The sequence below is a fragment of the Streptomyces sp. Da 82-17 genome, assembly GCF_046098215.1.
Lineage (GTDB): Bacteria > Actinomycetota > Actinomycetes > Streptomycetales > Streptomycetaceae > Streptomyces.
Genome location: NZ_JBJURH010000010.1, coordinates 114,007 through 171,677 on the forward strand (window position 1 = coordinate 114,007; position 57,671 = coordinate 171,677).

Consider the following 57,671-nt stretch of genomic DNA (forward strand, 5'->3'; position numbering starts at 1 on the left):
GGACCGGCTGGGCGAGGACCGGTTGAGCGGGGACCGGCTGGGCTGGACCGGCTGAGCGGGGACCGACTGAGCGAGGACCGACTGAGCGAGGACCGGCTGGGCGGGGGCCGCCTGGCGGGCGGCCTCGGGGCGGGCCCGAAGGCGGGCGGGTTCGACCACGCCGACGCGAAGCGCCACACCCCCAGGGCCGCCCCCCCCGGAGCCACACCCCCAGGGCCGCACCCCGACGGCCCTCCGAGCCGAGCCGAGCCGAACAGAGCACGGACCGTGCCCGCCCGGCGATGTCGACGAGCGAGCCGACCGGCGGGGCCCCGCGGTCGGGACGGCGACCACGAGAGCCCGGTATCCGGAGGCCAACCGCGAGGGCCCGCGTCGGGACGCCGACGGCGCGAGCCCGGTGCGCCCCGTCCCCGCGGGGTTGCACAGCGCCGAGGGCGTTCCTAGGGTCCGGGGCAAGGCTCTCCCCCGCTCTCCCCGCTGCCCTCAGGAGTCGCCGTGAAGTTGGCCTTCTCCACCCTCGGTGTGCCCGGGCTGCCGTTGGCCGATGTGGTGCGGCTCGCCGTCGGGCACGGCTTCCACGGTGTCGAGCTGCGCGCGCACCCCGAGGAGCCGGTGCACCCCGGGCTCGGCGCGGCCGAACGGGCGGACGCCGCCGCCGAGTTCGCGGCGTCCGGCGTGGACGTCCTTGCCATCGCCGGGTACGCGCGCGTGGCGGCGCCCGGCGCGGACGAGCCGGTCCTCGCGGAGGTGCGGGCGCTGTGCGAGCTCGCCCACGACCTCGGCGCCCCGTTCGTACGGGTCTTCCCCGGCGGCGGCGCGGAGCAGAGCCCGGACGAGGCGGACGCGACGGCCGCGCGCCGTCTGGGGGCCGCCGCCGAGCACGCGGCCGACGTCGGTGTGCGCATCCTCCTGGAGACGCACGACTCGCACCGCACGGGCGCCGCCGCCACCCGCGTGCTCGGCACGGTCGGACACCGCAACGCGGGCGCCCTGTGGGACGTCATGCACACCTGGCTCGGCGGCGAGCAGCCCTCGACGTCGTACGCCGCGCTCGCGCCGTACCTCGGCTACGTCCAGGTGAAGGACATCGCCTCCGCCGACGACACCACGCCCCTCGCCCTCGGCGCCGGCGTCCTGCCGCTCACCGAGTGCGTGGAGCTGCTCAGCCGTGACGGGTGGGACGGGTGGCTGTGCTGGGAGTACGAGGCCCGCTGGCATCCGGACGCGGCGCCGCTGCCGGGTCAACTCGCCGCCGGGCGGGAGCACTTGGGGCGGCTGCTGAACGAGTCGGCCTGAGGCGGAACTCCCGGGCAGGCCCCCGGCCGGGGCGCCCCGCCGTCTTGACCGTAAGAAACTTTCCGACTATCCGTATCCTCCCGGAAGTTTCCTTCAGCAGCCTCGGGAGCGACATGTCCGATCGCCTCCGCACCTCCAGACGTACCCTGCTCGCCGCCACGGCGGGATCCGCCGCGGCCGTCGCCGTCGGCTCGGCCTCCGCACGCGCGGCGGAGGACGGCACCGTGGACCGCACCGCCCTGCGCGCCCTGATCGACCGCATGAGCCTGGAGGAGAAGGTCGGCCAGCTCTTCGTGATGCGGGTCTACGGCCACTCCGCGACCGAGCCCGACCAGGCCGACGTCGACAAGAACCTCGAAGAGGCGGGCGTGCGCAACGCCGCCGAACTGATCGCCAAGTACCGCGTGGGCGGCATCATCTACTTCGGCTGGGCGCACAACACCCGCGATCCGCACCAGATAGCCGACCTGTCCAACGGCATCCAGCGGGCCGCCCGCCAACTGCCGTCCCGTACCCCGGCGTTGATCGCCACCGACCAGGAGCACGGGATCGTCGCCCGGGTCGGTCTGCCCGCCACGCTCGTGCCCGGCGCGATGGCGCTCGGCGCGGGCGGATCGCGCGCCGACACCCGCAGGGCCGCCCTGATCGCGGGCCGCGAGCTGGCGGCGATGGGCATCAGGCAGAACTACGCGCCCGTCGCGGACGTCAACGTGAACCCGGCCAACCCGGTGATCGGCGTGCGCTCCTTCGGCTCGGACCCGCAGGCCGTGGCGCGGCTCGTCGCGGCGCAGGTCGAGGGCTACCAGGAAGGCGGGGTCGCGGCGACGTCCAAGCACTTCCCGGGGCACGGCGACACGAAGGACGACAGCCACTACTCGCTGCCGACGATCCACCACACGCGCGAGCAGTGGAACACGCTGGACGCGCCGCCGTTCGAGGCGGCCATCGCGGCGGGCATCGACTCGATCATGACCGCGCACATCGTGGTCCCCGCGCTCGACCCGGCCGAGGACCCGGCGACGCTCTCCGCACCCATCCTCACCGGCATCCTGCGCGAGCAGCTCGGCTACGACGGCGTGGTCGTCACCGACTCCCTCGGCATGCAGGGCGTGCGCACCAAGTACGGCGACGACCGGGTGCCGGTGCTCGCCCTGAAGGCGGGCGTCGACCAGCTGCTCAACCCGCCGAAACCGGAGGTGGCCTGGAACGCGGTGCTGCAGGCGGTCCGGGACGGCGAGCTGAGCGAGGAGCGGCTCGACGCGTCGATCCTGCGCATCCTCGAACTGAAGGCGCGCCGCGGCCTGTTCCGGAACCCGTACGTCACGCACGACGGCGTGGACCGGAACGTCGGCACGCGCACGCACCGCGCCACCGCCGAGCTGATCGCGGACCGTACGACGACGCTGCTGGTCAACGAGGGCGGGCTGCTGCCCCTGTCGCCCCGCGAGCAGCGCGACGTCCTGGTGGTCGGCGCGGACCCGGCGTCCCCGTCCGGCACCACGGGACCGCCCACGGCCGTCCTGGCCGGCGCGCTCACCGAGCTCGGCTTCACGGCGACCCGGCTGTCCACCGGAACCGCCCCGTCCGCGGCGAAGATCGACGAGGCGGTGGCGGCGGCCGAGGGCAAGGACGCCGTGGTGGTCGGCACGTACAACGTGACGGCGAGCAGCGCGCAGCGGACGCTGGTGCAGCGGCTGATCGCGACGGGCGTCCCGGTGGTCGCGGTCGCGGTGCGCAATCCGTACGACGTGGCGCAGCTGCCGGAGGTGCGGGGGTACCTCGCGGCGTACTCCTGGACCGACACCGAGCTGCGGGCCGCCGCGCGGGTGATCGCCGGCCGGACCTCGCCGGCGGGTCGCCTTCCGGTTCCGGTGCAGCGGGCGGACGACCCGGGGACGGTCCTGTATCCGGTCGGGCACGGACTGTCGTACTAGCACGCCGTCACGGGGGCGGGCGGCGCGGCGGTGGTCCTAGGACCGCCGCCGCAGCCGTCTCCGTCCCGGGCCCCGAGTTTGTTGCGGTGGGATGAAATGGCCGCGCGCGGGCGTTGGTGATTTCCGTCGGTGAAGAGCGGCGGGAGGGCTGTACGTGAACGGGGCAGAGCAGCAACAGGGGTGGGCCCGTCGGCTGGCGGGCTACGCCTGGCGGTACCCGAAGGACGTGGTGCTCGCGCTCGGCGCCTCCCTCGCGGGCATGGCCGTGATGGCGCTCGTCCCGCTGATCACCAAGGTGGTGATCGACGACGTCATCGACACCCACCAGCGCTCCCTGGCCGTGTGGACGGGCCTGCTGATCGGCGCGGCCGTCGTCGTGTACGTCCTGACGTACATCCGCCGCTACTACGGCGGCCGGCTCGCGCTCGACGTGCAGCACGACCTGCGCACGGACATGTACGACACGATCGCGAAGCTCGACGGGCGGCGGCAGGACGAGCTGTCCACCGGGCAGGTCATCGGCCGCGCGACCAGCGACCTGCAGCTGATCCAGGGCCTGCTCTTCATGCTGCCGATGACCATCGGCAACATCCTGCTGTTCCTCATCTCCCTGGTGATCATGGCCTGGCTGTCGCTGCCGCTGACCCTGGTCGCGCTTGCCGTGGCGCCCGCGCTGTGGTTCATCGCCAAGCGCAGCAAGAGCCGCCTGCACCCGGCGACCTGGTACGCGCAGGCGCAGGCCGCCGCCGTCGCGGGTGTCGTCGACGGCGCCGTGTCCGGGGTCCGCGTCGTCAAGGGCTTCGGGCAGGAGGAGCAGGAGACCGGGAAGCTGCGCGAGGTCGGCCGGAAGCTGTTCGCGGGCCGGCTGCGCACGATCCGCCTGAACTCCCGGTACACCCCGGCGCTGCAGGCCGTGCCCGCGCTCGGGCAGGTCGCGATGCTGGCGCTCGGCGGCTGGCTGGCGGTGCGCGGGCAGATCACGCTCGGCACGTTCGTGGCGTTCTCCACGTATCTGGCGCAGCTGGTCGGCCCGGTGCGGATGCTGGCGATGGTGCTGACCGTGGGCCAGCAGGCGCGGGCGGGCGTGGAGCGCGTCCTGGAGCTGGTCGACACCGAGCCCGCGCTGCGGGACGGCACGAAGGAGCTCCCGGCGGACGCGCCCGCGACGGTCGAGTTCGACGACGTGTCGTTCGCGTACGAGGACGGCCGCCCGGTGCTCGAAGGGTTCTCCCTGGCGATCCGGCCCGGCGAGACCGTCGCCGTCGTCGGCGCCTCCGGCAGCGGAAAGTCGACGGTCTCGCTGCTGCTGCCCCGCTTCTACGACGTGACGCACGGCGCCGTCCTGGTCGGCGGGCACGACGTCCGCGAGCTGACCCTGCAGTCGCTGCGCGCCGCCATCGGGCTCGTGCCGGAGGACTCGTTCCTGTTCTCCGACACGGTCCGCGCCAACCTGGCGTACGGCCTGCCCGACGCCACCCAGGAGCAGATCGAGGCGGCGGCCCGCGCGGCGCAGGCCGACGGGTTCATCGCCGAGCTGCCCGACGGGTACGACACGAAGGTCGGCGAGCACGGCCTGACGCTCTCCGGCGGCCAGCGCCAGCGCCTCGCCCTGGCCCGCGCGATCCTCACCGACCCGCGCCTGCTGGTCCTGGACGACGCCACGTCGGCGGTCGACGCGCGCGTGGAGCACGAGATCCACGAGGCCCTGAAGACCGTGATGGCGGGCCGTACGACGCTGCTGATCGCGCACCGCCGCTCCACCCTCGGCCTCGCCGACCGCATCGCGGTGCTCGACGACGGCCGCCTCGCCGACATCGGCACGCACGACGAGCTGGAGGAGCGCTCCGCCCTGTACCGGCGGCTGCTCACCGACCCGGACGAGCTGGGCGGCGTCTCCCCCGGCCACGTCACCGCGAAGCCCCTGGTCGACGAGGACGAGGAGGACACCTTCGTACGGGCCGAGCTGGACGCGGAGTTCGACGCCGAGCGCGGGATCACGCCGAAGCTGTGGACCGGGGACCGCGAGCCGAAGGATCTCGCCCTGGCCGGCACTCCGGCGACGCCCGAGCTGCTCGCGCAGGTCGACGCGCTGCCGCCGGCCACGGACACCCCGGCCGTGGACGAGGCGCGGGCGGTCACTCCGGAGGAGTCGTACGGGCTGCGGCGGCTGCTTCGCGGGTTCGGGCGGCCGCTGCTCTTCGCGCTGCTGCTCGTCGCCGTGGACGCGGGGATGGGGCTGCTGCTGCCGGTGCTGATCCGGCACGGCATCGACGAGGGCGTGGAGCAGGTCGCGCTCGGCGCGGTGTGGGCGGCGGCGGGGCTCGCGCTGCTCACGGTGCTCGTGCAGTGGGCGGCGCAGACCGGCGAGATCCGGATGACGGGACGGACCGGCGAGCGGGTGCTCTACGCGCTGCGCCTGAAGATCTTCGCGCAGCTCCAGCGGCTCGGACTCGACTACTACGAGCGGGAGTTGACCGGGCGCATCATGACCCGGATGACGACCGACGTGGACGCTCTGTCGACGTTCCTGCAGACCGGTCTGGTCACGGCGTTCGTCTCCGTGGTGACGTTCTTCGGCATCATGGTCGCCCTCGTCGTGATCGACGTGCAGCTGGCGCTCGTGGTGTTCGCGACGCTGCCGGTGCTGATCGTCGGCACGTACTTCTTCCGCAAGTCCAGCGTGAAGGCGTACGAGCTGGCGCGGGAGCGCATCTCGGTGGTCAACGCCGACCTCCAGGAGTCCGTTTCCGGCCTCCGGATCGTGCAGGCCTTCGGCCGCGAGCAGTCGGGCGCCGCACGGTTCCGGGAGCGCAGCGACAGCTACCGCAGGGCCCGTATCCGCGGCCAGTGGCTGATCTCCGTGTACTTCCCGTTCGTGCAGCTGCTGTCGTCGGTGGCGGCCGCGGCCGTGCTGATCGTGGGCGCGCACCGGGTCGACGCGGGCACGCTCACGACCGGCGCCCTGGTGGCGTATCTGCTCTACATCGACCTGTTCTTCGCGCCCGTGCAGCAGCTGTCGCAGGTCTTCGACGGCTACCAGCAGGCGACGGTCTCGCTCGGCCGCATCCAGGAACTCCTGCGCGAGCCGACGTCCACGAAGAGCGCGCCCGAGCCGCTCGACGTGCTGTCCCTGCGCGGCGAGATCGCCTTCGAGGACGTCCGCTTCGGGTACGGCACCGACGCGGACGCCGGCGAGGCGGCGCTGTCGGACGTCAGCCTGCGCATCCCCGCCGGCCAGACCGTCGCGTTCGTCGGCGAGACCGGCGCGGGCAAGTCGACGCTGGTCAAGCTCGTCGCCCGGTTCTACGACCCGACGGCGGGCCGGGTCACCGTCGACGGCAAGGACCTGCGCGAGCTGAGCCTGTCCTCGTACCGGCACCGGCTCGGCGTGGTGCCGCAGGAGGCGTACCTCTTCGAGGGCACGGTCCGGGACGCGATCGCGTACGGCCGGCCGGACGCGAGCGACGCCGAGGTGGAGGCGGCGGCGCGCAGCATCGGGGCGCACGAGATGATCGCCCGGCTCGACGGCGGCTATCTGCACGCGGTGACCGAGCGCGGCCGCAATCTCTCCGCCGGACAGCGGCAGTTGATCGCCCTGGCCCGCGCCGAGCTGGTCGACCCGGACATCCTGCTGCTCGACGAGGCCACGGCCGCACTCGACCTGGCCACCGAGGCGCAGGTCAACGCCGCCGCCGACCGGCTCTCCGGGCGCCGTACCACGCTCGTCGTGGCGCACCGGCTGACGACCGCCGCCCGCGCCGACCGGGTCGTGGTGATGGACCACGGCCGGGTCGCGGAGGACGGCACGCACGACGAACTCCTCGCCCTGGACGGCAAGTACGCCCGCCTGTGGCGCACGTTCGTCGGGGAGCCGGTGGACGAACTCCAGGAGAAGGTCAGTACTTCGACCTGATGTCGGAGATCTTCCGGGTGGCCAGGTCCGACTGCACCGCGAGGTAGGTGTACGTGCGGTCCTGGCCCTTGCCCCAGGTGAGCCGGACCGTGGACCAGGTGTGGCCCATGCCGCTGTCGCCGGGGGTGACCTTCCAGGCGCTCGGCACGTTCTGCGCGCGCAGGACGCCGTCGGCCTCGTGCTGCTGCTCCCACTTGGCGAGGCGGGTGCGCAGCTCGGGCGTCAGGTAGAACTTCCGGAGCTCGCCGGTCGCGGCGCCGCCGCCGTGGTCGTTGGCGACGTCGACGTACGCGGCGTAGAAGTGCGCCACGCGTTCGGCGACGTTGCCGGGACTGCCGGAGTAGCCCTGCTTCTGGGCCTGTTGGGCGGACGTGCCTTGTTGTACGGGTTGCGCCTGGACGGCGGCCGCCGCGGGGACCGCCGCCAGGGCGGTGAGGGTCGCGGCGACGAGGAGTGAGCGGCCGGTGCGGCCGGACGTGCGCGGAGGCGTCTTCGCCATGGGATTCCGCCTTTCTCTCTGACAGTTCGACGGCGCGTGCCCTCAGGAGGTTGCCCCTCCCCCGGGTAAAGCTCCGGCCGTTCCTGCAACCGCCCCTGTAGGGGGAGCGTCCGTACTTCAGTACGCTGCACGGGTTCAGGCGGGGCGATGGGAGGGCGACTGTGCCTACTGGGATACGGGCCACGGTGCTCGGCTGTGTGACGCTCACCGCGGCCGTCCTGTTCGCCCTCGCGGGGCCCGGGGTCGCGCAGGCCGCCGCCGTCGGCCCCTGCCACGGCCACAAGATCAAGACGTTCCGCTTCTCCACCGGCAAGGTCACCGTCTTCAAGGGCAGCGGCTTCGTCTGCGCCGTCACGTACGCCGAGAAGCCGGGCCGCGCCCGCAAGATGTCCGTCACGCTGCAGGCCCGCGGGCACCGCGCGGTGACCAACTCGGGCACGTTCCGGGAGTACGCCGGGCCGCTCTCGGTGCGTGCCGCGCACCGCTGCGTGCGGGTCAGCGGCACGGTCGGCGGCGGCTCGCTCAAGCCGCGCTGGATCCAGTGCTGACCGGCCACCGGATCGGGCGCTGACACGCCACCGGACCGGGTGCTGACCGGCCGCTGAGCCGCAGGATCCCCAATCACCCCTGGTGCCACAGGAGTTGCTCCGATAGGTTCCGGCGGACATCCGTGACACAGGGGAGGGTGCATGCGCAAGGCACTCAGATGGCTGCTGTCGCTCGTGGTGCTCATAGGCACCGTGAGCGCGGCGGGCGCGGCCACCGCCGCACAGCCGCAGACAGCGCCGCAGGCGGACACCGCCGATTCCACGGCCGAGAGCGCCGACATCAAGGACCAGCTGCTCGCCATCAAGGGCATGCGCCTGATCGAGGAGAAGCCGTACCCCGGCTACCGCTTCTTCGTGCTCGGCTACACACAGCCGGTCGACCACGGCAACCCGGCCAAGGGCACGTTCGAGCAGCGGCTGACGGTCCTGCACAAGGACACATCACGCCCGACGGTGTTCTTCACCTCCGGCTACCACGTCAACACGAACCCGCGCCGCAGCGAGCCGACGCAGATCGTGGACGGCAACCAGATCTCGCTGGAGTACCGCTTCTTCAGCCCGTCGCGCCCCGACCCCGCCGACTGGTCGAAGCTCGACATCCGGCAGGCGGCGAACGACCAGCACCGCCTGTTCGAGGCGCTCAAGCCGATCTACACCAAGAAGTGGCTGGCGACCGGCGGTTCGAAGGGCGGCATGACCGCCACGTACTACGAGCGCTTCCACCCGCGTGACATGGACGGCGTCGTCGCGTACGTCGCGCCCAACGACGTGGTCAACAAGGAGGACTCGGCGTACGACCGGTTCTTCGAGACCGTCGGCCCGAAGGAGTGCCGTGAGGCGCTGCAGGCCGTCGAGCGGGAGGCGCTTGTGCGCCGCGAGCCGATGCAGAAGCTGTACGCGGACTACCTCGCGGCCGGCGACTACACGGTGAAGACCGTCGGCACCCTGGACAAGGCCTTCGAGGCGACCGTCCTCGACACGGCCTGGGGCTTCTGGCAGTACAGCCTGGAGGCGGACTGCGCCGACGTGCCGGACGCCGAAAAGGCCAGCGACCAGGAGCTGTTCGACTACATCGAGTCCATCTCCGGCTGGTCCGCCTACACCGACCAGAGCCTGGCCAACTACACGCCGTACTACTACCAGGCGGGTACGCAGCTGGGCGCGCCCACGATCCAGCAGCCGCACCTGGAGGGCCTGACGCGCTACGGCTACCAGCCGCCGCGCAACTTCGTGCCGCGGGACATCCCGATGTCCTTCGACCCGTCGGCGATGCGCGACGTGGACAGCTGGGTGCGGCAGAACGCCCAGCGGATGCTCTTCGTCTACGGCCAGAACGATCCGTGGGGCGCCGAGCCGTTCCGCCCGGGCCCGGGCACCAAGGACTCGTACGTGGTGACCGCGCCCGGCGCCAACCACGGTGCGAACGTCGCCGGTCTCGTCGCCGACGAGAAGGCCAAGGCCACCGCCGACATCCTGGAGTGGGCCGGCGTCGCCCCGGCCGCCGTCAAGGCCGACCCGTCGAAGGCGAAGCCGCTGGCCGCGCACGACGCGAAGCTGGACCGCAAGGACGTACGCGAGGGGTTGCGGCCGTAGTCGTACCTCGCACCGCCCGTGCACCGCACCGCAGATCGCCCTGCGGGCTCGTCCTCAAACGCCGGACGGGCTGAAAATAAGCGCCGGGCGGGCTCACAGCATGAGCCCGCCCGGCGTTTCCGTGTGCGGACAGCCGCTCACAGATGCGTCGGCGCGAACATCTTCAGCAGGGCCGGCAGCACGACCACCGAAGGGCCGGGCGCCGCAAGGGACTTGGCGAGGTCCTCGGCGAGGGTCTCCACCGACGTCCGCACCGCGGGCACCCCGAAGGACTCCGCGAGCGCGACGAAGTCCGGGCGGGACAGCTCGGTGGCCGTGGCCTCGCCGAAGGCGTCCGTCATGTACTCGCGGAGGATGCCGTAGCCGCCGTCGTCGACGATCAGCCAGGTGACGTTCAGGTCGTACTGCCGGGCCGTGGCGAGCTCCGCGATCGAGTACATCGCGCCGCCGTCGCCGGAGACCGCGAGGACCGGGCGCGTCGGGTCGGCCACGGCCGCGCCGAGCGCGGCGGGGAAGCCGTAGCCGAGGCCGCCCGCGCCCTGGGCGGAGTGCATCGCTCCGGGCCAGGCGGACCAGGCCCAGTAGGCGAGGATCGTCATGTCCCAGAAGGACGGCGACTTGGCGGGCAGGGCCTCGCGCACGGCCGCCAGGACCCGCCGTTCGAGCGCCAACTCCTGCCCGTCCAGGCGCTCCTGGACCTGGGCGAGCAGTGCGGCGACCCGGCCGGGCGCCTCCGGGTCGGGCCGCTCCTCGACCGTCTCCAGGAGCGCGGACAGGGCGAGGCGCGCGTCCGCGTGGATGCCGAGGGCGGGGTGGTTGGACTCCAGCTTCCCGGCGTCCGCCTCGATCTGCACGACCCGGCCGCGCGGGGCGAACGTGTGGTAGTTCGAGGAGAGTTCTCCGAGGCCCGAGCCGACGACGAGCAGGACGTCCGCGTCCTCCAGGAAGTCCGTGGTGTGCCGGTCCTCCATCCAGGACTGCAGCGACAGCGGGTGCTCCCAGGGGAAGGCGCCCTTGCCGCCGAAGGTCGTGACCACCGGGGCGTTCAGCTTCTCGGCGAGCGCGAGCAGCTTGCCCGCCGCGTCGGAACGCACCACTCCGCCGCCCGCGACGATCGCCGGCCGCTCGGCCTTGGACAGCAGGTCGGCCGCGACCGCGGTGAGTTCGGGCCGGGGCACGAGCTCGCGCGGGGTGGCGTCCATCGCCGTGACGACGGGCAGCGTCGTCTCGGCGAGCAGGACGTCCTGCGGGATCTCCACCCACACCGGTCCGTGCGGCGCGGTCAGCGCGGACTCCCAGGCCGCCGCGATCGCCGAGGGGATCTGCGACTGCGTACGGACGGTGTGGACGGACTTGACCACGTCCCGGAACGAGGCCTGCTGGTCGCGGAGTTCGTGCAGATAGCCGTGTCTGCCGCCGCCGAGACCCGCCGCGGGAACCTGGCTGCCGATCGCGAGCACGGGGGCGCTCGCGGCGGCGGCCTCCTGCAGCGCGGCGAGCGACATCAGCGCGCCGGGCCCGGTGGAGAGCAGCAGCGGGGCGGCCTCGCCGGTGACGCGTCCGTACGCGTCGGCGGCGAAGCCCGCGTTGTTCTCCACCCGCAGGCCGACATAGCTGAGGTCGGAGCGGCGCAGCGCGTCGAACATGCCGAGGGCGTGCTGCCCGGGCAGGCCGAACACGGTGGCGGCGCCGAGGCCGCGCAGGGTCTCGACGACCAGGTCGCCCCCGGTGCGCCCGTCGGGCGGGTTGAGGGCCGCCTCGGTCTGGGCGGGGGTGGGCCGCAGTTCCAGGTCGTGGTCGTGGGTCACGCGGTGGTCCCCTCCCGGCTCGCGGCGATCTGGCGGGACATGATCGTGGTCAGTTCGTACGCCGTGTGGGAGGCGGCTACGGCGGTGATCTCCGCGTGGTCGTACGCCGGGGCGACCTCCACGACGTCCGCCGAGACCAGGTTGCAGGAGGCGAGGCCGCGCAGGATCTCCAGGAGCTCGCGGGAGGTCATGCCGCCCGCCTCGGGGGTGCCGGTGCCCGGGGCGTGGGCCGGGTCGAGGCAGTCGATGTCGATCGAGATGTACAGCGGGCGGTCGCCGATGCGCTGGCGGAGCTGGTCCGCCACCTCGTCCGCGCCGCGGCGGTAGACGTCCGAGGAGGTGACGATGCCGAAGCCCATCTTCTCGTCGTCCGTCAGGTCCTGCTTGCCGTAGAGCGGGCCGCGGGTGCCGACGTGGGACAGGGCCTCGGTGTCGAGGATGCCCTCCTCGACGGCCCGGCGGAACGGGGTGCCGTGGGTGTACTCCGCGCCGAAGTACGTGTCCCAGGTGTCCAGGTGGGCGTCGAAGTGGAGCAGCGCGACCGGGCCGTGCTTCTTCGCGACCGAGCGGAGCAGCGGCAGGGCGATGGTGTGGTCGCCGCCGAGGGTCATCATGCGGGCGCCGCTGCCCAGGATGTCGTCGGCGGCGGCCTCGATGGTCTCCACCGCCTCGTTGATGTTGAAGGGGTTGGCCGCTATGTCGCCCGCGTCCGCGACCTGGGCGAGCGCGAACGGGGAGGCGTCCTGCGCCGGGTTGTACGGCCGCAGCAGGCGGGAGGCCTCGCGGATGGCGTTGCCGCCGAAGCGGGCGCCCGGCCGGTACGAGACGCCGGTGTCGAACGGCACGCCCACGACCGCGACGTCCGTCTTCCCGCCGACCTCGTCGAGCCGGGGCAGGCGCGCGTACGTCGCCGGGCCCGCGTAGCGCGGGATGCGGGAGGAGTCGACGGGGCCGCGGGGGGTCGGGGTCTCGGCGCTGGACATGGTCGTTTTTCCTCCTGCTTGCGGGGTCGGTTTCCAAGTGTTGCGCGGCCCACTGACAGTGGGCCGCGCGCGGGTTCAGGCGCTGGTCACGGCCTTGGCCGGGGTCTCGTCGGGCTCTTCGGCGCGGCCCGCGAGGCGCTCCCGCCAGGCGGCGAGCACGGCCGCGTCGGTGGGCGGGGTGGCCAGGGAGACGACGACGTACACGACGAGCGACGCCAGCAGGCCGTAGTAGATGGGCTGGGTGGCGAGGATGCCGTAGTACCCCATGAGGCCGATGACGGAGATGCCGCCGGCGGCGACGGAGGCGAGGGCTCCGGCCGCGGTGCCGCGGCGCCAGACGAGGCCGCCGAGGATCGGCACGAGCAGTCCGCCGACGAGCAGGTTGTAGGCCACGGTCAGGGCCTGCACCACGTCGTTGAGGACGATCGAGATGACGACGACCGCGACGCCCATGATCAGGATGAACAGGCGGTTGCCCTTGACCTCGTCGTGCGGCTCGTCGTCCTTGCCGGGCGCCTTCACGGCGCCGCGCAGCCGGGACCAGATGTCGTTGTTGGCGACGGTGGCGCAGGCGATGAGCGCGCCGGACGACGTGGACATCACGGCGGCGAGCGCGGCGGCGAGCACCAGTCCGCGCACGCCCATGGGCAGTTCGTCCTTGACGATGGTGGCGAACGCGGAGTCGGCGCTCTCCAGGTTCGGGTACATGACCTTGGCGGCGGTGCCGATGACGGCGCCGGCGATCGCGTAGACCAGGCAGTACGTGCCCGCGGCGGCGCCGCCGAGGCGCGCGACCTTGTCGCTGCGGGCGGTGAAGACGCGCTGCCAGATGTCCTGCCCGATGAGCATGCCGAACGTGTAGATCAGCACGTACGTGAAGATCGTCTCGCCGCCGATGCCCAGCGGGTCGAAGTACGAGGTGGGCAGCTCGGCCTGCAGCTCGCCGAAGCCGCCGGCCTTGATCACGGCGATGGGCAGCAGCAGGAGCAGCACGCCGATGGTCTTGACGACGAACTGCACCATGTCGGTGAGCGTGATCGCCCACATGCCGCCGAGCGTGGAGTAGGCGATCACGATGGTGCCGCCCAGGACGATCGCGAGGGCGCGGTCCATGTCGAAGAGGACGTCGAAGATCGTCGCGTAGGCGATGGTCGAGGTGACCGCGAGCATCAGCGTGTACGCCCACATGACGACGCCGGAGATGACGCCCGCGCGGCCCCCGTAGCGCAGGTCGAGCATCTCGGAGACGGTGTAGACCTTCAGGCGCGCGATGCGGGCCGAGAAGAAGACCGACAGGGCCAGGATGCCGAGGCCGATGGTGAACACCATCCAGGCGCCGGAGAGGCCGTACTGGTAGCCCAGGCCGACGCCGCCGATCGTGGAGGCGCCGCCGAGGACGATCGCGGCCATGGTGCCGGAGTAGAACCACGGTCCGAGGCGGCGCCCGGCGACCAGGAACTCGCTCTTGGACTTGGCGCGGCGCATGCCCCACCAGCCCATGGCGAGCATGCCGACGAGATAGATGACGATCACTGTGTAGTCGACGGCCATGCGGCCCTCCTTAGCGCACCTCGGTGGCGTGTCGTGCAGTTGCGTGGGGGTGAAGAGGTGACCGGCCGCGGGGACATCCGCCCGTACCCGCGGCGCCTGGTCGGCACGACCCTAGGTGGCCGGAATGCGACGCTGAAGTGTACGTTTCCTCCACTTCTCGCATCATGACTGGAGGGAACGTCCACTCCTCATGTCCACTCCGGTGACCCCGTCCTCCAGCACACCATCGGCCCCGCCCGTGGCGCCGGTGGCGCTCTCCGCGCTGCTCGACCTGGACGCGCTCGGCCTGCGCCAGATCGCCGGCCCCGACGCGCGCGAGGCGGGCACCGTCGTGCACTGGGCGCACACCTCCGAACTGGCCGACCCGTCCCCGTACCTGCTGGGCGGCGAACTGCTCCTGACGGCAGGGGTGCACATCGGGGAGGCGGGGGACGGGGACCTGGACGCGTATGTGGCGCGGGTCGTCGCGGCGGGCACGGTCGCGCTCGGCTTCGGTGTGGCGCCGGTGCACGACACGGTGCCGCCCGCCCTGGTCGAGGCCTGCGACCGGCACGGCCTGCCGCTGGTCGAGGTGCCGCCGCGGACGACGTTCAGCGGTGTGGCCCGCGCGGTGTGGCGGCTGATGGCGGAGGCGCGGCACGCGGAGCTGCGCCGGGTGGCCGAGGCGCAGCAGGGCCTCGCCACGGCGGCGGCCCGCCCCGACCCGGTCCAGGCGGTCCTGCGGCAGCTCGCCGCCCGCCTCGGCGGAGCGGCGTTCCTGTACGGCCCGGAGGGCACCGAGCTGCAGTCCGCCGGGCGCACCGGGGAGGCGGCCCGTACGGCGCTGCGCGAACTGACCGCCGTGGTGCGCCGCGCCACGCCGGGAGCACCCACGTCGGCGGCGGACACGGCCGGGCCCGCCCACCTCACGGCGTACGCCCTGGGCGGCGGGCGCGGCTTCGCGCTCGGGGTGGCGACCGAGCACCGCGCGGCGGGCGACCACACCATCACGGGGGCCGCGGTGGTGCTGCTCTCGCTGCTCGCCGGTGAGCACCAGAGCGCGTCGGAGGCGGCCCGTTCGGCGGCCCTTGTGCGGCTGCTGCTCGGCGCGGCGCCGGAGCGGGCGGGCGCCCTGCTGGGCAGTGCGGCGTGGCGGGTCGTGCACGCGCGCGTGCTGCCGTCCCGCGCGGAGCGGACCCCGCCGTCGGCCTCGGCGCTCGCGGTGTCCCTCGGCACGCCCCTGGTCGACCCGGCGGAGGACGACCCGGACACCGACGTCGTACGGCTGCTCGTGCCCGCCGACCACGACCTGGAGCCGCCGCCCGGCTGGACGCTCGGGGTGTCCGCGCCCGCCGACGTGGCCGGTCTCGCGGTGGCCGACGCGCGGGCGGCGCGGGCGCTGCGGCGGGCGGAGGTGACGCGGGCGCCGCTGGTGCGGGACCGGGAGTCGGGGCTCGCCGCGCTCGTCGCGCCCGCCGAGGCCGAGGCGCACGCGCGCGTGCTGCTCGATCCGGTCGCCGGGAATCCGGCGCTGGTGGAGACGCTGCGCACCTGGCTGTCGCTGCACGGGAGTTGGGACCGTACGGCCACGGCGCTCGGCGTGCACCGGAACACGGTGCGGCAGCGGATCGGGCGCTGTGCCGTGCTGCTGGAAACGGATCTGGACGATCCGGATGTGCGTATGGAGTTGTGGTTCGCGCTGCGGAACCTCTGACGGAACGGCTGGTTCCGTCCGTTGGGCACCTATAGGTGGCGATTTCCGCCCCCTATAGGTGCGGTTTTTCGCTGCACCGCGCCGGTCCGGGCTTCAGGACGACGGGCCCGGCCGCGCCCTCCCGACGGCACAATGGGGGTCATGCCGATACCCAGCCGTGCCGCACTCGTCGACCACCTCGTCCGCACCCGTATCGCCGGTGACGTCGCCACACCCCGCGACAACAACCTCTCCCACTACCGCAAGCTGGCGAACGGCGACCGCTACTACTGGCTGGGCCTGGAGCTCGGCGACCGCTGGACCGACGAGCAGGACGTGCTCGCGGTGATGGCCGAGCGGTGCGGCGTGGTCGACGACCCGGAGCACCGCACGGGCCAGGACACCATCGACCCGGAGCTGACGGTCGACGCCCTGGAGCGGATGGCGGCGCGGCTGCGCAAGGCCGCCGCGGGCAAGGAGTCCGTCCTGTTCGCGACCGGCCACCCGGGCGGGCTGCTCGACGTGCACCGCGCGACGGCGGCGGCCCTGCGCGCGGCCGGCTGCGAGATCGTGGTGATCCCCGGCGGCCTCACCGCCGACGAGGGCTATGTCTTCCAGTTCGCCGACGTGGCGGTCCTGGAGCGCGGCGCCACGCTGTGGCACACCCACTCCCCCGAGCCGATGAAGGCGATCCTCGACGGCCTGGAGCGCGAGGGCCGCCCCCAGCCCGACCTGGTCGTCGCCGACCACGGCTGGGCGGGCTGCGCGGGCCAGCGCGGCCTGGACGCGGTCGGGTACGCGGACTGCAACGACCCGGCGCTGTTCATCGGCGAGGCCGAGGGCACGGTCCAGGTGGTCGTCCCGCTCGACGACCACGTCACCGACCCGCGCTTCTACGACCCGATGACGGCGTACCTGCTGGACTCGGCCGGGCTCAGCCCGGCGTGACCAAAGGGGCTCACCCCGGCGTGAACCACATCGGCCTCCACGCGCGCGTGGAGGCCGATGTCAGTTCTCGTACAGATGTCAGTTCTCGTACAACCGAGTTCAGGCACCGCGCGGCACCCGCACCACGCCCTCCTGGATGACGGAGATCGCCAGGCGCCCGTCCTGCGTGTAGATCCCGGCCTGGCCGAGCCCGCGCCCGCCGGAGGCCGACGGCGACTCCTGGTCGTACAGCAGCCACTCGTCCGCGCGGAACGGGCGGTGGAACCACATCGCGTGGTCGAGGGAGGCGCCCACCACGTCGCCGACCGCCCAGCCGCCGCGCCCGTGGGCGAGCAGGACCGAGTCGAGCAGCGTCATGTCGGAGACGTACGTGGCCAGGCAGACGTGCAGCAGAGGGTCGTCGGCGAGCTTGCCGTTGGTGCGGAACCAGACCTGGGAGCGCGGCGGGCGAGGGCTGCCGACGCTGCCCCACGGCGGGGTGTCGACGTACCGCAGGTCGACGGCCGCGCGGGCCTCCAGGAGACGGTCGGCCACCTCGGCCGGGAGGTGCCGGGGCAGCATCTCGGCGGCGGTGGGCAGCGACTCCGGGTCGGGCGCCGCGGGCATCGCCAACTGGTGCTCCAGGCCCTCCTCGTACTCCTGGAAGGACGAGGAGAGGTGGAAGATCGGCTGGCCGTGCTGGACCGCCACCACGCGGCGCGTGGTGAAGGACCGGCCGTCGCGGATGCGGTCGACCGTGTAGACGATCGGGGCGCCCGGGTCGCCGGGGCGCAGGAAGTAGGCGTGCAGCGAGTGCGCCGCGCGCCCTTCCGGCACCGTGCGCCCGGCGGCGATCAGGGCCTGGGCCGCGACCTGTCCGCCGAACACCCGGGGCACGATCGCCGAACGCGAGCTGCCCCGGAAGATGTCCCGCTCGATCTGCTCCAGGTCGAGCAGATCGAGCAGGGCGTCGAGCGCCTGGGTCACAGACCCATGTCCTTCGCGATGATCATCTTCATGACCTCGTTGGTGCCGCCGTAGATGCGGTTGACGCGGTTGTCCGCGTACAGGCGGGCGATCGGGTACTCGTTCATGAAGCCGTAGCCGCCGTGCAGCTGGAGGCAGCGGTCGATGACGCGGTGCGCGACCTCGGTGCAGAACAGCTTCGCGGAGGCGGCCTCGGCGGGCGTCAGCTCACCGGCGTCCAGGGCCTCGAGGGCACGGTCGGCGACGGCCTCGGCGGCGTCCACCTCGGCCTGGCAGGCGGCCAGTTCGAACTTGGTGTTCTGGAAGGACGCGACGGTCTTGCCGAAGACCGTGCGGTCCTGCACGTACTCCTTGGCGAACCGGACGGCGGCCTTGGCCTGCGCGTACGCGCCGAAGGCGATGCCCCAGCGCTCGGAGGGCAGGTTCTGGCCCAGGTAGTAGAAGCCCTTGTTCTCCTCGCCGAGCAGGTCCTCGACGGGCACCTTCACGTCGACGAAGGCCAGCTCGGCGGTGTCGGACGTCTTCAGGCCGAGCTTGTCCAGCTTGCGGCCCACCGAGTAGCCCTCGGCCTTGGTGTCGACGGCGAACAGCGAGATGCCGAAGCGGCGGTCCTCGGCGGTCGGCGCGGACGTGCGGGCGCAGACGATGACCTTGTCGGCGTGGACGCCGCCGGTGATGAAGGTCTTGGCGCCGTTGAGGACGTAGTGCGTGCCGTCCTCGGAGAGCTTGGCGGTGGTCTTCATGCCCGCGAGATCGGAGCCGGTGCCCGGCTCGGTCATCGCGAGGGCCCACATCTCCTCGCCGGTGACGAACTTCGGCAGGTAGCGCTTCTTCTGCTCGTCGGTGGCGAGCATCTGGATGTACGGCAGGCCGAGCAGCACGTGCACGCCGGAGCCGCCGAAGGAGACGCCGGCGCGGGCGGTCTCCTCGTACATGACGGCCTCGAACTTGTGCGAGTCGATGCCCGCGCCGCCGTACTCCTCGGGCACGCGGATGCCGAAGACACCCAGCTCGCCGAGCTTGTAGTAGAAGTCGCGGGGCGCCTGGCCGGCCTCGAACCACTCGTCGTAGACCGGGACGACCTCGGTCTCGATGAAGGCGCGCAGGGTCTCCCGGAACGCCTCGTGGTCCTCATTGAAAACGGTACGGCGCACGGTCGGCCTCCTGGTCGTCTGGCTCGGGTCGCTGCGGTGCGGTGCCTCGGCACAGTGCTTCGGCGCACGCCCACGGCACGCTGGCTAAGCGCTTGCTCAGACTTAAGTTACTCGGGGGTCTCCAAGGCTGTCCAGAGCGGACGAACTGCGGAACGGCTCACACCCTGGGCCTGGCGTGGAGAGCGGCCGTGACTCAACCAGCGCCGTTGGACGCCGCGGCGGCGAAGGCGCCCTTGGCCAGGCGGTGCAGCAGCTTCGCCATGCCGGAGCGGCCGGGCAGCGGGCCCGGACGGCTGAGGTGCGGCGTCGAGTTGAGCAGACCGAAGACCGCGTGCACGGTCGCGCGCGCCTCCGACTCCAGCATCTTCGGGTAGACGTCCCGCACGACCTCGACCCACAACTCCACGTACTGCCGCTGCAGTTGGCGGACCAGCTTGCGGTCGCTGTCGCGCAGCCGGTCCAGCTCGCGGTCGTGCAGGGTGATGAGCGGGCGGTCGTCGAGGGCGAAGTCGATGTGGCCCTCGATCAGGGAGTCGAGCAGGACCTCGGCCGCGTCCCCGCTCTCCCGCGCCTCGGCCGCGCGCAGCTTCCCGCCGGTCAGGAGGCGGCCGCTGATGCCGACGAGGAGCTCGGCGAGCATCGCGTCCTTGCCCGCGAAGTGGCGGTAGAGACCGGGGCCGCTGATGCCCACCGCGGCCCCTATCTCGTCGACGCCGACGCCGTGGAACCCACGCTCGGCGAAGAGGCGGGCGGCCTCCTTGAGGATCTGCTCGCGGCGCGTCGGGGCCGCGCTGGTGGCGCTCATGGATTCATTCTAGACAGGGCGGTTAGCGGTCGTTAACCTGGTGGACACGGGTTAACGGTCATTAACGTCGTACGTCGTACGGGCAAGGGGGCTCAGGCGATGCAGCAGGCACCGGAGCTGACGAGCGGGGCGGATCCCGCGTCGGAGGCCTGGCGGGCCAACGAGGCGGCACATCGCGCGCTCGTCGAGGAGCTGCGCGAGAAGCTCGCGCGGGCCGAGGCGGGCGGCGGCGAGAAGGCGCGCGCCCGGCACGTGGCGCGCGGAAAGCTGCTCCCCCGGGACCGCGTGGACACACTGCTCGACCCCGGCTCCCCGTTCCTGGAGCTGGCCCCGCTGGCGGCGGACGGGATGTACGGCGGGGACGCCCCCGCGGCCGGAGTGATCGCCGGCATCGGCCGCGTCTCGGGCCGCGAGTGCGTGATCGTGGCCAACGACGCCACGGTCAAGGGCGGCACGTACTACCCGATGACGGTCAAGAAGCACCTCCGCGCGCAGGCGGTGGCGCTGGAGAACCGCCTCCCCTGCATCTACCTCGTGGACTCGGGCGGCGCCTTCCTGCCGATGCAGGACGAGGTGTTCCCGGACCGCGAGCACTTCGGGCGGATCTTCTACAACCAGGCGCAGATGTCCGGCAGGGGCATCCCGCAGATCGCCGCGGTCCTCGGCTCGTGCACGGCGGGCGGCGCCTATGTCCCGGCGATGAGCGACGAAGCGGTGATCGTGCGCGGCCAGGGCACGATCTTCCTGGGCGGCCCGCCCCTGGTGAAGGCGGCCACCGGCGAGGTGGTGACCGCCGAGGAGCTGGGCGGCGGCGAGGTGCACTCGCGCGTCTCCGGCGTGACGGACCACCTGGCGGAGGACGACGCGCACGCGCTGCGCATCGTGCGGAACATCGCGGCGACGCTCCCCGCGCGCGCCGAGCTCCCCTGGACGGTGACGGCCCCGGAGGAGCCGAAGGTCGATCCGTACGGCCTGTACGGCGCGGTGCCGGTCGACTCGCGCACGCCGTACGACGTCCGGGAGGTCATCGCGCGCGTGGTGGACGGCTCCCGCTTCCAGGAGTTCAAGGCGGAGTACGGGACGACGCTGGTCACCGGCTTCGCCCGGATCCACGGCCACCCGGTCGGGATCGTCGCCAACAACGGCATCCTGTTCTCCGAATCCGCCCAGAAGGGCGCGCACTTCATCGAGCTGTGCGACCAGCGCGGCATCCCGCTGCTGTTCCTGCAGAACATCTCGGGCTTCATGGTCGGCAAGGACTACGAGGCGGGCGGCATCGCCAAGCACGGCGCCAAGATGGTCACGGCGGTGGCCACCACGCGCGTGCCGAAGCTGACGGTCGTCATCGGCGGTTCGTACGGCGCGGGCAACTACTCGATGTGCGGCCGGGCCTATTCCCCGCGGTTCCTGTGGATGTGGCCGAGCGCCAAGATCTCCGTGATGGGCGGCGAGCAGGCGGCGTCGGTGCTCGCGACGGTCAAGCGGGACCAGCTGGAGGCCCGCGGCGAGAGCTGGCCCGCCGAGGACGAGGAGTCCTTCAAGGACCCGATCCGCGCCCAGTACGAGACACAGGGCAACGCCTACTACGCGACGGCCCGCCTCTGGGACGACGGCGTGATCGACCCGTTGGAGACCCGCCAGGTGCTCGGGCTCGCCCTGACGGCCTGCGCCAACGCCCCCCTGCCCGAGAAGAGCGACGCGGCGCCCGGCTTCGGCGTCTTCCGGATGTGAGGACCATGACTTCCACGCCCACGACTTCCTCGGCTCCCTCGGCTTCGACCTCGGCCTCGACGCCCCAGGCCCTCGGATCCGTGCCCGCGCCCGCGGCGCCGATGTTCGACACGGTGCTCGTCGCCAACCGCGGCGAGATCGCGGTCCGGGTGATCCGCACGCTGCGCGAGCTCGGGGTGCGCTCGGTGGCCGTGTTCAGCGACGCGGACGCGGACGCCCGGCATGTGCGCGAGGCGGACACGGCGGTGCGCATCGGGCCGCCCGCCGCGTCCGAGAGCTATCTGTCGGTGGAGCGGCTCCTGGAGGCGGCCGTCCGCACCGGCGCCCAGGCCGTCCACCCCGGCTACGGCTTCCTCGCCGAGAACGCCGGCTTCGCCCGGGCCTGCACCGAGGCGGGGCTGACCTTCATCGGCCCGCCCGCCGACGCGATCTCCCTGATGGGCGACAAGATCCGCGCCAAGGAGACCGTGCGCGCCGCCGGCGTCCCGGTGGTCCCCGGCTCCTCGGGCTCGGGCCTCAGCGACGCCGAACTGGCCGCGGCGGCACGGGAGATCGGCATGCCCGTGCTGTTCAAGCCCTCGGCGGGCGGCGGCGGCAAGGGCATGCGGCTCACGCGTCTGGAGTCGGCGCTCCTGGAGGAGATCGCCTCGGCCCGCCGCGAGGCCCGCGCCTCCTTCGGGGACGACACGCTGCTCGTGGAGCGCTGGGTGGACCGGCCCCGGCACATCGAGATCCAGGTCCTCGCCGACCGGCACGGGAACGTGGTGCATCTCGGCGAGCGCGAGTGCTCCCTGCAGCGCCGCCACCAGAAGATCATCGAGGAGGCCCCCTCCGTCCTGCTCGACGAGGCCACGCGCGCGGCGATGGGCGAGGCCGCGGTGCAGGCGGCCCGCTCCTGCGGCTATGTCGGCGCGGGCACGGTGGAGTTCATCGTCCCGGGCGACGACCCCTCGGCGTACTACTTCATGGAGATGAACACCCGTCTCCAGGTGGAGCACCCGGTCACCGAGCTGATCACCGGGATCGACCTGGTGGAGTGGCAGCTGCGGGTCGCCGCGGGCGAGCAACTCCCGTTCGGGCAGGACGAGATCACGCTCAGCGGGCACGCCGTGGAGGCGCGGATCTGCGCCGAGGACCCGGCCCGCGGGTTCCTGCCCTCGGGCGGCACGGTCCTGGCGCTGCACGAACCGCAGGGCGACGGGGTGCGGACGGACTCGGGCCTCACCGAAGGCACCGAGATCGGCAGCCTCTACGACCCGATGCTCTCCAAGGTGATCGCGTACGGCCCGGACCGGGCCACCGCGCTGCGCCGCCTGCGCGCCGCCCTCGGCCGCACGGTCACGCTCGGCGTGCCGACCAACGCGGGCTTCCTGCGCCGCCTCCTGGCCCACCCGGCCGTGGTGGCAGGGGAGTTGGACACGGGCCTGGTCGAGCGGGTCGCGGACGAGCTGGTCGATTCGCAGGTGCCGGACGAGGTGTACGAGGCGGCGGCCGCCGTGCGCCGGGAGGAGCTGGCCCCGCGCGGCGGCGGCTGGGTCGACCCGTTCTCGGTGCCGTCCGGCTGGCGGCTCGGGGGCACGCCCGCCCCGCTCGGCTTCGACCTGCGCGTGCCGGGCCTGGAGCCGGTCACCCGCGCGGTGAGCGACGAGGGCGCCCGCGTCGCCCAGGACCGGGTGACGGTCACGCTGGACGGCGTCACGCACTCCTTCCACCGCGCGGGCGAGTGGCTGGGCCGGGACGGCGACGCCTGGCATGTGCAGTCGTACGACCGGGTGGCGGCGTCGCTCACCGGGGCGGCGCACGCCGGGGTGGACGCGATGACGGCCCCGATGCCCGGCACGGTCACGGTCGTGAAGGTGGCCGTGGGTGACCAAGTGGCCGCCGGGCAGAGCCTGTTGGTGGTCGAGGCGATGAAGATGGAGCACGTCATCTCGGCCCCGCACGCGGGCACGGTCACCGAGTTGGACGTCACGCCCGGTACGACGGTCGCCATGGACCAGGTGCTCGCGGTAGTCGCCCCGGACGAGGAGCCGGGCGAGGACGCGGCAGCCGGCCCGAGCTCGACGGGCGAGGAGGCGGGACGATGACCTCCGAGCGCACGACCGCCCCCGAGGCCGGCCACCCCGGCCCCTCGGCCCTTCCCATGACCGTCCCCTCCCCCGGGCTTCCCGCGCGGGTGCGGATCCATGAGGTGGGCGCGCGGGACGGGCTGCAGAACGAGAAGGCGACGGTGCCGACGGCCGTCAAGGCGGAGTTCGTGCACCGGCTGGCCGCGGCCGGGCTCAGCACGGTCGAGGCGACGAGTTTCGTGCACCCCAAGTGGGTGCCCCAACTCGCCGACGCCGAGGAGCTGTTCCCGCAGCTCCAGGACATCGAGGGCGTCCACCTGCCGGTCCTTGTGCCGAACGAGCGCGGCCTCGACCGGGCCCTGGCGCTGGGCGCCCGCCGCATCGCCGTTTTCGGTTCCGCCACGGAGACCTTCGCGCGGCGCAACCTCAACCGCACGGTGGCCGAGTCGCTGGCGATGTTCGAGCCGGTCGTGGCGCGGGCGAAGGACGCCGGCGTGCATGTCCGCGGCTATCTGTCGATGTGCTTCGGCGACCCCTGGGAAGGCCCGGTGCCGATCGGCCAAGTGGTGCGCGTGGCCAAGGAGTTGACGGAGCTCGGCTGTGACGAGCTGAGCCTCGGCGACACCATCGGCGTGGCGACGCCGGGCCATGTCGACGCCCTGCTGACCGGGCTCGCCGAGACCGGCGTCGGCGCGGACATGATCGGCGTGCACTTCCACGACACGTACGGCCAGGCGCTGTCCAACACCCTGGCCGCGCTGCGGCACGGCGTGACCACGGTGGACGCGTCGGCGGGCGGGCTCGGCGGCTGCCCGTACGCGAAGAGCGCCACCGGGAACCTCGCCACCGAGGACCTGGTGTGGATGCTGCACGGCCTCGGCATCGAGACCGGGGTCGACCTCGCCGCACTCACCGCCACCAGCGTGTGGCTCGCGGGGCATCTGGGCCGACCGAGCCCGTCCCGCACCGTCCGGGCCCTCGCGGGGGCCGCGGCGGACCAGCCGGAGTCACCCCTCCGGGCCGCCGGACGACAGCAGCAGACCTCCGAGGCCCACAAGGCCGCCCCTGAGAACGAGGAGTGACCACGATGTCCCTGGACCACCGGCTCTCCGCCGAGCACGAGGAACTCCGGCGCACCGTCGAGGAGTTCGCCCACGACGTGGTCGCGCCCAAGATCGGCGATTTCTACGAGCGGCACGAATTCCCGTACGAGATCGTCCGTGAGATGGGGCGGATGGGCCTGTTCGGGCTGCCGTTCCCCGAGGAGTACGGCGGCATGGGCGGGGACTATCTCGCCCTCGGCATCGCCCTGGAGGAGCTGGCGCGGGTCGACTCCTCGGTGGCGATCACCCTGGAGGCCGGGGTGTCGCTCGGCGCGATGCCGGTGTTCCGCTTCGGCACCGAGGAGCAGAAGCGGGAGTGGCTGCCGCGGATGTGCTCGGGCGAGCTGCTCGGCGCGTTCGGCCTGACGGAACCGGAGTGCGGCTCGGACGCGGGCGGCACGCGGACGACGGCGGTGCGGGACGGCGACGAGTGGGTGATCAACGGCACGAAGTGCTTCATCACCAACTCCGGTACGGACATCACGGGTCTGGTGACGGTCACCGCCGTGACCGGGCGCACCGACGACGGCAGGCCGCTGATCTCGTCGATCATCGTGCCGTCGGGCACGCCGGGCTTCACGGTGGCGGCGCCGTACTCGAAGGTGGGCTGGAACGCCTCGGACACCCGGGAGCTGTCCTTCGCCGACGTGCGCGTTCCGGTGGCGAACCTGCTCGGCGAGGAGGGCCGCGGGTACGCGCAGTTCCTGCGGATCCTGGACGAGGGCCGGATCGCGATCGCCGCGCTCGCGACGGGACTCGCGCAGGGCTGCGTGGACGAGTCGGTGGCGTACGCGAAGGAGCGGCGGGCCTTCGGGCGGCCCATCGGGGACAACCAGGCGATCCAGTTCAAGCTGGCCGACATGGAGATGAAGGCGTACACGTCACGGCTCGCCTGGCGGGACGCGGCCTCGCGGCTCGTGCGCGGGGAGCCGTTCAAGAAGGAGGCGGCGCTTGCGAAGCTGCACTCGTCGACGATCGCGGTCGACAACGCGCGGGAGGCCACGCAGATCCATGGCGGGTACGGGTTCATGAACGAGTTCCCCGTGGCGAGGATGTGGCGCGACTCCAAGATTCTGGAGATCGGGGAGGGGACGAGTGAGGTGCAGCGGATGCTGATCGCTCGGGAGTTGGGGCTCACTGGTTGAGCCCCAGGCCCCCACCGGGCCGCAGCCCGGTCCCGCTCGCTTTTCGTCTGCTTCGCCGTCGTGGCTGGTCGCGCAGCTCCCCGCGCCCCTAAAAAACCGGGGCTGGCCTCTCCGCCAGACTCAGCTTAGGTTAGGTTAACCTAAGACGCGTTTCCCGCCACGAAAGCAGACTTCCCCATGCCCAAGTCCCGAGCCGTCCGCCCCTCCCGTCGCAGTCTTCTCGCCGCAGGCGGTGTGGCGTCACTCGGCGTCTTCCTCACCGCCTGCGGCGGCAAAGAGGCGGGCGGCGGCTCGGCGGCCGGGAGCGGGGAGAAGGGTCCCTGGTCGTTCAAGGACGACCGCGGCAAGACCGTGAAGGCGGACGCGAAGCCGAAGAACATCGTGGCGTTCACCGGCACCGCGGCCGCCCTGTACGACTACGGCATCGAGGTCAAGGGCGTCTTCGGCCCGACCAAGGGCAAGGGCGGCAAGCCCGACGTCCAGGCCGGCGACATGGACATCAGCAAGCTGGAGATCCTCGGCAACGAGTGGGGCCAGTTCAACGTCGAGAAGTACGCGGCGCTCGCGCCCGAGTTGCTGGTCACCGACATGTGGCTGAAGGACGCCCTCTGGTACGTGCCGGACGAGTCCAAGGACAAGATCCTGAAGCTCGCCCCCAGCGTCGCTCTGTGGGCCGCCGAGACCACGATGCCCAAGGCCCTGCAGCGCCGCGCCGACCTGGCCGAGTCGCTCGGCGCCGACCTGAAGGCGAAGAAGGTCACCGACGCGAAGGCCCGCTTCGAGAAGGCCGCCGAGCGCCTGCGCAAGGCATCCAAGTCCCGGCCCGAGATCAAGGTCCTGATCGGTTCGGCCAGCGCCGACCTCTTCTACGTCACGCTGGCCGAAACCGCCGCCGACACCCGCTACTTCGAAGAGCTCGGCGTGAAGTTCGTCAAGCCGAAGGTGAACGCGCAGGGCTTCTTCGAGGAGCTCAGCTGGGAGAACGTCGACAAGTACGGCGCGGACGTCATCATGATGGACAACCGCACGTCGGCCATCCAGCCCGCCGACCTCGACAAGTCGAAGCCGACGTGGAAGAAGCTGCCCGCCGTACAGGCCGGCCAGGTCGTCCCCCGCGTCACCGAGCCCATCTACTCGTACGACAAGTGCGCGCCGATCCTCGAAGACCTCGCGAAGGCCATCGAGGGCGCGAAGAAGGTCGCCAAGTGACCGGCGCCCAGGCGCCGTTCCGGCTGTTCCGGCTGGAGGTCGAGCGGGTGGCGCGGCTGTCGCCGTCGCTCGTGCGGGTGACCTTCACCGGGCCCGAGCTCGCCGAGTTCGACTCCGGCGGCCTCGACCAGAGCCTGTCGCTGTTCCTGCCGCGGCCCGGCCAGTCCGAGCCGCTGCTGCCGCCGGCCGACGGCGACCCGGCGGGCTGGTACGCGGCGTACCGGGCGATGCCGGACGACACGCGTGCGGTGATGCGCTCGTACACCGCGCGGGAGCAACGCCGTACGCCCGTCGAGGAGTTGGACATCGACTTTGCGGTGCATCCGGACGGCGGTCCGGCGTGCGTGTGGGCGGAGCGGGCCGAGCCGGGCGACCGGGTCGCGGTGCTCGGCCCCACGGGCCCGGACAACAACGGCATCCGGTTCCGGCTCCCCGAGGACGCCGAGTGGCTGCTGATGTGGGCCGACGAGACGGCGCTGCCCGCCGCGGCGTCGATCCTGGAGTCGCTGCCGGCGGGCCTGCGCGTGAAGGCGTGGCTCGAAGTGCCGTGCGCCGACGACCGGCTGGAGCTGCGGACGGCCGCCGACGCGGACATCACATGGCTGGTGCGCGAGGTCACGGAGGCGTCCGGGGCGCACCGGACCGAGCGGACCGTCGAGGCGGTCCGGGCCGCCTCCCTGCCCGAGTCCCGGCCGTACGCGTGGATCGCCGGGGAGGCCGGGACCGTCAAGTCGCTGCGTCGGCATCTCGTCCGTGAGCGGGAGTTCGATCGGCGGGCCGTGAGTTTCACGGGGTACTGGCGGCTGGGGTTGTCGGAGGACGGACTGCGTGCCGAGGCCGAGGGTTCCGGCTGAGCGTCTGCCCCTGACTGCCTCCGCCCGGCTGCTTCGCCGTCGTGGCTGGTCGCGCCCCGCGGCGTCAGCCGCATGTGTCACGGGCCCGCGCCCCTGAAAAGCAAGGCGCACCCCCAGAAACAGAAGATCCCCCCAACTCGATGCCCCCCGTACGACGGTCCGTGCGGGGGCATCGTCATGACCCCGCACGGGTGCGCGGAAAGTGCAGTTGCCCTCGGCAAATCCCCTGGCCGGAACGCCCCTTACGTGCGCCCGAGCGCCCCTGGCGCGCCCCCCGGTGGCGGAGTGACGCTATGACCCTGCCGTGGAGAAGCGACTTAAGGTTAGGCTAACCTAAGCCCACTGCCTCGAGCCGTGCCCGCCCGTACGGGCATGGCCCAACGTCCCCTTTTGGGAGGACCGTTCATGAGTCTCCTCGCGCCCAGGTCTCATCTGCTCAACGGCCTGAACGCGGAGGCCTACCGCCGCTGCATCGCCGAAGGCGCCGACCGTGTCGCGACCCGACTCTCCACAGTCGAGGGTCCGTTCACCGGGATCACCCCGGAGGCGCTCGCCCCCACCATCGACGCCGTGGACCTGGACCGCCCGCTGCACGACCCGTCCGCCGCTCTGGACGAGCTGGAAGAGACCTACCTGCGCGACGCCGTCTACTTCCACCACCCGCGCTACCTCGCCCACCTCAACTGCCCCGTCGTGATCCCCGCGGTGCTCGGCGAGGCCGTGCTCAGCGCCGTCAACTCCTCGCTCGACACCTGGGACCAGTCGGCCGGCGGCACACTGATCGAGCGCCGGCTGATCGACTGGACCGCCCGGCGCATCGGGCTCGGCCCGGCCGCCGACGGGGTGTTCACCAGCGGCGGCACGCAGTCCAACCTGGAGGCGCTGCTGCTCGCCCGGGAGGAGTGCAAGACCGACGACCCGGCGAAACTGCGGGTGTTCGCCTCGGAGTGCAGCCACTTCAGCGTGCAGAAGTCCGCGAAGCTGCTCGGCCTGCCCGCCGACGCCGTGGTGGCCGTGCCCTGCGACCGCAACAAGCGGATGCGGACCGTCGCCCTCGCCCACGAGCTGGAGAAGTGCGCCCGCGACGGCTTCACGCCGATGGCGATCGTCGCCACCGCCGGCACCACCGACTTCGGCTCCATCGACCCGCTGGCGGAGATCGCCGAGCTGGCCGACCGGCACGACACCTGGCTGCACGTGGACGCCGCGTACGGCTGCGGGCTGCTGGTGTCGCTCAAGAACCGGCACCTGCTCGACGGTATCGAGCGGGCCGACTCCGTCACCGTCGACTACCACAAGTCCTTCTTCCAGCCGGTGAGTTCGTCCGCCGTCCTGGTCCGCGACCGGGAGACGCTGCGGCACGCCACGTACCACGCGGACTATCTGAACCCGCGGCGGACCGTCGCCGAGCGGATACCGAACCAGGTGGACAAGTCGCTGCAGACCACCCGCCGGTTCGACGCGCTGAAGCTGTGGCTGACGCTGCGGATCATGGGCGCCGACGGCATCGGGCAGCTCTTCGACGAGGTGTGCGACCTCGCCGCGGACGGCTGGCGGCTGCTCGCCCTCGACCCGCGCTACGACGTCGTCGTGGAGCCCCAGCTGTCCACGCTGGTCTTCCGCTACATCCCGCAGGACATCACCGACCCGGCCGAGATCGACCGCGCCAACCTGCATGCCCGTAAAGCCCTGTTCGCCTCCGGGGACGCGATCGTCGCCGGGACCAAGGCGGGCGGGCGGCACTACCTGAAGTTCACCCTCCTCAACCCCGAGACCACCACCGCCGACATCGCCGCAGTCCTCGATCTGATCGCGGGCCACGCCGAGCAGTATCTGGGAGACTCCCTTGTCCGAGCCTCGTGAGACGCCCCACGAGACGCCTCGTGAGAACCGCGAGCCGTACGACCTGATCGGTATCGGCCTCGGCCCCTTCAACCTGGGCCTGGCCTGTCTGACCGAGCCGCTCGACGAGCTGAACGCCCTGTTCCTCGACTCCAAGCCGGACTTCGACTGGCACTCCGGGATGTTCCTGGAGGGCGCGCACCTGCAGACGCCGTTCATGTCGGACCTGGTCACCCTGGCCGATCCGACCTCGCCGTACTCCTTCCTCAAGTACCTGAAGGAATCGGGGCGGTTGTACTCGTTCTACATCCGCGAGAACTTCTATCCGCTGCGCACCGAGTACAACGACTACTGCCGCTGGGCCGCCGCCCAGCTGACGTCCGTCCGCTTCAGCACGACGGTCACGGAGGTGTCGTACGAGGACGCGGACGCGCTGTACGTCGTCCGCACCTCCGCCGGGGACGTCTTCCGCACCCGGCACCTCGTCCTCGGCACCGGCACCCCGCCGTACGTGCCGGAGGCCTGCGAGGGGCTCGGCGGGGACTTCATCCACAACTCCCGCTACCTGCACGCCAAGCAGGAGCTGGTGAAGAAGAAGTCGATCACCCTGGTCGGCAGCGGGCAGAGCGCCGCCGAGATCTACCTCGACCTGCTCGGCTCCATCGACGAGTACGGCTACCGCCTCAACTGGGTGACGCGCTCCCCGCGGTTCTTCCCGCTCGAATACACCAAGCTGACGCTCGAGATGACCTCCCCGGAGTACATCGACTACTTCCGCGCGCTGCCCGAGGAGACCCGCTACCGCCTGGAGCGCGGCCAGAAGGGCCTGTTCAAGGGCATCGACGGGGACCTCATCGACACGATCTTCGACCTGCTCTACGAGAAGAACGTCAAGGGCCCCGTCCCGACCCGCCTGCTGACCAACACCGCGCTCGAAACGGCGACTTACGAGAACGGCGAGTACCTGCTCGGCCTGCGCCAGGAGGAGCAGGGCGAGGACTTCCGGCTGCGCACCGAGGGCCTGATCCTCGCGACCGGCTACCGCTACCGGGTGCCGGAGTTCCTCGACCCGATACGCGAGCGGCTGTGCTTCGACGGCCAGGGCCGCTTCGACGTGGCGCGGAACTACAGCATCGACACCACCGGGCGCGGCGTGTTCCTGCAGAACGCGGGCGTGCACACGCACTCCATCACCAGCCCCGACCTGGGCATGGGCGCCTACCGCAACTCGTACATCATCGCCGAGCTCCTGGGCCGCGAGGCCTACCCGGTCGAGAAGGCCATCGCCTTCCAGGAGTTCGCGGCACCGAAGGGCACCGTCTCATGAGCCTCGACACCCCCTACGAGGTCACCTCCCCCACGGGCACTCCCGACCGGGGCACGTCCCACGAGGACACGTCCCCCGAGCTGCTCGACCAGCTGCTCACCCGGCAGGAGCGCCGCGAGTCCGCCGCCCGCACCTACGCCCGCACGCTGCCGGTCGCCCCGGTGCGCGCGCTCGGCGCGCAGGTCACGGGCGCCGACGGCCGTACGTACATCGACTGCCTGTCCGGCGCCGGGACGCTGGCGCTCGGGCACAACCACCCCGACGTGGTGGCGGCGCTCCGGGCCGACCTGGACTCCGGTGTTCCGCTGCACGCGCTCGACATGATCACGCCGCAGAAGGACGCGTTCTCCGACGAGTTGCTGTCCCGGCTGCCCGGCGGCCTTCGCGACGAGGCGCGGCTGCACTTCTGCGGCCCGGCCGGCACGGACGCCGTGGAGGCCGCGATCAAGCTGGCGCAGGCGGCGACCGGGCGGCGCGGCGTGGTCGCGTTCAGCGGCGCCTACCACGGCATGACCGTCGGCGCCTCGGCCGTGTCCGGGCCCGCGCGGATGCGCTCCACGGTCGGCGCGGACGCGCTGCCGGTGACGCGGATCCCGTTCCCGTACGCGTACCGCTGCCCGTTCGGGGTCGGCGCACCGCAGTCCGGGGAGCTGTCGGCGCGGCTCCTGGAGAACTTCCTGACCGACCCGAGCAGCGGTCTGACCGAGCCCGCCGCGGTGATCCTGGAGGTCGTCCAGGGCGAGGGCGGCGTCATCGAGGGCCCGGACGCGTGGCTGCGGGAGGTCCGCCGGATCACCGCGGAGCGCGGCATCGTCCTGATCGTCGACGAGGTGCAGACCGGCGTGGGCCGCACCGGGCACTTCTGGGCCTGCGAGCGGGCCGGGGTCACCCCCGACGTGCTCGTCATGTCGAAGGCGGTCGGCGGCGGCCTGCCGCTCGCGGTCCTCGCCTACCGGCCCGAGCTCGACCAGTGGCTGCCCGGCGACCACACCGGCACGTTCCGCGGCAACACCCTCGCGATGACGGCCGGCCGGGTCACCCTGCGCACGGTCGCCGAGCAGCAGCTGCCCGAGCGGGCCGCGAAGCTCGGGGAACGCCTCCGCCACGGCCTGCGTCAACTGGCCGAGGAACACCCGCAGTTCGGTGACGTACGAGGGCGTGGGCTGATGAACGGCGTGGAGCTGGTCGACCCGGACGCCGCGCCGGACCGGATCGGCTCCCGGCCCGCCGACCCCGCCTTCGCCCGCCGGCTGCGCGCGGCCTGCCTGCGGCAGGGGCTGATGCTGGAGCTGGGCGGCCGCTCGGACAGCGTGCTCAGGCTGCTGCCGCCGCTGGTGATCACGGACGCCGAGCTCGACTCGGTCCTGGAGCGGATCGCCGCCGCCCTGCGCGACGCGGAGCGTGCCGAGTGAACGAGCACACCACCGAACCGCAGACCCCCGTGAACCCCGCGAGCGTCGCCGGGTCCACCGAAGGGCCCGCCGCGCTGCGGCAGTTGACGGACGTCGTGCTCGACGCGCTCGCCGACGGCGCGGTCGAGCGGGGCGGCCCGCTGCCGGCCGGCGGCCCGGACACGGTCGCCGCCGACGTCCGCGCGGCCTGCTCGCCGCTGCTGCCCGCCGAGGGCGTCGGGGCCGAGGACGCGCTGCGCGGGCTCGTGCAGGCCGTGGCGCGCGGCGCCGCCGACCCGTCCGACCCGCACTGTGTGGCGCATCTGCACTGCCCGCCGCTGGCCGTGGCCGCCGCGGCGGACCTGGCGGCGTCGGCGCTGAACCCGTCGATGGACTCCTGGGACCAGGCCCCGGCGGCCGGCGTGCTGGAGGAAGAGGTCACCAAGTCCCTTGCCCGGCTGGTCTATCCGGGCCCGGAGGAGACACCGGACGCCCTGATCACCAGCGGCGGCACCGAGTCCAACCTGGTGGCGCTGCTGCTCGCCCGGGAGCGGGCCAGGGCCGCGGGCGAGCGCACCGTGCAGGTGGTGTGCGGGGCCAACGCGCACCACAGTGTGCAGCGCGCCGCCTGGATGCTGGGCCTGCCGACCCCGGCGGTCGTGGACTGCCCGGCGGGCCGGATGGACCCGCGCGCCCTGGACCGGGTGCTCGGCGCGTACGCCGGGATGCCGGTGCTCGTGGTCGCCACCGCGGGCACCACCGACGAGGGCCTGATCGACCCGCTGCCCGAGCTCGCCGACGTGGCGCAGCGCCACGGCGCGGAGCTGCACGTGGACGCCGCGTACGGCGGTCCGCTGCTGTTCAGCGACGCGCTCGCGCCCCGGCTCACGGGCATCGAGCGGGCCGTGTCGGTCACGTTCGACCTGCACAAGCTGGGCTGGCAGCCGGTCGCGGCGGGCATCCTCGCCGTACGGGACGAGGCCCACGTCGGCCATCTCTCCTTCCAGGCCGACTACTTGAACGCGGACGACGACACCGAGGCGGGCCTGCCCGACTGGCTCGGCCGGTCGATCCGCACCTCGCGCCGCCCCGACGCCCTGAAGATCGCGGTGACGCTGCGCGCCCTCGGCCGCAAGGGCCTGGGCGACCTGGTCGAGCACTGCGTACGGACCGCACAGGACTTCGCCGCGGCCGTCGAGGCGCACCCGGAGCTGCGGGTGCGGGCCGGCGAGCCCGGCATCAGCACGGTCCTGTTCCGCCCGCGCGCCGCCGACGCGCTGCCCGCCGCCGAGGGCGACGCCCTGGTCGCGGCGGTACGGCGGCGCCTGCTCGACGACGGGCGCGGCGTGGTCGGCCGGGCCGTCGCCGAGGACCCCGAAACCGACACGGGGGAACGGAAGTTGTGGCTCAAGGCCACGCTTCTGCACCCGCGGACGGGGGCCGTCGACCTGGCGGCGCTGCTCAAGCTGGTCGCCCACTGCGCGGCCGAGGAGAGCGGCACGGCCGCCCCGCAGGAACCCGTCCCCGTACCGCCGCAGCCCACCGACCGCCTCAGGACCCGCACCCAGGGAGTCCCCCAGTGAGCACCGCACCCCAAGAAGAGACCTTCGACCTCGTCGGCGTGGGCATAGGCCCGTTCAACCTGTCGCTCGCCGCGCTCGCCGACGGCGTGCCGGGTCTGCGCACCGCGTTCCTGGAGCAGCGCACCGCGTTCCACTGGCACCCGGGCCTGCTCATCGAGGGCGCCACGCTCCAAGTGCCGTTCCTCGCCGACCTGGTGAGCCTGGTCGAGCCGACCAGCCCCTGGTCGTTCCTGAACTACATCAAGACCCGGGAGCGGCTCTTCCCGTTCTACTTCGCGGAGAAGTTCCACATCCAGCGGGCCGAGTACGACGCGTACTGCCGTTGGGTCAGCGGGCAGTTGGCGTCCTGCCGGTTCGGGCACCAGGTGGACACAGTCCGCTGGGACGAGGCCCGCGGCGCGTTCGAGGTGGGCTTCACGCGGCTCGACGAGAACGGCGGCGCGGAGGGCGTGGGCCGCTACTTCGCCCGCCACCTCGCCCTCGGCGTGGGCACCGCGCCCAGCGTGCCGCAGGCCCTGCGCGCCCTCGCCGACGACCCGGCGGCGCCGGTGTGGCACTCGGCCGAATACCTGGAGCGGCGGCCGGAGTTGCTGAACGCCGAGCACGTCACGGTGGTCGGCTCGGGCCAGTCGGGCGCGGAGGTCTTCCTCGACCTGCTGCGCCGCCGACCGCAGGGGCGCGAGGGCCTGACGTGGCTGGCGCGCACCGAGGCGTTCGCGCCGATGGAGTACAGCAAGCTGGGCCTGGAGCAGTTCACGCCCGACTACACGCGCTACTTCCACGGCCTGACCGAGCCCGTACGGGACGAACTCATGCCGCGCCAGTGGCAGTTGCACAAGGGCGTCAGCGGGGACACGCTCGGCGAGATCCACGACGAGCTGTATCTGCGCACCCTGGACGGCGGCTGGCCGGACGCCGCGCTCACCCCCGGCGTCTCCGTGGACGCGGCGGAGCGCAGCGGCGGCCGGATCCGGCTCGACCTGAGCCACGCCCAACAGGCCGCCGAGGGTCATCTGATGACGGACGCGGTGGTGGCGGCGACCGGGTACGCGGAGCGTCCCGTGGACGGTCTGATCGACCCGCTTCTGCCGCATCTGGCCAGGGACGGCTCGGGCCGGCCGGAGATCGACGCGCAGTACCGGCTCGTCCTCGACGACGCGGTGGGCGGCTCGGTGTTCGTGCAGAACGCGGAGCGGCACACGCACGGAGTGGGCGCTCCGGACCTGGGGCTGGCCGCCTGGCGCTCCGCGTCGATCCTCAACTCGCTGACGGGCGAGGCCGTTTACCCGCTGCCGGAGCGGACCGCGTTCACCACCTTCGGCCTGGCGCCCTCGGGTTCGCCGGCGGAGCGGCAGAACGGGCGTCAGGGCTTGCGCACAAAGTAAGCCTTACCTAAGTTATTCATCGGGCCGTCCGATCCGTACCGCACGCGCGGCCGTCGGACCGGTCGCAAACAGAAAGAGAACTTCCATGAGCAGCTCGCCAGCGGCCACCGCGAGCCGGGCGGCCGCCGCGGACATCGCCGCCGCCGCAGACACCGCCGCCGACGCCGCCGCCACCGAGAACCTGCTGCGCTGCTGGATCCGCGAGACCGCGGTCGCGCGCCCCGCCGACGACCTCCTGACGGTGCCGCTGCCCGCCTCCGGCATCACCGTCGAGGCGCCCGTCCGGTACTGGTCGGCCGTCGGCTGGCACCGCTTCGGCCCCGCCCGCGTGCAGGGCACCGGCACGCCGCTCGCCGCGTCCGCGCTCGCCGCGCTCATCGCCGTCGAGACGGCCGCCGCCGACCCGGCCCAGGTGGCCGACCTGACGGTGCGGGTCGCCGACTCCACGCGCCGTACCGCCGAGTTCGTCCGGCAGCGGGCCGGGGCCCCGGTCGACCCCGAGGGCACCACGGCGTTCATCGCCGCCGAGCAGGCCCTGATCACCGGGCACCCGCTGCACCCGACGCCGAAGAGCCGCGAGGGCCTCACGGACGCCGAACTCGCCGCGTACTCCCCGGAGTTGCGGGGCAGGTTCGCGCTGCACTGGTTCGCCGCCGACCCGTCGGTGGTCAGCGCCGACTCCACGCTCGCGGGCCGTACCGCGCAGGGCCTGATGGAGGAGCTCGCGGAGGGTTCCGTGCGGGCGCCGGAGGGCACCGTGCTCGTGCCGGCGCACCCGTGGCAGGCCAAGGACATCGTCACCCGCCCCGCCGTGCGCGCGCTGCTCGACGCCGGGCTGCTGCACGACCTGGGCCCGGCCGGTCCGGAGTGGTCGCCGACGTCCTCGGTGCGCACGCTGTACCGCGCCGACGCCCCGGTGATGCTGAAGTTCTCGCTGGGCCTGCGCATCACCAACTCCCGGCGCGAGAACATGCGCGTGGAGCTGGAGCGCGGCGCCGCCATCGACCGGCTCCTCGCGGCCGGCCTCGGCGACACGCTGCGCGCCGAGCACCCCGGCTTCGACATCGTGCGGGACCCGGCGTGGATCGCCGTGAACGCCGCCGACGGCTCCCCGACGGGCCTGGACGTCGTGGTCCGCGACAACCCGTTCCCCGCCGACGAGTCCGCCGTGCAGGCGGTGTGCGCCGCGGGCCTGGTCGCGCCCCGGCCCGACCTCGGCCCGGACGCGCCCTCGCAGCTCGCGGCCGCCGTCCGCGGCATCGCCGAGCGCACCGGCCGGAGCGTCGCCGACGTGGCCGAGGACTGGTTCGCCCGCTACCTCGACACGGTCGTCACCCCCGTCCTGTGGCTGTACGCCACGTACGGCCTGGGTCTGGAGGCGCACCAGCAGAACACGCTGGTCGTCCTCGACGAGGAGGGCTGGCCCGTCGGCGGCCGCTACCGCGACAACCAGGGCTACTACTTCTCCCCGGCCCGCTCCACGGCGCTCTACAGCTGGATCGACGACATCGGCCGGGACCTCGGCACGTATGTCGACGACGACGTCATCGACGAGCGGCTCGCCTACTACGTCGGCATCAACAACATGCTCGGCATGGTCGGCGCCCTCGGCTCGCAGGGCCTCGCCGACGAGCACGCGCTGCTCCGCCGCGCCGCCGACACCCTCGGCAAGCTGGCCGCCGACCACGGCGACCGGCTCCGCCTCGCCACCACGCTGCGCACCGCCGAGACGCTGCGCTGCAAGGCCAACCTGCTCACCCGGGTCCAGGGCATGGACGAGCTGACCGGCCCCCTTGAGGCCCAGTCGGTGTACGTGGACCTCGCCAACCCCCTTGCCGGAGCGACCCGATGACGACGACGCCGACGACGCCGACGACCGCACCCACCCCGCTGCGGGCCGAGCTCGACGAGGGCGTGTTCACGCTGCGCACCGTCGACCCGGTCGGCGACCTGGCCGCGGTGCACGCGTGGATGAACGACCCGGAGGTGGCGCGCTTCTGGGAGATGCCGCTGCCCGAGCAGCAGATCGAGGCCTACCTCCGCGAGCAGCGCGCCAGCGCCCACTCGACCCCGTACCTGGGCTGCATCGACGGTACGCCGATGAGCTACTGGGAGCTGTACCGCGCCGACCTCGACCCGCTCGCCGCGCACTACGCCGCCAAGCCCCGCGACGCGGGCGTGCACCTGCTGCTCGGCCCGTCCGACTTCCGCGGCCGGGGCCTGGGCGCACGGCTGCTGCGCGCGGTCTCGGACTGGCAGCTCGCGGTCCAGCCGTACGCGGAGCGGGTCGTGGCCGAGCCGGACGTGCGCAACGTCCGTTCGGTGCGCGCCTTCGAGCGGGCCGGTTTCCGCAAGGTCCGCGAGCTGGACCTGCCGGACAAGCGCGCCGCGTTCATGGTCCGCGAGCGCAGCGCGTGAACCGGGGAGTGCTGCTGTGCGCGGCCGGCCTGCACATGGCCACGCAGTCGGCTCTCGCGCCGTTCTACCCGAAGCTGTTCCGGGAGGCGTTCGGCGTGCGTGAGTTCGGCGCGACCGGCGGCTTTCTGATGGTGTGCCAGCTGGCGGCGATCGTGGCCCTGCCCCTGTGGGGCCGCGCCGCGCGCCGCTACCCGCTGGCCCGCCTGGTGACAGCCGGCCAGAGCGCGGCGGTACTCCTCGCGGCGTCCTTGGCGCTGGCCCCCGACTTCGTCACCTTCACGGTGGTGTCGATCCTCCTGATCGCGGCGAAGTCGGTGGTCCTGCTCGCCTACCCGTCCATCGCCCGCAGCCACACGAAGGGCATCTTCCCGGGCGTCCTCCAGTACGTGGCGGTCCTGCACGCGGCGTCCATCGCGGCGACGCTGCTGGGCACGGTGGTGGTCACGGTCCCGAACCCGAGGCTGGCCCTCCCCCTCCTCGCGGTGGCAGAGCTCGCGCTCCTCGTTCTCCTGACCGTTGTGGGCAGGCGTTCCGCAGGGCGGAACGGGTGGGCACAACCCCCGGTGCCGGGTGCGCAGTCGGACAAGCCCAAGGTGGCCCACCTTGCAGCGTTCGTCCTCGCCTACGCAGTAGCCGTCTACGCCGTACGCCCGTACTTCACCGAGTACGCCGCGGAAGGCGGCACCAGCACCCAGCTCGCCGCGTTCCTCTTCGTACTCCCGCACATCGCGGTACTGGCCGTGCTCCCCGGAGCAACCTTCCTGAGGCGCACCCTGGGCAGCGCCCTGCTCCCCACCGCACTCGCCCTCGCGGCGGCGACCCTCGCCTGGCAGGCGGCCACCACCGACCCGACCTCCCTGGCCGCCGCCAGAACACTCTTCGGCGCCGGCCTCGGCCTGAGCCAAGTGGCCCTGGACCACCGCGTGTTGACGGCCTCCGGCGACAGCCCCACGTACAGCCTGATCGCCACCGCCCAGACCGCGGGACTCCTCCTCGCCCCCCTCGTCGCCACCTTCACGGCGAAGGCCGACCTCACCGGCCCCCTCCTCGCAGGCGCGGCCCTCCTCACACTCCTCGCCCTGCTCACCCCGACCGAAAGGCACCACCCCCATGAGCACGCACCCCGTCCCCGAACTCCACGACGTGTCGCCGGAGTCCTGGCGCGAGGCGAATCGTCGGCTGCTCGCCAAGACCCTGTCGGAGTTCGCGTTCGAGGAACTGATCAAGCCCGAAGCGCTTGAGGACGGCCGCTACCGGGTCGACCTGAACTCCGGCGTCAGTTACGTCTTCGCGGCGACCCGGGGTGCGCTCGGCGGCTGGCAGGCCGACAAGGACTCCGTGACCCGCGGCGCCGCCGGCCTGCTCGGCAACGAGATATCCACCCCGGCCTGGGACGCCCAGCAGTTCCTGGTCGACTGCGCGGACACCATCGGCACGGATGCCCCGACCCTCGGCATGTACCTCACCGAGCTGTCGTCGACGCTCGCCGTGGACGCCGCCCGGATCGAGCACGGCGGCGCGACCGCGGCCGAGCTGGCGAAGCTGGGCCACGCCGAGCTGGAGTGCCACATGACGGGCCACCCCACGCTCGCCGCGAACAAGGGCCGCATCGGCTTCTCCGCCTCGGACGTGCGGGCGTACGCCCCCGAGTCGCAGCAGCTCGTCAAGTTGCAGTGGATCGCCGTGCACCGCGGCCTCGCCGAGTTCCGCGGCACCTCCGAGCTGAGCGAACAGTCCGTCACCGCGCACGAGTTGAGCGGCGAGGAGATCCGCTCCTTCCGTGCCGTGATCGAGGCGCGCGGCTGCGACCCGGACGCGTACGTGTGGATGCCCGTGCACCCCTGGCAGTGGGACCACGCCGTGCAGGTCCTGTTCGCGGGCGAGGTCGCGCAGGACCGGATCATCCCGCTCGGCGAGTCCGCGGACGGCTACCTGCCGCAGCAGTCGGTGCGCACCATGACGAACATGGCGCAGCGCGAGCGGTACGACGTGAAGCTCCCGCTGAAGATCGTCAACACCCTGATCTGGCGCGGCATCCCGCCGCACTGCACGCAGGGCGCGCCCGTCACCACCCAGTGGCTGACCGGCCTGCTCGACAAGGACCCGGTGCTCCGCGACCAGCTGCGGACCGTGTTCCTCGGCGAGATCGCCTCGGTGACCGTGCGCCACCCGTACCTGGACCGCGTCCCGGACATGCCGTACCAGCACCTGGAGGCGCTCGGCTGCATCTGGCGCGACTCGGTGTCCTCCCGCAAGGACGAGAACGAGCGGGTCCGCACCTTCGCCTCGCTGCTGCACGTCGACGAGAACGGCACGGCCTTCGCCGCCCACCTCGCCCGCTCCTCGGGCCTGTCGGCGGAGGACTGGCTGCGCAAGCTGTTCGAGACGGTCCTGCACCCGGTGCTGCACGTGATGTACACGTACGGCATCACGTTCAACCCGCACGGCCAGAACACCCTGATCGGGTACGACGAGAACGACGTCCCGCGGCGCCTGTTCCTCAAGGACTTCGTGGACGACGTGTCGGTCACCCACACCCCGGTCCCGGAGCGCGGCCCCGAGCCGGACGGCTACGACCACGTGCTGCCGCGCAAGAACCCGATCGTGATCCGCCAGCACGTCGTGGACCAGCTGCTCCTCGGCCACTTCCGCTACCTGGCCCCGATCGCCGCCGAGCAGCTGGGCGTCGAGGACGCCACATTCTGGCAGCTCGTCCGGGACGCGGTCCTCGCGTACCACAAGCAGTTCCCGGAGAAGGCGGACCGCTTCGCCGAGTTCGACATGCTCGCCGACGACTTCCCGCGCTACCCGTTCAACACGGACCGCCTGGTCGTCACCAAGTACGTCGACCGCGCCCTGCGGCACGCCCTGCGCCCCAACGGCACCGTCCCCAACCCCCTGGCGGAGCAGGCCTGATGAGCGTCGAGATCAGCGCGAAGGGGCTCACCCTCGGGCACGGGGGCGATCCGGTCGCCCAGGACATCGACCTGGAGCTGACGCCGGGCGAGGTGACGGCCCTGGTCGGCCCGAACGGCTCCGGCAAGTCCACGCTGCTGCGCGCCCTGGCCCGGCTGCACGCCCCGCAGGAGGGCGCGATCGTCCTGGACGGCCGCGACCTGGACGCGTACAAGCCGCGCGAACTCGCCCGCAAGCTCAGCTTCCTGACCCAGTCGCCGCTGATCCCGGCGGGCGTCACCGTGCAGGAGCTGGTCGCGTACGGCCGCCACCCGCACCAGGGCGTCCTCGCCCGCTCCACCAGCGAGGAGGACCGGGAGGCGATCAGCTGGGCGCTCGACGCGACCAAGCTGCATCCGCTCGCCGAGCGCCCCCTCGACCAGCTGTCCGGGGGTGAGCGGCAGCGCGCCTGGATCGCGATGGCCCTGGCCCAGCGCACCGGACTGCTGCTCCTGGACGAGCCGACCACGTTCCTCGACATCCGCTACCAGATCGAAGTCCTGCGCCTGGTGCGGAAGTTGGCCGACGAGCACGGCATCACCGTGGCCGTCGTCCTGCACGAGCTGAACCAGGCCGCCGCGTACGCCGACTCCATGGCGGTGCTCGCCGGCGGCCGGATCGTGGCCCGCGGCGAGCCCGCCGAGGCGCTCACCGTCGACACGATCCGGACGGCCTTCGGCATCGAGACGACGGTCACCCTCGACCCCCACACAGGTGTCCCCACCTGTCTGCCGACGTGGCGCGAACCGGCGCCCGCCGCGCACTGATCCGCTCACCCACTCCCTTAGGAACCGCATCCATGCGTAGAACCCTCACCGCCCTGGTGGCCGCTTCCGCCCTCGCCCTCACCGCCTCCGCCTGCGGCTCCGCAGCCGACCAGGCCGGTGGCGGCGGCGACAAGCAGGACTCCGGCTCCTCCGGCAAGGGCTCGATCACCGTCGAGGACGTCAAGGGCGAGCAGAAGCTCGACGGCCCGGCGAAGAAGGTCGTCGCCCTGGAGTGGACGTACGCCGAGGACCTGCTCGCGCTCGGCGTGCAGCCCACGGGGGTCGCCGACATCAAGCAGTACGACCAGTGGGTGACGGCCGGCCCGCGCTTCGGCAAGGAGACCAAGGACGTCGGCACCCGGCAGGCGCCCAGCCTGGAGTCCATCAAGGCCCTCAAGCCGGACCTGATCGTCACGTCGAAGATCCGCTCCGAGGCCAACCTCAAGCAGCTGAAGGAGATCGCGCCGACGCTGATGTTCGACCCGTACTCCACGGACAGCGAGTACGAGGAGATGCAGACGACGCTGAAGACCCTCGGCACCGCCACCGGCAAGGAGGACGCGGCGGACAAGGCGCTGAAGGACCTCGACGGCAAGATCGCCGCGGCGAAGAAGAAGCTGGCCGACGCGGGCAAGGACGGCGAGAAGGTCACCGTCGCCCGCGGCTACACCACCGACGGCGCCGCCACCGTGGAGATCCTCACCGAGTCCACCATCCCCGGCGCGCTGCTGCCCAAGCTCGGCCTGGAGAACGGCTGGAACGGCAAGGCCGACGCGTACGGCATGAGCAAGGTCGACGTGGAGGGCTTCAAGCCGGTCGAGAAGTCCACGCTCGCCTACGTGGCCGCGAAGAACGACGACGTGTTCGCCAAGTCCCTTCCCAAGAACGCCCTGTGGAAGAACCTGGACTTCGTGAAGAAGGACCGCGTGCACGCCCTCGACCCGGGCACGTGGTTCTTCGGCGGCCCGTACTCGACGGCCCAGGCGGCCGACGAGATCGCCGCGGCACTGACCAAGTGACCTGAAGCGATCTGAAGTGATCTGGCGGGGCTCCCCCTTCGGGCGCTCCCCTTCGACGCTCCCCTTTCGACCGAACAGGTTCCATGACCTCCACAGCTCCTGAGAAGCCCGTGGACGTTGCCGCCCCGGTCCGGACAGCGCGCTCGCTGTCCGGGCCGGTCGCGGTCGTTCTGGGCGGCGTCCTCGCGCTGCTGCTCGTCGCGGCGCTCCACCTCGGCCACGGCCGCTCCGACACCGGCCTGTTCGACCTGGTCCGGCTGCTCTTCGGCGCCGACGACGCGGACGCCCGGTCCGTGCTGCTCGGCGGCCGCCTCCCGCGCACCCTCGCCGGGCTCGCGGCGGGCGCGGCCTTCGCCCTGTCCGGCGCGCTCCTGCAGTCCTCCGTACGCAACCCGCTGGCCGCACCGGACACGCTCGGCGTGACCGCGGGCGCCTATCTCGCGGTGGCCGTCGCCGCGATCACCGGACTGTCCCTCGGCGATCTGCCGCGCGGCGGCGTCGCGTTCGTCGGCGGACTCCTCGCGGCGGCCCTCGTGCACACGGTCGCGGGCGGCTCCCGGGGGCGGCCCGCGCACCTGGTCCTCGCGGGCGTCTCGGTCACGCTCGCGCTGTCCAGCATCACGGCCGTGCTCGTCATGCTCTTCCAGGAGGAGACCGGCGCGATCTTCTTCTGGGGCCACGGCTCCCTCGCGGTGGCCGACAGCGACCGCTCCCTCGCCGTACTCCCGCTCCTGGCCGCGGGGTTGCTGGCCGGACTGCTCCTGGCCCGCTCCCTCGACATCCTCGGCACCGGCGACGAGACGGCCCGCGCGCTCGGCGTGCACGTGGGCCGCACCCGCATGCTCACGGTGCTGCTCTCCGTCCTCATGGCGGCGATCGCGGTCTCCGTGACCGGCCCGATCGGGTTCATCGGCCTGGCCGCCCCGCACCTGGTCCGCTTCGCCGGCGTCCGCAAGCACGCCGTGCTGCTGCCCGCGGCGATGCTGTGGGGCGCGACGCTGCTCCTCGCCGCCGACCTCCTCGCCCGCGTCACGTCCCCGACGGGCAACGAGGTCCCGGCCGGCGTCGTCACCGCTCTCTTCGGCGCCCCGGTCTTCCTGTGGCTGGCCCGCCGCCTGCCCGCCGAACCGGCCGCCCCCGGAACGGTGTTGGCCCCCGGCCGCCGCCGCCTGCCCTTCCCCGCGGTCCTCGCGACGGGCGGCGCGGTGCTGTGCGCGGCGTTGTACGCGGGCCTCGTCCTGGGCGACATCTCGGTGCCGTGGGCGCAGATACCCGGCATCCTCACCGGCGGCGGCGACGAACTCCTCGGCCCGGTGGTCCTGGAGTACCGCCTGCCACGCCTCCTCGTGGCCGCACTGGCGGGCGCCCTGCTCGCGGTCGCCGGCGGCATCGTGCAGACGGTGTCCCGCAACCCGCTCGCCGACCTGACCGTGATGGGCGTCAGCGGCGGCGCGGGCTTCGGCGCGGCCCTGATCCTGGTCGCCCTGCCGACCGTGCCGTACGCCATGCTCCCGGTCGCCGCGCTGATCGGCGGCACGGCGGCGTTCGCGCTCACGTACGGGCTCTCCCGCCGCAAGGGCTCGGTGGCCCCGGAGCGCCTGGTCCTCGTCGGCATCGGCTGCTTCGCGCTGACGACGGCGGCCACCAACTACCTGGTGGCGGGCGCCCGTTTCCAGGTCGCGCAGGCCCTGACGTGGCTCTCCGGCTCGACGTACGCGAGGGACACGACCGACCTCTCGCTCCTCGCCGTCGTGGCGGTGGCGGGCGTGCCTCTCCTCTTCCTCTCCTTCCGCCGCATGGACCTCCTGGCCCTCGGTGACGACACCCCGCGCACCCTCGGCGTCCCCCTCGAACGCACCCGCCTCGCGGTCCTCACCCTGGCGGTGGCACTCGCGGCGTGCGCGGTCGCGGTCGTCGGCACGGTCGCCTTCGTCGGCCTGGTCGCCCCGCACGCGGCCCGCATCCTCACCGGCTCCCGCACCCACCGCCTGCTGCCCACGGCCGCGGTCCTGGGCGCGACACTGATGGTGGCGGCGGACGTGGCGGGCCGCGTCCTCATCGCCCCGTCGGAGATCCCCTCGGGCCTGCTCGCGGCCCTGATCGGAACGCCGTACTTCGTCTGGCAGTTGAGACGCGGCCGGCGTACGACGTAGACCACGCACCCCACGAGACTCCGGCGCCCGGGAGACGGTCCTCCCGGGCGCCGGCGTTTCACAGCGGCAGGTCGTCGGGCAGCACCCGGAACGACTTGTGGCGGCCCAACGGGCGCACGGCCCGGAAGTCGCGACGGTCGAGCGTGAGAACGGCGTCGGTGTCGTAGTCGGCGGCGAGGGCCACGTTCACGGCGTCCGCCAGATCCAGGTCGAGTCCGCGGTAACGGGCGCGCACGGACTGGGCGACCCCCAGATGGTCCTCCGTGATCTCGGGCACGGCGACGCGACCACGGCGCATCCAGAGCCGGATGTCGTCGACCGCGCTGAGCGCGGCTTCGCGGCCGAGCTCGCGGGTGGCCACGTGGTCGATCTCGGCAAGCAGCAGGGGTGACATCACCAGCAGGCCGGCCGCCGGTGATCACGCGGCGTCCACGGATACGTCATCGTGCACGGCCGGGTCCTTCGAAGGTGCGTGAGAAGAGGGGCTCCCCCCAAACGCGGTTGGCCATTGCGGCGAGGTGGACGCCCTGACGCATGATCTCGGCCTCACTGATCCCCCGACGCTCGGCCGCCTCCTTGATGAGGGCGAGGTCTGCCGTCTCGACGTGCACGCTGACGCGCTTCATGGGCATGTGCCAACGCTACCGGTGGGGTTGCGGGGGCCGGGCCCGTGCCGGGCGCGACGTGAACGCACCCGACACGGGCGGAACAACATCCGTCAGCCCGCCGCCCAAGGCACCAACGGCGACCGGTAATAGTTCATCCCCAGCGCCTCCCACCGGGGCCCCTGCTCCGCGAGCCGTGCCTTGTACGCGTCCCAGTCGTGTGTGGACGCCGGGGACCAGCCGAGCTCGGCGATGCCCGGCAGCCGCGGGAACGCCATGTACTCGATGTGCTGGGACTCGGAGATCGTCTCGGACCACAACGGCGCCTCGACTCCGAGGATCGAGTCCTCGGGCGCCCCCTTCAGATAGGCCCCGGGATCCCAGTCGTACGACCGGTCCACCTCCACGTACCCGGCCCAGGCGAGGCCGAGGGGCGTGGCCGGGGTGTACTTCATGTCGAGGTAGGCCCGGTCGGCCGGGGAGAGCACCAGCTTCGTGCCGTTCTTCGCGGCGTTCACGACCTGGTCCCGCTCGGCCTGCCCGGTCTTGTCGTACCCCCAGTACTGGGCCACGGCCCCCTTCGCCGGCTTCGCACCCGTCAGCTGGTGCCAGCCGATCACGGTCTTCCCGTACTTGGCGACGACCGGCTGCACCCGGTCCATGAACTTCACGTAGTCCTCGTGGCTGGTGGAGTGCGCCTCGTCCCCGCCGATGTGGATGTAGCGGCCCGGCGTCAGCGCGGCGATCTCCCGCACCACGTCGTCCACGAAGTCGTACGTGACCTCCTTCGGCACGCACAGCGAGCTGAAGCCGACCTCGGTGCCGGTGTAGAGCGGCGGCGCGACCCCGTCGCAGTTCAGCTCGGCGTACGAGGCGAGCGCGGCGTTGGTGTGGCCCGGCATGTCGATCTCCGGGATCACCTCCAGGTACCGCTCGCCCGCGTAGGCGACGATCTCCTTGTACTGCTCCTTGGTGTAGTAGCCGCCGGGCCCGCCGCCGACCTGCGTGGAGCCGCCGTACTCGGCGAGCCGGGGCCAGGAGTCGATGGCGATGCGCCAGCCCTGGTCGTCGCTGAGGTGCAGATGCAGCTTGTTGATCTTGTACATCGCCATCTGGTCGATGTACCGCTTCACCTGCTCGACGCTGAAGAAGTGCCGGGACACGTCCAGCATCGCGCCCCGGTGCTCGAACCGCGGGGTGTCCTCGACGGTGCCGCCCGCGACCTTCCACGGCCCGGCCTGCTTCGTCCGCTTCTCCACGCTCGGCGGCAACTGCTGGCGCAGCGTCTGCACGCCGCGGAACAGCCCGGCCGCCTTGTGCGCCGTGATGGTCACCGCGCGGGAACCGGACTGCAGCCGGTACCCCTCGCCGCCCAACTCCCGTGCGCTGTCCGACAGTCGGAGCCGGATGCCGTCCGCCCCCGCGGCCTCGGTGACCGGCAGGCCGAGCCCGGTGGCGGGCCGCAGCAGCCCGGCCAGCTGCTCGCCGACCCGCCGCACCGCCCGCGAGTCGCCCTCGACCCTGATCCGCGTCCCGGAGTCGATCTCGTACGGGGCGCCGCCCGCCTGGACCTTCGCGGGCACGGGCACGACGCGGCCGAGCGGGACGGGCTCGGCGGCGGGGCGGGCCGCCGAGCCGGGCGGGGCCGCGGCGAGGCAGGAGAAGCCGGCGGCGGCGACGAGGAAGAGTGCGCCGAACAGGCGCGGAGCGGTTCTGTGCGGTCTCACATGCGTCACTGGCGGTCCCTTCGGACGGGCTGCGCAACTGTGGGGCAAGAACGTCGCTCATGGGTACCGTGCGCCCTCGGAAGGGTCAAGGTGTAGACCACTTCCCACCTTCGCCAACCGGCCAAAACACCCGTTCCCTCTCCTCCGAAAGAGGCGAACGACACGAGCTTGCCCGAATCCGGGCAGGTTCCTTGCGAAGGAGGCCGTCTTCCCCCAGGATTCACCGGGTGCACGACGACCTCATCGACCACCTCACCCGCAGCACCCCGCTCCAGCGGGGCGAAGCGCTGCGCGTGGTCCAGGACGTGCTCGCCTACTTCGACGAGACGACCGAGGAGTTCGTCCGTCGCCGCCACCGCGAACTCCAGAGTCAGGGCCTGGTGAACGCGGTGATCTTCGAGCAGATCTCCACCGATCTGCGCTACCGCACGGTCGCGCCGCCCGAGCTCTCGCTGAGGCAGCTGCGCCGGATCGTCTACGGCTAGGAGCTACACCCATATGTGCGGAATCGTCGGATACATCGGCAAGCGTGACGTGGCCCCGCTCCTCCTCGAAGGCCTGCAGCGCCTGGAGTACCGCGGCTACGACTCGGCCGGCGTCGTCGTCAACAGCCCCAAGTCGACCGCCCTGAAGATGGTCAAGGCCAAGGGCCGGGTCCGTGACCTGGAGGCCCGCGTCCCCAAGCGCTTCGCCGGCACCACGGGCATCGCCCACACCCGCTGGGCCACCCACGGCGCCCCCTCCGACGAGAACGCCCACCCGCACATGGACGCCGAGGGCAAGGTCGCCGTCGTCCACAACGGCATCATCGACAACGCCTCCGACCTGCGCGCCAAACTCACCGCCGAGGGCGTGGAGTTCCTCTCCGAGACGGACACCGAGGTCCTCACCCACCTCGTCTCCCGCAGCGACGCGGACACGCTGGAGGAGAAGGTCCGCCAGTCCCTGAAGCAGATCGAGGGCACGTACGGCATCGCCGTCCTGCACGCCGACTTCCCGGACCGCATCGTCGTCGCCCGCAACGGCTCCCCGGTCGTCCTCGGTATCGGCGAGAAGGAGATGTTCGTCGCCTCGGACGTCGCCGCGCTCGTCTCCCACACCCGCCAGATCGTCACCCTGGACGACGGCGAGATGGCCACGATCAAGGCCGACGACTTCCGTACGTACACCACGTCCGGCACCCGCACGACCGCCGAGCCCACCACCGTCGAGTGGGAGGCCGAGTCGTACGACATGGGCGGCCACGACACGTACATGCACAAGGAGATCAGCGAGCAGCCCGACGCCGTCGACCGCGTCCTGCGCGGCCGGATCGACGACCGCTTCTCCACCGTGCACCTCGGCGGCCTCAACCTGGACGCCCGCGAGGCCCGCACCATCCGCCGCATCAAGATCCTCGGCTGCGGCACCTCGTACCACGCGGGCCTGATCGGCGCCGGCCTCATCGAGTCGCTGGCCCGCATCCCCGCCGACGCCGAGCCCGCCTCGGAGTTCCGCTACCGCAACCCGGTCGTCGACCCCGACACCCTGTACGTGGCGGTCTCCCAGTCCGGCGAGACGTACGACGTGCTCGCCGCCGTGCAGGAGTTGAAGCGCAAGGGCGCCCGGGTCCTCGGCGTGGTCAACGTGGTCGGCTCGGCCATCGCCCGCGAGGCCGACGGCGGTGTGTACGTGCACGCCGGGCCCGAGGTCTGCGTCGTCTCCACCAAGTGCTTCACCAACACCGTCGTCGCGTTCGCGCTGCTCGCCCTGCACCTGGGCCGCATCCGCGACCTGTCGGTCTCCGACGGCAAGCGGATCATCGAGGGCCTGCGCCGGCTGCCCGAGCAGATCTCCGAGATCCTGGAGTCCGAGGCCGAGATCAAGAAGCTCGCCGAGCAGTACGCGGACGCCAAGTCGATGATGTTCATCGGCCGGGTGCGCGGCTACCCGGTCGCCCTTGAGGCCTCCCTCAAGCTGAAGGAGATCTCGTACATCCACGCCGAGGCCTACCCCGCCTCGGAGTTGAAGCACGGCCCGCTCGCCCTGATCGAGCCGGCGCTGCCGACCGTCGCGATCGTCCCGGACGACGACCTGCTCGAGAAGAACCGCGCCGCCCTGGAGGAGATCAAGGCCCGTTCCGGCCGTATCCTCGCCGTCGCGCACCAGGAGCAGGAGAAGGCCGACCACACCATCGTCGTCCCGAAGAACGAGCCCGAGCTGGACGCGATCCTGATGGGCATCCCGCTCCAACTCCTCGCCTACCACACGGCGTTGAACCTCGGCCGCGACATCGACAAGCCCCGCAACCTCGCCAAGTCGGTGACGGTGGAGTAGTCCTGACGGCTCCCGCGTAAACGCGAACGACCCCCTGTGCGTGCCACCTCTGCACACAGGGGGTCGTTCCTTTCTGTGGCCGGAGGCGCCCATTCCCCCGGCCCCGGACGCTGCCCCGGCCGGTGGCCGTCACCCCCCGACCCGGCAGCACGCTCCGTGACATACGTACCCTTCACAAGGGCACAAAGCACCTCTACGCGTGGGTAGTTTCACCGGGTACGGGGCCAACCGGCCGCCGGGGACGAGCTGTTGGGCGTTACGGGATGACGATCACGGGGCGCTGCGCGCGGCGCGCGAGCCGGCCCGCGACCGAGCCGAAGATCCGGCCGACGAGGCCGTGCGTGGAGCCGACGACGATCGCGTCCGCCTCGTACTCCCGGCCCACCTCTTCGAGTTCGTGGCAGATGTCCCCGCCGCGCTCGACGAGGATCCACGGCACCTCGGACAGGTACTCCGCACAGGCGAGTTCGAGCCCGAGCACTTCGGTGCGGTGGTCCGGGACGTCCACGAAGACCGGCGGTTCGCAGCCCGCCCACACCGTGGTGGGCAGCCGGTTGGCGACGTGCACGATGATCAGGCCCGAGCCGGAACGACTGGCCATGCCGATGGCGTACGCGAGGGCGCGCTCACTGGAGGTGGAGCCGTCGAACCCGACCACCACACCGTGCTTGAAGGCGGGATCGCAGGAATGGCGCGGCTGAGCCTCCGCCTGCGGCGTCGTCGGATCGGCGACCTGCCGCTTGCGGTCTGCGGGTTCGGGGAATTCGTGACCGGCCATCGGTGTCTCGGCTGAAGGAAGTCCTCGGTGAGAGGGGCGACTTTTCTTCGGGTTCATCGGGCAGGTGGGGCGCACGGCGGGAGCTGTGACCGGGAAACATCTTCCCAAGCCCATACCCCCAAGGGTACGGCGACACTCCTCTCCTGCCCAGGTCCCGCAGCGGCAACCGCAGGCTTCCACGGGAGCATGCACGAGCCCGCCCGGTATGGCAACGGTCGCTGGCACGTACAGGCTTCTGCCGCGCCGCCGTCACCTGGCCGCTCCGCCGCGCGTTGAAGGCGTGAACCCGAGCCCCAGGAGCAACTCCGTGCCAAGGCCGCACTCCGCGTCCACGCCCGTTCGTCACTCCGCGTCCACACCCGCTCGTCCGTCCCGCTCCCCCGCGCCCGGCGTCGCCGGCTGGGCCGCGTTCAGCTGTGTGCTCGTCCCGGTCGCCCTCGTCGTGTGCGGCACGTCGCTGGGCGGCGCCGCCGGGGCCGCGCTCGGACTCGTCGCGGTGAGCGGAGTATGCCGGATGCTCTTGCGCAGGTCGGAGCGGAGCACGGCCAGTTTGCTCGCGGAACAGAACGCGAAGCGGAGCGAATCCTCCGCGCCGGGCGCAGGGGGCTCGCACGGCGCCGACCGGCGCGCGGCTTGAAGCAGTCGGGGCGTGGACGTGAATGAGCCGAGCCCTTCCGCTGCTTTTCAGCCAAACTGCCGACGGCGCGCCGCGCGTGGTCCAGGGGGCTCCCGCCACCCGTACCACCAGCGCTAAAAGCCCCCAGAAGTACCCACTTCCCCTACGGGGAGCGGGCTCGGCCCCTCCGTGCGGCGCACCGGAACGCCCCTGACTGCCACGCTTCGTGACCGAACCATTCACGCCACGTTGCATTGTCGACATTGAGCCTGGTGCTGAACTGGTCACGAGGACGCTACGGGACACAGTAGATTCGATCATGACCGTCTGGGCGGGGGACTCGTGCAGGACCGAGGGGCTGTGAAGTCTAGAAGCAGTGTGCAAGAGCGACAGGCCCGGCAAGTGAGGGGCGCCGCGACCACCGAGGGGGGCTTAGCACCGTGAGCCATGACTCCGCAGCCGCACCGGAGGGCGCCGTGCGCAAGCTCTCCGGGCGTCGGCGCAGGGAAATCGTCGCCGTGCTGCTGTTCAGCGGCGGACCCATCTTCGAGAGCTCCATACCGCTCTCCGTCTTCGGCATCGACCGCCAGGACGCCGGAGTGCCGCGGTACCGACTTCTCGTGTGCGCGGGCGAGGACGGCCCGCTGCGCACCACGGGAGGACTCGAACTCTCCGCGCCCCACGGCCTGGAGGCCATCGCGCGCGCCGGCACGGTCGTCGTGCCCGCCTGGCGCTCGATCACCTCGCCGCCGCCGGAGGAGGCACTCGACGCGCTGCGCCGCGCGCACGAAGAGGGCGCCCGCATCGTCGGCCTGTGCACCGGAGCGTTCGTCCTCGCGGCCGCCGGCCTGCTCGACGGCCGCCCCGCCACCACGCACTGGATGTACGCGCCGACGCTCGCCAAGCGCTACCCGTCCGTCCACGTCGACCCGCGCGAACTCTTCGTGGACGACGGGGACGTGCTCACCTCCGCGGGCACCGCCGCCGGCATCGACCTCTGCCTGCACATCGTGCGCACCGACCACGGCACGGAGGCCGCCGGGGCGCTCGCCCGCAGGCTCGTCGTGCCGCCCCGGCGCAGCGGCGGCCAGGAGCGCTACCTCGACAGGTCTTTACCGGAGGAGATCGGCGCCGACCCGCTCGCCGAGGTCGTCGCCTGGGCCCTGGAGCACCTCCACGAGCAGTTCGACGTGGAGACGCTCGCCGCCCGCGCGTACATGAGCAGGCGGACCTTCGACCGCAGGTTCCGCTCGCTCACCGGCAGTGCACCCCTGCAGTGGCTCATCACCCAGCGGGTCCTGCAGGCCCAGCGGCTCCTGGAGACCTCCGACTACTCGGTCGACGAGGTCGCCGGACGCTGCGGGTTCCGCTCGCCGGTCGCGCTGCGCGGCCACTTCCGCCGCCAGCTCGGCTCCTCGCCCGCCGCCTACCGGGCCGCGTACCGCGCCCGCAGGCCGCAGAGCGAGAAGCCGGCCGACGTGGTGGAAGGGCCCGGACCGCTGCCCGCGCAGAGCCGGCGCACCGCCGCGGCGAGCACGTTCGGCCTGCCCGGCGCGACCGCCTCGGCGGACACCGGCAGGCACGGCCCCGAGCTGTACGCGGCCGCCCGCGCGACGCTCCCCGGTCAGCGGGAACGCCCCGTAGGGTGAGACGCATGAACGATCGCATGGTGTGGATCGACTGCGAGATGACCGGGCTCTCGCTGACGGACGACGCACTTATCGAGGTGGCCGCGCTGGTCACCGACTCGGAGCTCAACGTGCTCGGCGAAGGCGTGGACATCGTGATCCGCCCGCCGGACGCCGCCCTCGAGACGATGCCCGAGGTGGTGCGCAGCATGCACACCGCCTCGGGCCTCCTCGACGAGCTGGCCGCCGGCACCACCCTCGCCGACGCCGAGGAGCAGGTCCTGGCGTACGTACGCGAGCACGTCAAGGAGCCCGGCAAGGCCCCGCTCTGCGGGAACTCGGTCGGCACCGACCGCGGCTTCCTGCTGCGGGACATGCCGACCCTGGAGGACTACCTGCACTACCGCATCGTGGACGTCTCCTCCATCAAGGAGCTGTCCCGGCGCTGGTACCCGCGGGCGTACTTCAACAGCCCGGAGAAGAACGGCAACCACCGGGCCCTCGCCGACATCCGCGAATCCATCGCCGAGCTGAAGTACTACCGCGAGGCGATCTTCGTCCCGCAGCCCGGCCCGGACTCGGACACGGCGAAGGCCATCGCGGCGAAGTACGTGCTGCCCGCCGAGTAGCCGCCACGGGCCCGCCTTTTCCCGGCCGGAGAAAAGGCGGGCGCGAGCACCCCTTCGGACCCTGTACACTTTTTCTCGGCCGGTCGGGAAAACGACCGGTCATGGTGGGTGTAGCTCAGTTGGTAGAGCACCTGGTTGTGGTCCAGGTGGCCGCGGGTTCAAGTCCCGTCACTCACCCTCAGGATCAAGGTCCGGGCCGAAAGGCCCGGACCTTGATGCGTTTACGGGGCCGCTCCGCCGCCCACGGGACCCGCCCCCCGGCAGGCCGGGCCCCGCCCCGCCTCACGTCGAGTCCCGGACCACCAGCTCCGTAGGCAGCACCAGCTGGCGCCGCTCCCCCGCGCCGACGCCGTCCGCCGCCCGGGCCGCGATCTCGTCCAGGAGCAGCCGCGTCATCTCCCGGCCCATCTCCGCGATCGGCTGCCGCACACTCGTCAGAGCCGGCTCCATGTGGCGGGCGATCACCGAGTCGTCGTAGCCGATCAGCGCCACGTCCTGAGGTATTCGGCGGCCCGCCTCCCGCAGCACGAGCCGGGCGCCGCCCGCCATCACGTCCGAGCCCGCGAAGACCGCGTCCAGATCCGGGCGGCGGGCGAGCAGCTCCGCCATCGCGCGGCGGCCGCCCTCCTCCGTGAAATCGCCCTCCGCGACCAGCTCCGGGTCGAGGGGCCGCCCGGCCGCCTCCAGGGCCGCCACACACCCCTCGTGCCTGCGGCGCGCCCCGTACACGTCCAGCGGGCCCGTGATCAGGGCGATCGTGGACCGGCCGCGGGCCAGCAGATGCTCCACCGCCGCCCGGCCGCCGCCGAAGTTGTCCGAGTCCACCGACGGCAGCTCCTCGTCGGCGCTGCGCCGGCCGCTGATCACCGCCGGGACGCCCAGCTGATCCACCAGATCGGGCAGCGGGTCGTCCGCGTGCACCGAGACAAGCAGCACCCCGTCCACCCGCTGCGCGCCCAGATACTGCGCCAGCCGCCTGCGCTCCCGGTCGCCGCCCGCGAACGTCAGCAGCAGCTGCACCTCCGTCTCGGCGAGGGCCTGGCCGACGCCCTGGATGATCTCCGAGAAGTACGGCTCCGCGAAGAAGCGGCGCTCCGGCTCGGGCACGACCAGGGCGATCGCGTCCGTACGGTCCGCGGCGAGGGCCCGCGCCGCCGTGTTCGGCACGTACCCCAGCTCCGCGACGGCCGCCTCGACCAGGGCCCGCGTGTGGTCGCTCACCCGGGGCGAGCCGTTGATCACCCGGGACACCGTGCCGCGGCCGACGCCCGCGCGTTCCGCGACCTGCTCCAGCGTGGGCCGCCGCCCGCCTCTGCCCCGCGGCTGTCGCACCGCCATCGCCTGCCTCCCCTGTGCCCGCACCGCACCGGCCGCCGCCGGAAACCCGCCGAGCGGAACCTAACAGCCGGATAACCGAACGAACTCCCGACGTCCGGCGTCTTGACACCCCCCTGGGGAGCCGCAACGCTTCAACACATCACGGTGGGAGCGCTCCCACCCTACCTGTCGCATACACAACCCGCACGTTCCCCGCCCGAGCCGCTGCTCCAACTGCCGTGCTGCTGACAGAAGTTGGACGTTTTCCGGCACCTCTGGGCACATTGGAGGACGCAATGCGCACCACGACCCGCACGCGGGCGGTGGCTCTGGCTGCCGTCGTCACCCTCGGTGTCTCGCTCCTCGGCGGCTGCGCCGAGGACCCAGGCGAACCCGGCGGCACGACCGGCGGCGACGGCGCCGGGAAGACCACGCTGACCGTCGGCGTCTTCGGGGTGTTCGGCCTGAAGGAGGCCGGGCTCTACGACGAGTACATGAAGAAGAACCCCGACATCGTCATCAAGCAGACGTCCATCGAGCGGAACGAGAACTACTACCCGCAGCTGCTCACCCACCTCGGCACCGGCAGCGGGCTCGCCGACATCCAGGCCGTCGAGGTCAACAACATCGCGGAGATCGTCGCCACCCAGTCCGACAAGCTCGTCGACCTGAGCAAGACGCCCGGGGTCTCCAAGTCCGCGTATCTGGACTGGAAGTGGCGGCAGGGGACGACGAAGGACGGGGCGACCGTCGGGCTCGGCACCGACATCGGGCCGCAGGGGATCTGCTACCGCAAGGACCTGTTCGCGAAGGCCGGGCTGCCCACCGACCGCGACGAGGTCGGCGAGCTGTGGGCGGGCGACTGGCAGAAGTACCTGGACGTCGGCAAGAAGTTCCAGAAGAAGGCCCCCGAGGGCAAGGCGTTCGTGGACTCGGCGGCGGGCGTGATGGCCGCCGTCACCGGCAGCTACGCAGAGCGCTTCTACGACGAGGACGGCAAGGTCGTCTACAAGTCCAACCCGCGCGTCAAGGAGGCCTGGGACCTCGCCGCCGAGTTCGCCACGTCCGGCCTGACCGCCAAACTCCAGCAGTTCCAGCCCACTTGGGACCAGGGGTACGCCAACGGCAGCTTCGCGACCGTGTCCTGCCCGGCCTGGATGCTCGGCTACATCAAGACCAAGTCCGGCGAGAAGGGCGCCGACCAGTGGGACGTGGCGCAGGCGCCGAAGCCGAGCAACTGGGGCGGCTCGTTCCTGACCGTGCCGAAGGCCGGCAAGCACACCGAGGAGGCCGCGAAGCTCGCCGCGTGGCTGACCGCGCCCGAGCAGCAGGCGAAGCTCTTCGACAAGCAGGGCAGCTTCCCCAGCGCCTCGGCCGCGTACGACCTGCCGGCGGTGGCCGGGTCGAAGAACGCGTACTTCGGCGACGCCCCGATCGGGAAGATCTTCGCGAAGGCCGCCGAGGGGGCGCCGGTGCAGATCCTCGGGCCGAAGGACCTGATCATCGCGCAGAACCTGGCGGACGTCGGCATGCTCCAGGTCGACCAGAAGGGCACCTCGCCCGACGCCGGTTGGAAGGCCGCCGTGAAGGCGATCGACAACGCCCTGGACCAGTGACCGATGGCCAGTGAGTACCAGGCGGCCGCGCCCTCCCGCACGGAGGAGGGCGCGGCGCCCGCCAAGCTCGCGGCCGGGCAGACGGCCGAGGCGCGGGCCCGCGCGCGGCGCAGCCGCCGCTACCGGCGGGACATGCGGTGGAGCCCGTACGCGTTCATCGCGCCGTTCTTCGCGTTCTTCGCCGCGTTCGGGCTGTTCCCGCTGCTCTACACCGGCTGGGCCTCGCTGCACCGGGTGGAGCTGACCGCGCCGACGGAGATGGAGTGGGTGGGCCTGCGGAACTTCTCGCGGCTCCTCGACGACCAGTTCTTCTGGAACGCGCTGCAGAACACGGTGACGATCGGCCTCCTCTCCACGGTCCCGCAGCTGCTGATGGCGCTCGGCATCGCGCATCTCCTCAACTACCGGCTGCGCGGCTCGATGTTCTTCCGGGTCGCGGCCCTCACCCCGTACGCCACCTCGGTGGCCGCGGCCACGCTCGTCTTCGTGCTGCTCTTCGGGCGGGACTACGGGATGATCAACTGGGCGCTGGGGCTTGTCGGTTGGGACGGCGTCGACTGGCAGAACGGCACGTGGACGTCGAAGCTCGCGGTGTCCGCGATCGTCATCTGGCGCTGGACGGGCTACAACGCGCTGATCTACCTGGCCGCGATGCAGTCCATCCCGGCCGATCTGTACGAGTCGGCGGCGCTCGACGGGGCCTCGCGGTGGCAGCAGTTCGTGCATGTCACGCTGCCCTCGCTGCGGCCGACGATCCTGTTCACCTGCGTGGTGTCGACGATCGGGGCGATGCAGCTGTTCGGCGAGCCGCTGCTGTTCAACGGCAGCGCGGGCGCGAGCGGCGGCGCCGGCCACCAGTTCCAGACCCTCGGCCTGTACCTGTACGAGCAGGGCTGGGTGAATCTGCACCTCGGCAGGGCCTCGGCCATCGCGTGGACGATGTTCCTGATCCTGCTCCTGATCGGCGCGGTCAACTGGCTGATCGCCCGCCGGCTGCGCAAGAGCGAGGGGGCGTCCGCATGAGCCGCGTGAGAATCCCGAAGTCGTCGTCCCGTGCGGGACGGCAGTTGCACGGCGGGCGGTGGACGTACGCGGTGCTGATCGTGTTCACCGCGGTCTCGCTGTTCCCGCTGGTGTGGACGGCGATCGCCGCGTCCCGGAACAACACCCGGCTCGCGCAGACGCCGCCGCCGTTCTGGTTCGGCGGGAACCTCTGGAGGAACCTGGAGATCGCCTGGACCGACGCGAACATGGGCACGGCGCTGCTCAACACCGTGGTCGTGGCCGGTTCGATCGCCGTCGGCACGGTGCTGTTCTCCACGCTCGCCGGGTTCGCCTTCGCCAAGCTGCGGTTCCGGTTCAAGAACCTGCTGATGCTGCTGGTGATCGCCACGATGATGGTGCCGCCCCAACTCGGCGTCGTACCGCTGTACATGCTCGTCGCCGAGCTGCAGTGGACGGACCATCTGCAGGCCGTGATCCTGCCGACGCTCGTCACCGCCTTCGGGGTGTTCTTCATGCGGCAGTACCTGCTGCAGGCGCTGCCGACCGAGCTGATCGAGGCGGCCCGGGTGGACGGGGCGAACAGCCTGCGGGTGGTCTGGCACATCGTGTTCCCGGCGGCCAGGCCCGCGATGGCCGTGCTCGCCATGCTGACGTTCGTGCAGGCCTGGAACGACTTCTTCTGGCCGATCATCGCCCTGACGCAGAACGGCAGCCCGACCGTGCAGGTCGCCCTGACCGGGCTCGGCCGCGGCTACATCCCCGACCAGTCGGTGATCATGGCGGGCGCCCTGCTCGGCACGCTGCCGCTGCTGC

General features: G+C 72.1%; 43 protein-coding genes, 1 tRNA gene and 1 pseudogene (1 of these 45 running past the window's edge). 33 read left to right on the plus strand and 12 right to left on the minus strand.

All coding sequences use genetic code 11. The features are described 5' to 3' along the window. The first annotated feature begins 495 nt into the window (after positions 1-495). The 3 genes from ACIDOF_RS19255 (at position 496) to ACIDOF_RS19265 (ending at position 7,143) form a co-directional block, all read left to right on the plus strand. The gene (locus tag ACIDOF_RS19255; RefSeq protein ID WP_409007164.1) at positions 496-1,296 is read left to right on the plus strand and encodes a sugar phosphate isomerase/epimerase family protein; all 801 of its coding nucleotides are present in this window, start codon (positions 496-498) and stop codon (positions 1,294-1,296) included. Between the two features lie 113 nt (positions 1,297-1,409). Then, positions 1,410-3,230 carry a glycoside hydrolase family 3 protein gene (locus tag ACIDOF_RS19260; protein WP_409007165.1) on the plus strand — a complete coding sequence of 607 codons (1,821 nt, stop codon included), beginning with the start codon at positions 1,410-1,412 and terminating at the stop codon, positions 3,228-3,230. Between the two features lie 154 nt (positions 3,231-3,384). After that, positions 3,385-7,143: an ABC transporter ATP-binding protein gene (locus tag ACIDOF_RS19265; protein WP_409007166.1), complete on the plus strand. Its 3,759-nt coding sequence runs from the start codon at positions 3,385-3,387 to the stop codon at positions 7,141-7,143. On the opposite strand, the gene ACIDOF_RS19270 is transcribed toward ACIDOF_RS19265, so the two are convergent. Beyond that, positions 7,127-7,642 carry a hypothetical protein gene (locus ACIDOF_RS19270; protein WP_409007167.1) on the minus strand — a complete coding sequence of 172 codons (516 nt, stop codon included), beginning with the start codon at positions 7,640-7,642 and terminating at the stop codon, positions 7,127-7,129. The two genes, ACIDOF_RS19265 and ACIDOF_RS19270, sit on opposite strands and share 17 nt — an antisense overlap. A 161-nt stretch (positions 7,643-7,803) precedes the next feature. Between ACIDOF_RS19270 and ACIDOF_RS19275 the strand changes: the two genes are divergently transcribed. After that, positions 7,804-8,190 (plus strand): hypothetical protein, encoded by a 387-nt coding sequence (locus ACIDOF_RS19275; RefSeq protein ID WP_409007168.1) that lies wholly within the window; start codon positions 7,804-7,806, stop codon positions 8,188-8,190. 141 nt (positions 8,191-8,331) lie between these two features. Next, on the plus strand, positions 8,332-9,783 hold the full coding sequence (locus ACIDOF_RS19280) for a S28 family serine protease (RefSeq protein ID WP_409007169.1): 1,452 nt from the start codon (positions 8,332-8,334) through the stop codon (positions 9,781-9,783). 137 nt (positions 9,784-9,920) lie between these two features. On the opposite strand, the gene ACIDOF_RS19285 is transcribed toward ACIDOF_RS19280, so the two are convergent. The 3 genes from ACIDOF_RS19285 to ACIDOF_RS19295 all read right to left on the minus strand — a co-directional run bounded on the left by ACIDOF_RS19285 (position 9,921) and on the right by ACIDOF_RS19295 (position 14,125). Continuing rightward, complete coding sequence (locus ACIDOF_RS19285; protein WP_409007170.1) at positions 9,921-11,591, minus strand: thiamine pyrophosphate-binding protein; 1,671 nt, start codon at positions 11,589-11,591, stop codon at positions 9,921-9,923. Then, complete coding sequence (speB, locus tag ACIDOF_RS19290; protein ID WP_409007171.1) at positions 11,588-12,574, minus strand: agmatinase; 987 nt, start codon at positions 12,572-12,574, stop codon at positions 11,588-11,590. Before speB ends, ACIDOF_RS19285 begins: the two co-directional genes overlap by 4 nt. A gap of 75 nt (positions 12,575-12,649) precedes the next feature. Next, on the minus strand, positions 12,650-14,125 hold the full coding sequence (locus ACIDOF_RS19295) for a sodium:solute symporter (RefSeq protein ID WP_409007172.1): 1,476 nt from the start codon (positions 14,123-14,125) through the stop codon (positions 12,650-12,652). 190 nt (positions 14,126-14,315) lie between these two features. Here ACIDOF_RS19295 and ACIDOF_RS19300 point away from each other — a divergent pair, with 190 nt between their 5' ends. Together ACIDOF_RS19300 and ACIDOF_RS19305 are read left to right on the plus strand one after the other, a co-directional pair. Next, complete coding sequence (locus tag ACIDOF_RS19300; RefSeq protein WP_409007173.1) at positions 14,316-15,818, plus strand: PucR family transcriptional regulator; 1,503 nt, start codon at positions 14,316-14,318, stop codon at positions 15,816-15,818. A 141-nt stretch (positions 15,819-15,959) separates the two neighbouring features. Continuing rightward, positions 15,960-16,745, plus strand: coding sequence for a phosphatase (locus ACIDOF_RS19305; RefSeq protein WP_409007174.1), 786 nt, complete (start codon positions 15,960-15,962; stop codon positions 16,743-16,745). Between the two features lie 99 nt (positions 16,746-16,844). On the opposite strand, the gene ACIDOF_RS19310 is transcribed toward ACIDOF_RS19305, so the two are convergent. The 3 genes from ACIDOF_RS19310 to ACIDOF_RS19320 all read right to left on the minus strand — a co-directional run bounded on the left by ACIDOF_RS19310 (position 16,845) and on the right by ACIDOF_RS19320 (position 19,670). Beyond that, on the minus strand, positions 16,845-17,711 hold the full coding sequence (locus ACIDOF_RS19310) for an acyl-CoA thioesterase (protein ID WP_409007175.1): 867 nt from the start codon (positions 17,709-17,711) through the stop codon (positions 16,845-16,847). After that, positions 17,708-18,865, minus strand: coding sequence for an acyl-CoA dehydrogenase family protein (locus ACIDOF_RS19315; RefSeq protein ID WP_409007176.1), 1,158 nt, complete (start codon positions 18,863-18,865; stop codon positions 17,708-17,710). The genes ACIDOF_RS19310 and ACIDOF_RS19315 overlap by 4 nt, the downstream gene beginning before the upstream one ends. Positions 18,866-19,058: 193 nt before the next feature. After that, positions 19,059-19,670, minus strand: a complete 612-nt coding sequence (locus ACIDOF_RS19320; protein ID WP_409007177.1) for a TetR/AcrR family transcriptional regulator — start codon at positions 19,668-19,670, stop codon at positions 19,059-19,061. Between the two features lie 99 nt (positions 19,671-19,769). Between ACIDOF_RS19320 and ACIDOF_RS19325 the strand changes: the two genes are divergently transcribed. From ACIDOF_RS19325 to ACIDOF_RS19410, 18 genes are all read left to right on the plus strand, one after another. Beyond that, positions 19,770-21,401: a carboxyl transferase domain-containing protein gene (locus tag ACIDOF_RS19325; protein ID WP_409007178.1), complete on the plus strand. Its 1,632-nt coding sequence runs from the start codon at positions 19,770-19,772 to the stop codon at positions 21,399-21,401. A 101-nt stretch (positions 21,402-21,502) separates the two neighbouring features. Then, positions 21,503-23,488: an acetyl-CoA carboxylase biotin carboxylase subunit gene (locus tag ACIDOF_RS19330; RefSeq protein WP_409007290.1), complete on the plus strand. Its 1,986-nt coding sequence runs from the start codon at positions 21,503-21,505 to the stop codon at positions 23,486-23,488. Then, positions 23,485-24,552, plus strand: a complete 1,068-nt coding sequence (locus ACIDOF_RS19335; RefSeq protein WP_409007179.1) for a hydroxymethylglutaryl-CoA lyase — start codon at positions 23,485-23,487, stop codon at positions 24,550-24,552. The genes ACIDOF_RS19330 and ACIDOF_RS19335 overlap by 4 nt, the downstream gene beginning before the upstream one ends. A 5-nt stretch (positions 24,553-24,557) precedes the next feature. Further along, positions 24,558-25,718: an acyl-CoA dehydrogenase family protein gene (locus ACIDOF_RS19340; protein ID WP_409007180.1), complete on the plus strand. Its 1,161-nt coding sequence runs from the start codon at positions 24,558-24,560 to the stop codon at positions 25,716-25,718. Between the two features lie 177 nt (positions 25,719-25,895). Further along, a complete protein-coding gene (locus tag ACIDOF_RS19345; RefSeq protein ID WP_409007181.1) occupies positions 25,896-26,927 on the plus strand; it encodes an ABC transporter substrate-binding protein in 1,032 nt (343 codons plus the stop codon). After that, on the plus strand, positions 26,924-27,781 hold the full coding sequence (locus ACIDOF_RS19350) for a siderophore-interacting protein (protein ID WP_409007182.1): 858 nt from the start codon (positions 26,924-26,926) through the stop codon (positions 27,779-27,781). The genes ACIDOF_RS19345 and ACIDOF_RS19350 overlap by 4 nt, the downstream gene beginning before the upstream one ends. 405 nt (positions 27,782-28,186) lie before the next feature. After that, on the plus strand, positions 28,187-29,644 hold the full coding sequence (locus ACIDOF_RS19355) for a pyridoxal phosphate-dependent decarboxylase family protein (protein WP_409007183.1): 1,458 nt from the start codon (positions 28,187-28,189) through the stop codon (positions 29,642-29,644). Next, a complete protein-coding gene (locus tag ACIDOF_RS19360) occupies positions 29,628-30,950 on the plus strand; it encodes a lysine N(6)-hydroxylase/L-ornithine N(5)-oxygenase family protein (protein WP_409007184.1) in 1,323 nt (440 codons plus the stop codon). The genes ACIDOF_RS19355 and ACIDOF_RS19360 overlap by 17 nt, the downstream gene beginning before the upstream one ends. Then, complete coding sequence (locus ACIDOF_RS19365) at positions 30,947-32,362, plus strand: diaminobutyrate--2-oxoglutarate transaminase family protein (protein WP_409007185.1); 1,416 nt, start codon at positions 30,947-30,949, stop codon at positions 32,360-32,362. Before ACIDOF_RS19360 ends, ACIDOF_RS19365 begins: the two co-directional genes overlap by 4 nt. Continuing rightward, entirely contained in the window at positions 32,359-33,924 is a 1,566-nt protein-coding gene (locus ACIDOF_RS19370) for a pyridoxal phosphate-dependent decarboxylase family protein (RefSeq protein WP_409007186.1), read from the plus strand. Before ACIDOF_RS19365 ends, ACIDOF_RS19370 begins: the two co-directional genes overlap by 4 nt. After that, on the plus strand, positions 33,921-35,309 hold the full coding sequence (locus ACIDOF_RS19375; RefSeq protein ID WP_409007187.1) for a lysine N(6)-hydroxylase/L-ornithine N(5)-oxygenase family protein: 1,389 nt from the start codon (positions 33,921-33,923) through the stop codon (positions 35,307-35,309). The genes ACIDOF_RS19370 and ACIDOF_RS19375 overlap by 4 nt, the downstream gene beginning before the upstream one ends. 85 nt (positions 35,310-35,394) lie before the next feature. Beyond that, positions 35,395-37,161, plus strand: coding sequence for an IucA/IucC family protein (locus ACIDOF_RS19380; protein WP_409007188.1), 1,767 nt, complete (start codon positions 35,395-35,397; stop codon positions 37,159-37,161). Then, the gene (locus ACIDOF_RS19385) at positions 37,158-37,727 is read left to right on the plus strand and encodes a GNAT family N-acetyltransferase (RefSeq protein ID WP_409007189.1); all 570 of its coding nucleotides are present in this window, start codon (positions 37,158-37,160) and stop codon (positions 37,725-37,727) included. The genes ACIDOF_RS19380 and ACIDOF_RS19385 overlap by 4 nt, the downstream gene beginning before the upstream one ends. Then, positions 37,724-38,968, plus strand: a complete 1,245-nt coding sequence (locus ACIDOF_RS19390; RefSeq protein ID WP_409007190.1) for a hypothetical protein — start codon at positions 37,724-37,726, stop codon at positions 38,966-38,968. The genes ACIDOF_RS19385 and ACIDOF_RS19390 overlap by 4 nt, the downstream gene beginning before the upstream one ends. Beyond that, positions 38,871-40,643, plus strand: a complete 1,773-nt coding sequence (locus ACIDOF_RS19395) for an IucA/IucC family protein (RefSeq protein WP_409007291.1) — start codon at positions 38,871-38,873, stop codon at positions 40,641-40,643. Before ACIDOF_RS19390 ends, ACIDOF_RS19395 begins: the two co-directional genes overlap by 98 nt. Next, positions 40,643-41,449: an ABC transporter ATP-binding protein gene (locus tag ACIDOF_RS19400; RefSeq protein WP_409007191.1), complete on the plus strand. Its 807-nt coding sequence runs from the start codon at positions 40,643-40,645 to the stop codon at positions 41,447-41,449. Before ACIDOF_RS19395 ends, ACIDOF_RS19400 begins: the two co-directional genes overlap by 1 nt. Positions 41,450-41,481: 32 nt before the next feature. Beyond that, entirely contained in the window at positions 41,482-42,468 is a 987-nt protein-coding gene (locus ACIDOF_RS19405) for an ABC transporter substrate-binding protein (RefSeq protein WP_409007192.1), read from the plus strand. An 83-nt stretch (positions 42,469-42,551) separates the two neighbouring features. Then, positions 42,552-44,621 carry an iron ABC transporter permease gene (locus ACIDOF_RS19410; RefSeq protein ID WP_409007193.1) on the plus strand — a complete coding sequence of 690 codons (2,070 nt, stop codon included), beginning with the start codon at positions 42,552-42,554 and terminating at the stop codon, positions 44,619-44,621. Between the two features lie 58 nt (positions 44,622-44,679). Here the strand turns inward: ACIDOF_RS19410 and ACIDOF_RS19415 are convergent, their stop codons facing one another. From ACIDOF_RS19415 to ACIDOF_RS19425, 3 genes and pseudogenes are all read right to left on the minus strand, one after another. Further along, positions 44,680-45,015: a PIN domain-containing protein gene (locus ACIDOF_RS19415; protein ID WP_409007194.1), complete on the minus strand. Its 336-nt coding sequence runs from the start codon at positions 45,013-45,015 to the stop codon at positions 44,680-44,682. A 55-nt stretch (positions 45,016-45,070) separates the two neighbouring features. Beyond that, positions 45,071-45,253: pseudogene (locus tag ACIDOF_RS19420) on the minus strand (CopG family transcriptional regulator); the annotation flags it as partial. An 86-nt stretch (positions 45,254-45,339) separates the two neighbouring features. Continuing rightward, positions 45,340-46,953: a beta-N-acetylhexosaminidase gene (locus tag ACIDOF_RS19425; RefSeq protein WP_409007292.1), complete on the minus strand. Its 1,614-nt coding sequence runs from the start codon at positions 46,951-46,953 to the stop codon at positions 45,340-45,342. 227 nt (positions 46,954-47,180) lie between these two features. On the opposite strand from ACIDOF_RS19425, the gene ACIDOF_RS19430 reads away from it, so the two are divergent. Then, complete coding sequence (locus ACIDOF_RS19430) at positions 47,181-47,438, plus strand: hypothetical protein (RefSeq protein ID WP_409007195.1); 258 nt, start codon at positions 47,181-47,183, stop codon at positions 47,436-47,438. A gap of 13 nt (positions 47,439-47,451) precedes the next feature. Then, positions 47,452-49,269, plus strand: coding sequence for a glutamine--fructose-6-phosphate transaminase (isomerizing) (glmS, locus tag ACIDOF_RS19435; RefSeq protein ID WP_409007196.1), 1,818 nt, complete (start codon positions 47,452-47,454; stop codon positions 49,267-49,269). A gap of 256 nt (positions 49,270-49,525) precedes the next feature. Here the strand turns inward: glmS and ACIDOF_RS19440 are convergent, their stop codons facing one another. Next, positions 49,526-50,047: a universal stress protein gene (locus ACIDOF_RS19440; protein WP_409007197.1), complete on the minus strand. Its 522-nt coding sequence runs from the start codon at positions 50,045-50,047 to the stop codon at positions 49,526-49,528. Between the two features lie 1,056 nt (positions 50,048-51,103). Here ACIDOF_RS19440 and ACIDOF_RS19445 point away from each other — a divergent pair. The 3 genes from ACIDOF_RS19445 (at position 51,104) to ACIDOF_RS19455 (ending at position 53,097) form a co-directional block, all read left to right on the plus strand. Next, positions 51,104-52,312: a helix-turn-helix domain-containing protein gene (locus ACIDOF_RS19445; protein WP_409007198.1), complete on the plus strand. Its 1,209-nt coding sequence runs from the start codon at positions 51,104-51,106 to the stop codon at positions 52,310-52,312. Positions 52,313-52,317: 5 nt separating this feature from the next. Continuing rightward, positions 52,318-52,920, plus strand: coding sequence for an oligoribonuclease (orn, locus tag ACIDOF_RS19450; protein ID WP_409007199.1), 603 nt, complete (start codon positions 52,318-52,320; stop codon positions 52,918-52,920). A gap of 104 nt (positions 52,921-53,024) precedes the next feature. Beyond that, a tRNA-His gene (locus tag ACIDOF_RS19455) sits at positions 53,025-53,097 on the plus strand. A gap of 105 nt (positions 53,098-53,202) precedes the next feature. Here ACIDOF_RS19455 and ACIDOF_RS19460 read toward each other — a convergent pair. Then, the gene (locus tag ACIDOF_RS19460; protein ID WP_409007200.1) at positions 53,203-54,258 is read right to left on the minus strand and encodes a LacI family DNA-binding transcriptional regulator; all 1,056 of its coding nucleotides are present in this window, start codon (positions 54,256-54,258) and stop codon (positions 53,203-53,205) included. Between the two features lie 275 nt (positions 54,259-54,533). Here ACIDOF_RS19460 and ACIDOF_RS19465 point away from each other — a divergent pair, with 275 nt between their 5' ends. The 3 genes in view from ACIDOF_RS19465 to ACIDOF_RS19475 are tightly spaced (at most 3 nt apart) and all read left to right on the plus strand, a layout consistent with a single transcriptional unit that may run on beyond the window. Further along, complete coding sequence (locus ACIDOF_RS19465; RefSeq protein ID WP_409007201.1) at positions 54,534-55,853, plus strand: extracellular solute-binding protein; 1,320 nt, start codon at positions 54,534-54,536, stop codon at positions 55,851-55,853. Between the two features lie 3 nt (positions 55,854-55,856). After that, on the plus strand, positions 55,857-56,876 hold the full coding sequence (locus ACIDOF_RS19470; RefSeq protein WP_409007202.1) for a carbohydrate ABC transporter permease: 1,020 nt from the start codon (positions 55,857-55,859) through the stop codon (positions 56,874-56,876). Next, positions 56,873-57,671: the 5' portion of a carbohydrate ABC transporter permease gene (locus ACIDOF_RS19475; RefSeq protein WP_409007203.1), read on the plus strand. It continues 65 nt past the right edge of the window; only the first 799 of its 864 coding nucleotides appear in the window; it begins with the start codon at positions 56,873-56,875; its stop codon lies beyond the right edge, outside the window. The genes ACIDOF_RS19470 and ACIDOF_RS19475 overlap by 4 nt, the downstream gene beginning before the upstream one ends.

What these genes read in the sequence shown, in the direction of transcription:
- ACIDOF_RS19440 (WP_409007197.1), bottom strand. Translation starts at nt 50,047, where the DNA reads ATGGCCGGTCACGAATTCCCCGAACCCGCAGACCGCAAGCGGCAGGTC.
- orn (WP_409007199.1), top strand. Translation starts at nt 52,318, where the DNA reads ATGAACGATCGCATGGTGTGGATCGACTGCGAGATGACCGGGCTCTCG.
- speB (WP_409007171.1), bottom strand. Translation starts at nt 12,574, where the DNA reads ATGTCCAGCGCCGAGACCCCGACCCCCCGCGGCCCCGTCGACTCCTCC.
- ACIDOF_RS19300 (WP_409007173.1), top strand. Translation starts at nt 14,316, where the DNA reads ATGTCCACTCCGGTGACCCCGTCCTCCAGCACACCATCGGCCCCGCCC.
- ACIDOF_RS19270 (WP_409007167.1), bottom strand. Translation starts at nt 7,642, where the DNA reads ATGGCGAAGACGCCTCCGCGCACGTCCGGCCGCACCGGCCGCTCACTC.
- ACIDOF_RS19405 (WP_409007192.1), top strand. Translation starts at nt 41,482, where the DNA reads ATGCGTAGAACCCTCACCGCCCTGGTGGCCGCTTCCGCCCTCGCCCTC.
- ACIDOF_RS19330 (WP_409007290.1), top strand. Translation starts at nt 21,503, where the DNA reads ATGTTCGACACGGTGCTCGTCGCCAACCGCGGCGAGATCGCGGTCCGG.
- ACIDOF_RS19335 (WP_409007179.1), top strand. Translation starts at nt 23,485, where the DNA reads ATGACCTCCGAGCGCACGACCGCCCCCGAGGCCGGCCACCCCGGCCCC.
- ACIDOF_RS19320 (WP_409007177.1), bottom strand. Translation starts at nt 19,670, where the DNA reads ATGAGCGCCACCAGCGCGGCCCCGACGCGCCGCGAGCAGATCCTCAAG.
- ACIDOF_RS19415 (WP_409007194.1), bottom strand. Translation starts at nt 45,015, where the DNA reads ATGTCACCCCTGCTGCTTGCCGAGATCGACCACGTGGCCACCCGCGAG.
- ACIDOF_RS19295 (WP_409007172.1), bottom strand. Translation starts at nt 14,125, where the DNA reads ATGGCCGTCGACTACACAGTGATCGTCATCTATCTCGTCGGCATGCTC.
- ACIDOF_RS19365 (WP_409007185.1), top strand. Translation starts at nt 30,947, where the DNA reads ATGAGCCTCGACACCCCCTACGAGGTCACCTCCCCCACGGGCACTCCC.
- ACIDOF_RS19380 (WP_409007188.1), top strand. Translation starts at nt 35,395, where the DNA reads ATGAGCAGCTCGCCAGCGGCCACCGCGAGCCGGGCGGCCGCCGCGGAC.
- ACIDOF_RS19345 (WP_409007181.1), top strand. Translation starts at nt 25,896, where the DNA reads ATGCCCAAGTCCCGAGCCGTCCGCCCCTCCCGTCGCAGTCTTCTCGCC.
- ACIDOF_RS19470 (WP_409007202.1), top strand. Translation starts at nt 55,857, where the DNA reads ATGGCCAGTGAGTACCAGGCGGCCGCGCCCTCCCGCACGGAGGAGGGC.
- ACIDOF_RS19340 (WP_409007180.1), top strand. Translation starts at nt 24,558, where the DNA reads ATGTCCCTGGACCACCGGCTCTCCGCCGAGCACGAGGAACTCCGGCGC.
- ACIDOF_RS19400 (WP_409007191.1), top strand. Translation starts at nt 40,643, where the DNA reads ATGAGCGTCGAGATCAGCGCGAAGGGGCTCACCCTCGGGCACGGGGGC.
- ACIDOF_RS19410 (WP_409007193.1), top strand. Translation starts at nt 42,552, where the DNA reads ATGACCTCCACAGCTCCTGAGAAGCCCGTGGACGTTGCCGCCCCGGTC.
- ACIDOF_RS19460 (WP_409007200.1), bottom strand. Translation starts at nt 54,258, where the DNA reads ATGGCGGTGCGACAGCCGCGGGGCAGAGGCGGGCGGCGGCCCACGCTG.
- ACIDOF_RS19305 (WP_409007174.1), top strand. Translation starts at nt 15,960, where the DNA reads ATGCCGATACCCAGCCGTGCCGCACTCGTCGACCACCTCGTCCGCACC.
- ACIDOF_RS19465 (WP_409007201.1), top strand. Translation starts at nt 54,534, where the DNA reads ATGCGCACCACGACCCGCACGCGGGCGGTGGCTCTGGCTGCCGTCGTC.
- ACIDOF_RS19355 (WP_409007183.1), top strand. Translation starts at nt 28,187, where the DNA reads ATGAGTCTCCTCGCGCCCAGGTCTCATCTGCTCAACGGCCTGAACGCG.
- ACIDOF_RS19385 (WP_409007189.1), top strand. Translation starts at nt 37,158, where the DNA reads ATGACGACGACGCCGACGACGCCGACGACCGCACCCACCCCGCTGCGG.
- ACIDOF_RS19325 (WP_409007178.1), top strand. Translation starts at nt 19,770, where the DNA reads ATGCAGCAGGCACCGGAGCTGACGAGCGGGGCGGATCCCGCGTCGGAG.
- ACIDOF_RS19260 (WP_409007165.1), top strand. Translation starts at nt 1,410, where the DNA reads ATGTCCGATCGCCTCCGCACCTCCAGACGTACCCTGCTCGCCGCCACG.
- ACIDOF_RS19280 (WP_409007169.1), top strand. Translation starts at nt 8,332, where the DNA reads ATGCGCAAGGCACTCAGATGGCTGCTGTCGCTCGTGGTGCTCATAGGC.
- glmS (WP_409007196.1), top strand. Translation starts at nt 47,452, where the DNA reads ATGTGCGGAATCGTCGGATACATCGGCAAGCGTGACGTGGCCCCGCTC.